Origin of the sequence: Aeribacillus sp. FSL W8-0870, from assembly GCF_037963755.1 — a bacterium.
Classification (GTDB): Bacteria; Bacillota; Bacilli; order Bacillales; family Aeribacillaceae; genus Aeribacillus; species Aeribacillus composti.
The window spans coordinates 360,515-418,185 of sequence record NZ_CP150165.1 but is presented as its reverse complement, the minus strand read 5'-3'; the positions used below and the strand labels follow the sequence as shown (position 1 = coordinate 418,185).

Below are 57,671 nucleotides of genomic sequence, written 5' to 3'. Positions count from 1 at the left end.
AAACAAGCTGAAGCCGATTCTCACTTCACCGTTTTCATTATGACCGTAGGCATGCTGCACCGCATTTGTACACGCTTCACTGACGGCAATCTTTAAATCTTCAATGTCATCATATGTGTACCCCATTCTATTGGCGATACCGGATAGAGTCAATCTGACAATCCCTATATACTCAGTTTTCGCAGGTATTTTCATTTCAATGTAATCAATACATTTATCCATTAATCCTCACCTTTTCTTGAAATCTCGATGATGCTGTCCAAACCGGTAATATGAAATAAGCGCTCCAGCCGCGGCGACAAATTTGTCAATTTCAGCTTTCCGCCTTGTTTTCTGACCGTTTTCAACAATCCGACAAAAACTCCTAATCCGGTTGAGTCCATATATTCAACATCTTTTAGGTTGACTTCAATAAAAGGTTCGCTTTCCTCAGAAATGGGCGCAAGTTTATTTTTTAGCGCTGGCGCAGTATAGGCATCAATCTCTCCTTTTAGATGCACATACGAAACCTTTTTTTCCTTTTTAATATCAATTTCAAGATTCATTCTGATCCCCCTCATAAAAGACAAAATCATCCATTCACTTATACCCTTTTTCGAAGCCGTTTAAACATTTTTTTCATAATGATTAAGGTGAAATCATCCCGCAATTGAAAACCTTGCATTTTCTCAAAATCTTTATAAATATTTTCTACTATTTGTTGAGCAGGCAAATGTAAATGAGCTCGGATGGCGCTCGTCACTGCAGCTCTATCAATAAATCCTTCCTTCGTTCTTGTTTCAGTTACTCCATCTGACAAAAGAATAATCATATCGTTTTGGAAAAGATTTAATTCATATTGCTCATATTTCACTTGCCGGTCAACACCTAAAACAAGCCCTTTTGATTGAAGGTCATAAAAGTGATCCTCGCTGGCGCAATAATAAAAGCCCGGTTCATGTCCTGCAGATGCATATGTAATCTTATTCGTCCGAAAATCGTACTTACCAAAAAACATGGTAATAAACATATTGACATCGATGTTTTGTTCAACAACTCTATTTAAATTTTCTAATATGTAGCTCGGATTTTGCCTTGATTCCAGGAGGCTGTCCATCGCATATTTAATCATTGATATACACAATGCTGCAGGTATGCCTTTGCCTATGACATCCGCAATCGCAACGCTCATTGTGTTTTCATGTTCTGCAAACTGGTAATAATCTCCGTTCATAATTTTGGCAGGAACGCTGATGACCCCTATGTCCAATTCTTCGACTTTTGGAATATTTGTTTGCAGCAGTGCCTGCTGTACGTTTGCTGCAATTTCAATTTCGGATTTCAGCTCAAGCTGCCTGCCCCTCAAAAATTGATGTTCTTGATAAGCCAGACCATAACCAACCATTACCTCCAATAAAAAGTCAAAGGAATCTAAAATCTTTTTTGGTATGTCTGGAAATAATTCTTTTAAAACTTTTAAATGGATGTTGATGATTTCCTCAGGCGGTATTTTATGTTCAATTGCTTTCCAACTGAAGCGCTGCCCTTCATATAAAGCTTGTTCGGTCAGTTCTTGAATGTAATTTGCTAACATCTCTTTATATTTCATTTGAATATCATCATCAAACGCCATAAAATCCTCCTAACGAAGCCATTTCACCACTTGTACAACGGTCCCTTCGCCTGTCTTTGAGTCGATATAAAATTCGTCCATTAAGCGCTTAACACCAGGCAATCCAGCCCCAAGTCCTCCTGACGTCGTAAATCCATCCTCCATTGCCTTGCGAATATCAGGAATTCCCGGCCCATGATCAGAGGCGGTAATTTTAATTCCTTTTTTTTCTTTTTCTTCAATTTTATCGATGTAAATTTTCCCACCATTTGCATAATGATAAATGTTCCTTGCTAATTCTGATATTGCGGTGGTAATCCGGGCTTGGTCCACTGCGCCGAATCCAAGTTCTTTCGCAGCATGACGACCCAATTGGCGGGCAGCCACAATATCCCATTCGTTCATAATCATTACACAGGATTGGCCATCCATTCTAATCCTCCAGCTCCTTAAGCAATTCCAGCCCTTTTTCCAAGTCAAGCGCAGTATGAATATCTTCCAGTTCAATGCCTAATTCGATCAGCGTAATAGCCACAGCAGGCTGAATACCTGTCAATACGACCGTCGCCCCCATTAACTTAGACATGTTGACACAGTCCCCTAAAATCTTGGCGATAAATGAATCAATGACATCAACGGAAGTTAAATCAATGACAACACCTGTTGCTCCTGTTTCATGAATTTTCTTTAATAAATCTTCCTGAAATTGCATCGCTGTTTTGTCGTCCAGCTCCCACTGTATTGAAATTAATAGATTATTATACAGTTTTAAAATAGGTATTTTCGACGTTTTCATCATCTGCGTTCACCCATTGAAACAATTTTTCGATTGGTCATTTCAAGCGCAGCTTCGATGCCTTTTTGAAGGGTATTTTTCGTTGTAATTTGACTTAAATCAATGCCTAGATTCACTATCGTTTGCGCAATTTCAGGGCGAATGCCGACAAGCAAACTTTTTGCTCCTACAAGACGAACTGCTTCTGCAGCTTGTATAATGTGATGGGCTACCATCGTATCCACAACAGGCACACCGGTTATATCAATCAGCACCACTTCAGAACGATATTTAACGACCCCTTTTAATAAATTTTCCATAATTCTTTTGGCACGGTCCGTATCAATCGTTCCAATCAATGGCATAACAGTGATGCTATCAAAAACCGGAATCAACGGCGCAGACAATTCTTGCAGAGCCATTTTTTGGAGATTAATGGTTCTTTCATATGAAGAGGTATATTGCAGAAATACTTCCCGATTAACCGGTGAGGTAACTTTCTCTATCTCCGATAATAATTCAAGCGGATCACTCGGTATTTGTTTCTCAAGCAATTTAGCAAATAATATTTTTTCAAAAGTATGTAAGCATTGAGCAATTTTGTCCATTGGCCAGTCAAGCTGGACAATCCGTTTTGAAAATTCATGAATTTTTCCGGAAAATTCATCTTCTTTGTTTTTGCTCCATTCGATGAGAATATTCACATATTCTGCAGCAATTGCTTGATCAATTTGATCAGACTCAGCGGAAATTGATTGAGCATCAGCCTTGTTGAAGCGATCAATCCAATCCTTCATAATCTCGTCGCGATGCATTCGGATAAATTCAACTATTTCAGAAATTTTCAGTGACATGTTGCATGTCTCCTTTCAAAAACTTTGCCTTTTCAACTTTTATAGAAAAATAAAAAAAATTATAGATATGTTCCCGTTTTTATCATTTTTCTTCCACAATATCTGCTAAGCTGTCGCATTCATTGCTTACAGCTATTTTTATAAAGGGAATGCGGCAAATCTTCCTTTCGCTTCTCGACTATGGAAGATGCTGTTTTTAAATGCTTCGTCGTTTAAAAAAGCGAATGCAGCTTGTCAGCACGTCTGTTCATTTTTGCGCAAAAATCAAAAATACCACAGTTTCGCAACTGTGGACATTTTTTCAATCTTATTTATTTTAAACATTCTACCTGCAGGCAGTCCTTTTGAAAAGATCGTTGAAATATACGTAAAAAATATTAGAAATCGATCAGGCCTAAACTGATTTGTAAGGCATCGTCCACTTTATCCATCATTTCATCATCGAGATGGGTAATTTTATCCGTTAACCGTTGTTTATCAATCGTTCTAATCTGCTCAAGCAAAATGACCGAATCCCGTTCAAATCCATATTTTTTCGCATCAATTTCAACATGAGTCGGCAATTTTGCTTTTTGAATTTGTGCTGTAATAGCGGCTACGATCACCGTTGGACTAAAACGATTCCCTATATCATTTTGGATAATTAAAACTGGACGAACGCCGCCTTGCTCTGAACCAACTACAGGGGATAAATCAGCAAAATAAACGTCGCCGCGTTTAACAATCAAAAGATTACCCCCCGCTAACTAAGCGTTCAACGGTGTGTTCAGCCTCATACTCTGCCAGAAAAGCCTCCGATGCAATATTTAGATTGATCTTCGCCATTTCCATATAACCGCGTCTCATTGACTCGCGAATTTGGCGTTTTTTACGCTCTCTCAAATACATTTTCATTGCTTGATAAATAAATTCACTTCTGTTTCCGTTTTCCTGTTTCACGATTCCATCTAATTCAGAAACAAGTGCTTGTGGCAATCGAACAATAATTTCCGTTGTTGAGCTGGATTCAGACACCAAAATACACCTCCACCGTTCCTACAAAGCCGAAATCATTTTATTCCAATATTAATATTAACATTTATATTCGTTGAAGCAAAGCCATTTTTCAAATAATTTCTTCAATATTATCGGCATTGATATGAATATTTTATTCAAGTTTCTTCATTTTTCAGTAAGCAGAGGATTTCTTATGTTTGTTTTGCCTCCATTTCTTATATAAATCCGAGGAACCCGCCAATTGATCATGCATGGAATTTCATAATTAATCGTTTCCAGCCGTTTGGCCACTTCATCAACTGAAATCATGTCATTGCCTTGTGAACCGATAAGTGTCACTTTTGTCCCGACAGGTTTTTTTTCCGGAAGCTTAATCATCAGTTGATCCATGCAAATGCGCCCGATAATAGGAACGCGCCTTCCATCGACAAGAACTTCCGAACCAGTCAATTTTCGAATCCATCCATCAGCATAACCGATTGGAACCGTACCAATCCATTCCTCCTCTTTCGCTGCGTATGTTGCTCCGTAACTTACTTTTTCCCCTTTTTTTATTTTTTTAATATGAACAATCTTTGAGTGTAAAGAAAAGGCTTCATATAACGGAAAAGGCAGCGTGCTTTTGATAAATTCCGATGGCGCCAAACCATACATGGAAATGCCAAAGCGAACCGCATTAAAAGCTTTTGTTGGAAAGCGAAGAGTCGCAGCACTGTTTGCACAATGAATAATCAAACCGTCTGTATCCACGATTTGCAATAATTCCAGGAAACGTTCATATTGCTGTTCAAAATATGCTGTATCGTGTTCGTCTGCTGTGGCAAAATGAGTGAATATGCCTTCTAATCGAAATAACTGCTGTCCCTTTATGAGCGAAATGGCTTGTTCGAATTCTTTTTTATCTCTTATTCCGATCCGTCCCATACCTGTGTCTAATTTCAAGTGGATGTTGACTGATGTTTTCCCTAAATATTTTCCCGCACTTTCCAGCCATTCAGCTGAATAGGCAGTCACACTTATCCCATTTTCTCCTGCAACTGTAACATCTTCTGGTCTTACCGCTCCTAATACGAGGATAGGGGCCTTTATTCCTGCTTGTCTCAATTTCAATGCTTCATCTAGAAAAGCGACTGCTAATTTAGCCGCACCTGCTGACAATGCTGCTTGGGCAACTTCCACATCTCCATGACCATAAGCATTAGCTTTCACAACAGCAATAATTTCAGTTTCATTCGGCAAATGTTCCTTTAATCCATGAATGTTCGCTTCAATATGATCTAAATTAATTTCTGCCCATGTATCTCGGAAATAGTTCTGCATCTTAATTTCATCTCCAACGATATCGTTTTGTTTATTTTATATCACTGTTTCTTTTTAAACAATAGTACATAAAAAAGGCGGCAGAAGATCGTTTCTTTTGCCGCTCAATTTTACTACTTCCCTGATTGGCTTTGTACAGAACGAGCAACTGCAATCATTTCTTTTTGCGTCAGTTCGTTTGAAGCGAGCATATAATCCACACCATTATATGTCCATGTTAAAGAATTGTCGGTCAGCGCCCCAACTGCAAACCCTAAATCGACCAGCTCTCCACTGACAAATTCTGAAGAGGTAACTGGTGAAACTTCCGCAAGCTCCTCAATAAGAGTAAATGATTTTTCGCCTCCGTAAGTTAATACTACTCGTTTTCCACTATCTGTATTCAGCTCCTTTTCTTGGACGAGATCGACACCTTCCGGCAAGTCTTCCTTAAGCGGATAAAGAACAGCAAATTGTTTGTTCGCTGATTGAGCCAAAACAGGAATATCCACTTGGGCATTGGACATCGTTTTTTCTATTTCAAAGGCATTTTTATCAAATTTTGGATTCGATTCAAAATTGGAAAATTCAACAGAAACAAGCGCATTCCGATCAACATCCATCACTTTCACATATGAAGGTGTCAAATTTTTCTTATGAAATGCAATTTTTTGGTATGGGAGCATTTGATTGTTTTGATAATTGGTTTTTGTTTCAAATACATAGTTCTTTTCCCCGACTTCGAATTTCGCTTCTTTATCCTTCAATATATCTTGGACAAGCGATTCATACAGGTAAGCTTGACTCGAATTTTGCGGCCAATTGCTTTGGAAACGGAAGCTTTTGTTCAAAGCAGGAGTCAGAACAAATACCCCATCATCATTTCTTAAAATAATTTGGCTTTGATCCCTGTCATCATTTTTTAATAGCACTCGATAATAATGGGGCTTTTTGTGCCAAATTTCCACTTCATACACATGCGGCTCTTCCGCTGTTTTGATCGTCATTTTGGCGTTCACCTTATAGCCTTTTAATTCTTCAATTTTTTTGTTCAATGCACTTGAAACGTCTTCTTTTGATTTTACGCCACATGCAGATATTAATCCCACAAAAAGCAGACAGACAATCACGAGCTTTACGCCTCTCGTCAAATTTTTCAACCCCTTTGCCTCAATTAGCGTCACTAGGAAGTTTTGAAGAGTCAGTGAACAATTTCTGACTTGTCTCCCCTACCGCATTACAACTATATGAGGCAAGGTCAGCAAATATGCAGACTAGCTTGACAGGCTTTCAATGATTACTTGCGCAGCAGCAAAATTTTTTGAATGAGTGATTGTCACAAACACCCGGTCTGATGTAATATTTTGCACAATGATCGGTTTCCCTTTTTCATCATGTAAAATTTCAATATCTAAAAAGCCCACTGTCTTTCCGATTCCTGTCCCTAATGCTTTGCTAAATGCTTCTTTAGCGGCAAATCTGCCTGCCAAAAACTCCAATTGTCTTGAATCCCGCAATTTATTAAAGATTTCCTTTTCGCGAAACGATAAGATTCTGTCAATAATGTTGGATCTCCGCTCCATAATATCTTTCATCCTGTCCATTTCAACGATATCAAGTCCAATCCCAACGATCACACCATCACATCCCTTTAATTTTCTACTGTACTATTTATAAATTGAAAATCATACAAATGATTATAGAATACTTGTCCTGTTGAAAAGGAGAATTCACATGTTTCGCAGAACAGAAAGCCTTCACACTTTTATTCGCCTTTATCCTGCTGTCACGATCATAAGCTGCATACATGTTGTGTTATGGATTATGATGAAACTTTCTTTCCCAATATTTACGCTTCTATTTTCTTTTTTAACCGGATACAATGCAGGGGTTCATTCAGGGGAATGGTGGCGGCTCATTACACCAATTTTTTTGCATACTAGCTTTTCCCATCTTTTGTTTAATACAATCACACTTGTTATTTTTGCCCCGCCGCTGGAACGAATGGTAAAGTCAATTTATTTTCTGGTCATTTACAGTGCATCAGGCATTATAGCCAACATTGCAACCTATTTGATCATGCCAATGGATTATTCTCATGCAGGAGCTTCAGGGGCGATTTTTGGCATTTTGGGCACGTACATGTTCATCTGTTTTTTCCGAAAGGAATATATGGATCAAAAAAACTCTCAAATGATCTTAACGGTTACAGCCATAGCTCTCGTACTGTCCTTTATTGATGCCCATATCAATGTAGTTGCACATGTAACAGGACTTCTGGCTGGATTTTTGCTAGGTAAAGTGTTTGTCCGCAAAAAACCAAGCTTCATTCATTATACGTATTATCATCAACCGGTTCGGCAGGAAGGAATGAAATTATTTTTCAAAAAATGGTCGATATGGATTTTTGTTTTCGTTTTTATACTTGCGGCTATTTTATATGTGTTGTAAAAATTTAAATCACTCCCATCCACATGAGAGATGGGAGCTTCTAAACTTGTCCTTCACTTCTTCTTGAAAACCATTTATAAATTTCCATTCCGTCCTTTTCCTCGAGGTTTTTAACAGCAAAAAAGCTTCCAGTAGACTTGGAAATAATACTGCACTGAACAGAAGTCAGATCTTTTTGTCTCTGAAAATAGGATTGTTTCAATTCCAATGATTGAATCCGCTTTTTTTCGAAAAAGACGGTTGTCTTATTCAACACGCGGAAAGACAGCGTCAATTCCTTTCCATTTAAATACCAACCTGTATCTTTATATTGAAAATATCCGAGCACCAGTGCAAAAGGAATGAGAATAAGTGATAAGTAGCCCCATGGTTTAAAAAACAAGCATAAAGGGACGGCTATGAGAAGTGATAAAATCAGCATACGGAGCAAAAATCTGGACAGCGCACGCCGCGGAACCGGGTGCAGTGTCTCGTTTATCGTCAAATGGAAAAAGCTTTCAACCTTTTCTTTAACTTGTTTCTTCCGAATTAACGGAAACAAAATGGTCTCGACATCCTTGTCACTTCCGCCTCCCGCCGATTCAATATGTACAGTTGCATATCCAAAAGGCTGGCGCAGCCAATTTTCTGTTACTTTAATTGCTTGAATACGATCTATTGGTATAGAAATCTGTTTTTTTTCAAAAATGCCACTTGAAATAATAATTTGTCCGGCTTCTTCTCGAACTGTAAAATCTCCGTACTGGAGTAAAACCCCGATAAAGCTTATAATCCACGCAATGATCAAACCAATCAAACATAAGATGACAATCATCGTCACACTTGCATGGACAATCCATTCCAGCTTGTCAAATATTTTTTCGTACGGAATAATTTCATCAAATTGGCTTAAAAAGGCTACGATTGACAGAGCAACCCCTAAGCCGCTTGAAGTTGCTGCAGTAATAAGCAGTTCGTTAAAGCTTATTTTGTAAAGAACCCTTCCTTCTTCCAGTTTGTCTTGCTCTGCTTCTCCTTGTGCTATTTGTCTTTTTTGCTCCTTGATGATTGTCCGAATCTGTTCTGCCTCTTCTTTCCGTATGGCGCTAAGTTCAACCTCTGCTTCGCCCATGCCGCCCGCTGTTTCGATTTCAAGCTTCACTACACCGAAGAGGCGCTGGATGAAACCGGCGGTTACATTTATGGATTGAATTCTTTCAATCGGTATATATCGATTTTTTTTTAAAAAAACGCCCTGCTCAACACGAAATTCATTTTCTTCAATGCGATAAGTAAATTTCAACCAATTTAACACACTGGAAATGATCGTGAGTATAAGTGCTAGAATCGTTCCGATCAATAAAAACGACCGGATGTTTCCTATGTTTGTGACAAACAAGAAAATATTCGTTACTATAATTTCTTTAATCGCCTTCGCAATTTTCACTAAAACAGCTACGGGATGCAATCTTTTCTGATCATACATCATCCTTCGCCTCCCGTGCCAATTTCGAGATATAATCGCGAAGCTGATCCGCTTCTTCCATTTCCAGGGCAGGAATCTCGTGAACCGTTGCTGCAGTGGAAATAGTTACAGTCGCCAAGTTATATTTTCTTAAAATCGGCCCTTGTGAGGTATCTACATGCTGAACTCTCACCATTGGAACAAGCACACGGGTAACTGTAAACAATCCATGCTGCAAATCCAGTTCATTCTCATGAACTTCATATCGCCATATTTTCAACCGAATATTTGGAAAAATGAAAATGGAACAAATAGAAGACACCAACCAAATAATTGCCAATATAGGAATAATCCATTTCGGCCAGTTGAAAAAAAATATCAATAAAGATATGCCTATGATCACCAGCAACTCAACGATGCTCCAAATAGCCGCAGTGATCTTCCATACAGTAACAGCTTTAGGACTAATGCGATTTTGTGGTTCGCGCCGCAAGTTTTTCCCTCCCTTGTCTCCTTCTGTAAAAAATTACGTTTCATTTAGGCAAAAAGTTTCAAATATATAAAAAGGAGGCAGCTCCAAGTTTTGGAATGCCTCTTTTTCCATGTCTGATTATTCTTTTTCATTCCAATTATTTTGGGCTAGCCGATCCTTTTGTCGATCTTGCTGAATGAAAGGAGCGTTTCCGTCCAACCCGTTTGTTTTTTAAATCAAGCTTTCGTTTATTTCTGCTTTTTTCTTTCTTCATAGGGAGAGGAGGTTCCTCCGTCAATTTTACAGGTGTCGTATCCGGCTCCTTCGTTAACATTTTAATAGCTGCTGCAAGCAATGGGACGGAATCATATTTTTCCAATAGCTCCGCAGCAAAATTTTTATACTGATCTAAATTTTCAGTTTCCACTACAGAGCAAATTTTTTCGACCGTCATTTTTTGTTTTCCTACTAGTGCTTCATCTAAAGTAGGAGGACGCATTCGATCCATTTTTCTTTTTGTTTTATGCTCAATGGTTTCCAAAATACCGCGTTCCCTTGCGGTTATAAACGTCATCGCTTTTCCTGACTTCCCAGCCCGTCCTGTTCTTCCAATTCTATGCACATAGCTTTCAGGGTCTTGAGGTACATCAAAATTATATATATGGGTGATACCAGATATATCAAGCCCTCTGGCTGCTACGTCTGTTGCAACAAGTACATCAATGGCCCCATTTTTAAATTTGTTCAAAACAGATAAGCGTTTCGCTTGGCTTAAATCGCCATGAATTCCTTCTGCTGAATAGCCGCGGACATTTAATGCTTCAGAAAGTTCGTCCACTCGGCGCTTTGTCCTGCCAAACACAATCGCAAGCTCCGGTGATTGCAGATCAAGAAGTCTTGTCAAAACGTCAAATTTTTGTTTTTCAGGCACTTCTAAATAATATTGCTGCACATTTGGAACCGTTACTTCTTTCGCTTTTACACGGACATGAGTCGGATTTTTCATAAAACGTTCTGCAATTGATTTAATTGGACCAGGCATTGTCGCAGAAAATAGAAGGGTTTGACGCTCCCTAGGAATATTTGAAAGAATGTGCTCAATATCATCAATAAACCCCATGTTGAGCATTTCATCCGCTTCATCTAAAACGACAGTGTGCACAGAATCAAGCCGCAGCGTATTGCGCCGTATGTGATCCAATAACCTTCCAGGTGTTCCAACAATGATGTGGGGCGGCTTCTTCAAAGCCCGAATCTGCCTGGAAATGTCCTGGCCTCCGTAAATCGGCAATACTCTTGTCCGTTTATCATAACCGATTTTATATAACTCTTCTGATACTTGTATAGCAAGTTCCCGTGTTGGAGCTATCACGATCGCTTGAACAGCTGAATCATGAACATTAATTTTTTCTACTAAAGGGATGCCAAAAGCTGCTGTTTTTCCTGTCCCTGTTTGCGCTTGTCCAATGATGTCTTTATTGTTCAAGCCTAAAGGGATCGCCTGCATTTGAATGGGAGTCGCTTCTTCGAAGCCCATTCTTTTTATTGATTTTAACAGCTCCGGACTCAACCCGAACTGGTGAAACAAATTTGTCAATTTTTCCAAACTCCTTTAAGACTTTTATTAAGCGCTGCTGGATAAAAAGGCTCTTGTGCGTATTTTCTAGAAACTGTAAGCTTATCATAGTCGTGAGAATCAGTGTAAACTCCGATTTTTGCTGGAAAGTACGCATAGGGATTTTTATCCATTCACCGCAGGTGTTATCGTACCATTTCCATCAATCTATTTCAACTTACCGCACTATAGCTAAAAAAGCATAAAAACAAAAGCACAAGCAAAATGATGTTTTATTTTATTCTTCCATTAATGCATGAACAACATCTTCCAGCTTCATTCCTCTGGACGCTTTCACTAACACAAGATCTTTTGAGCCTGCAGCTTTCTTTAATTCATGAATTAGTTCATCTTTGTCAAAAAACACATGAATTTTTCTTTCATCTATAACTTTCTTTGCACCAACGGCAATTTCTTTTCCGAGCTTTCCAAATGTAAAGAGGTGATCAATTTCTTGATCAGACAGCATCATTCCTACTTCTTGATGAAGTTCAACTTCTCTTTCGCCAAGCTCCAGCATATCCCCTAAGACAAGAATTTTTTGCGAATATCCTTTTAGACCATGGACTAGATCAATGGCTGCTTTCATCGCTGTAGGATTCGCGTTATATGCATCATTTATGATGGACAGACCGTTCTTCGTTTGAATCAATTCAAGTCTCATGTTTGTTATTTTCAAATCGCGAAGCCCTTTTTCAATACGATCCAGTCCGATCTTTAGGAGTTCTCCAACAGCGATCGCTGCCAATGCGTTTAAAACATTGTGGCGGCCTAAAACAGGGATAAAAAAAGGCTGTTCAGCTATATTGGCGCGAAACCGTGTTCCTTCACCCAACAGCTCCATTGATGTCGGAAAAAGATTATTGTTTTTATTTTCTCCAAACGTTACGGTTTGACATGAATAATCTTTTTTTAACAAAGGCTCATCACCATGATAAATGAGTGTTCCATTCTCTTTTAAACCCTTTATAATTTCAAGCTTTGCTTCCGCAATCCCTTCACGAGAGCCTAAATCTTGTAAATGAGCATCGCCGATATTGGTAATGACGGCTATATCAGGACGTGCAATTGATGATAATAATTCAATTTCTCCCTTAGCGTTCATGCCCATTTCTAATACGGCCACCTCTGTATCTTCAGGCATATCTAATATTGTTAAAGGCAGACCGATATGGTTATTGAAATTCCCTTTCGTTTTATGCACGCGATACCGAGTGCCCACAACCGATGCGATCATATCTTTTGTCGTTGTTTTGCCATTAGAGCCTGTAATCCCTACTACTTTTGGGTTTACTGCCAACAAATAGTGAGAAGCAATCTGCTGCAATGCTGCCAAGGTATCGTCGACAATGATCAATGGTTTGTCTTGCTGCGGATTCGGGACTGATCTAGACCATAAGGAGGCATGAGCACCATTTTCGAACGCTTTCTCGACAAAGTCATGTCCATTAAACTTTTCGCCAATAATGGGTACAAATAAGTTTCCTTTACGGACATTCCGCGAATCAGTCGTTACCCCTTCGATGGTAATCTTCTCAAATTCCTCTTTTAATTCTGCGTTGTTTGCCATCTGCTTAATTGCTGATAATTGCCGTTTTATCATGCTTTTTTGTTCTCCTTTCAAAAGGCGGCTTACACAGCCGCCCTAAGAACGATCTTTAAATAGTATACTTGATTCTCTGTTTTAGTTCATATCGCTCGATTCCAAGCTGAACCAATTTTTCAATCAACGCCGGATAATCGATGCCGCTGTGCTTCCATAAAAGAGGGAACATGCTAAACGGCGTAAATCCAGGCATTGTGTTCACTTCATTGATCAACGGTGTTCCGTCTTTTCTCAAGAAAAAGTCTGCCCGAACAAGTCCAGAACCATCGATAGCTTTAAATGCTTTCAGCGCCATTTTCTTGATTTGTTCATATTGCTCTTCCGTTATGTCAGCTGGAATAATGAGCTCCGTATCTCCGTCTTCATATTTCGCTTTATAATCGTAAAACTCTTTTTTCGGAGCAATTTCCCCAACAACAGAGCAGATCGGTTCATCATTTCCAATTACTCCGATTTCAACTTCCCTTCCATCAATACTTTCTTCAATAATCAGCTTCCGATCATACAGAAACGCTTCTTCAATAGATTGAATGAGCGATTGCCGATCTTTTGCCTTGCTGATACCTACGCTTGAACCGAGGTTGGCTGGCTTTACAAAGCAAGGATATCCGAGCTGCTCCTCGACTTTTTGAAAAACCTCCTCTTTATCTTTTTCCCAGTCTTTGTTCGTAAACCAAACGTACTTTGCCTGAGCAAGTCCTGCTTGGGCAAATAAATTTTTCATAATGATTTTATCCATTCCTGCTGCTGAAGCCAAAACTCCATTCCCAACATAAGGTATATTCAGCAATTCCAGCATTCCTTGTATCGTTCCATCTTCACCATTCGGTCCATGCAATAGCGGAAATACGACATGGACTGGATCAGCGCTTCCTGGAGCGTTAAATAGCTCTTGACTGAAAGGTACCGGCAAATGTTCACCTTTTTCTCCAGCTTCGGAATTTCCCGCTAGAAACTTCAAGTCTTCTACTCTTTCAACTGGACCGTTCAATTGCTTTCCTTTTACCCATTGCCCTTGCTCCGTAATGTAAATTGGATATATGTCAAATTTATTTTTATCGAGAGCGTTTATTACTGCCCGAGCTGTTTGTAATGATACTTGATGCTCGGCAGATTTGCCCCCATATACAAGCGCCAGTTTGATTGCCATTTATTTTTTCCTCCCGTTTTGAAAAAAATCATCTGTTTTATTTTATCATTATATAGGTTGTTTTTGTTATCATTGCCGAACAATTTATTTGCGGGAGAAAAAAATTCACTTCTTCTTTACCATGAATTAAAATAAATACGAAGGAAGGAGGGGTTATCCAATGAAGCCAATAGAGACAGCAGAACAGTTTGAACAAGTGATTCAGAGCAATCAAGAAACCATCATCAAGTTTTTTGCCGATTGGTGCCCTGATTGCAAAAGAATGGACATGTTTATCGGCGACATTTTAGAAGAATACGGTCAATATGAATGGTATGAGATCAATAAAGATCAATTCCCCGACCTAGCTGAAAAATATCAAGTAATGGGAATTCCAAGCATTTTAATTTTTAAAAACAACGAAAAAATCGCTCATCTGCACAGCGCATACGCAAAAACACCTGAGGAAGTGAAAGAATTTTTAGGCTCGCATCTTAAATAAAGAAAAAGCCGCTGGGGGTGTCTAATAAGTCGTTTTTACGGCTTATAGACGCCCCCATGAATGTTTTAGAAACGTTGATATATCGGTGTTTATGATTTTTTGTTTTCAATGGCGATTTGATTTTCTAAGACAGCCCTTTCATAAAAAGCACGAATCTAAAAAAACTGGACTTCGGATGTATTTTCATCCAGTCCAGCCTCAATTCTTTTCCTATCAAAATATTTCTATTCCTTTTTTAAATCCTCTAAAACCGTCAATAAATCTCTTAATTGGCTGATTTCATAGTCTGGAGTGACTTCTCCGCTAAGCTCCAACTGCTTTCGATTAATCCAAACAGACCGGATATTTGTCCGTGATGCCCCAAGTATGTCAGTGCTCAGTTTGTCTCCAACCATTACCACTTCATTGCTTTGAACACCCATTAAGTTTAGTGCGTGTTCAAAAATTGACGGATCAGGCTTACCTTTGCCGAACTCACCTGAAATGACAATATGCTCAAAATACGATGAGAGAGCAGAAACACTAGCAATCTTTTCTTTTTGCAGGCTTGGATCCCCGTTTGTTAAAAGAAGCAAACGATAGTTTTGTTTCAGCTGTTCTAATACTTCAAATGTATCTTCATATACGAGCGGTCTTTTGCGCCGTTCTGCATGAAAAAGCTCAGCCAGCTTTTCCCCGAATTCAGCATCATCTATACCGACCGCCTTCAAACCGTTCGTCCAAGCATCTTTTCTGTAAACAGGCGCCAATTGATTAAGCTTCCCAAACTGTTCGTGCACGATTTCGCTAAAATTCGCCCAAAGGCCTTCAAACGGATTGATGCCAATCATTTTTGTAAATGGATATGTTTCATAAGATTCATACAATTTTCTCGCTTCTTGACGAACCGCTTCCTCAAGCTGTTTTGAATCAACCCCGTATTGTTCTTCGGCTGTGGTGCAAACATATTGGAATGTGTCGCTGACGCTTTTTTCATCCCAAAGAAGTGTATCATCTAAGTCAAAAAAAACAGCTTTAATCAATCATCTATCTCCTCTCCATATTCTGTTCCATTCTTACCTAAAAACAATTTTTTGACACTGCCAATATTTCTGATTCGAAAGCAAATAAAGATGGATGGCACCTTAATAAATTTTATTTGAAATCAATATAAAATTGAATTATACCTCTTTCGTCCAGCCGAACTTGTCTTCCGCTTTTCCGTATTGAATGTTCGTGATCGTTTCATAAAGCTTTTTAGAAAACTCGCCTGTTTCAGAATTATTCAATAGCATTTTATGCTCATTCCATTTCAGCTCCCCGACCGGCGAAATTACCGCTGCTGTTCCTGTTCCGAAAACTTCTTCCAATTCCCCGTTTTTGTAGGCATTGAAGATATCTTCTATTGCAATGCGTTCTTCATGCACCGGTACTCCCCAATCTTTCACTAGCTGGATAACGGAGTCTCTTGTTATACCGCTCAAAATGCTTCCGTTTAATTTTGGCGTGTACACTTCACCGTTGATTTTGAAGAAAATGTTCATGCTTCCAACTTCTTCAACATATTTATTTTCTTTTCCATCGAGCCAGAGCACCTGATCGTATCCTAATTCCTCCGCTTTTTTTTGGGCGTATAAGCTAGCTGCATAGTTTCCGGAAGTTTTAACATGACCAACTCCTCCCGGTACAGCGCGAACATATTCATCTTCAACATAAATTTTTACAGGAACGAGCTGACGGCCTGAATAGTAAGCTCCAACTGGCGACAGGATAATCATAAACTTGTATTCGCTTGCTGGTCTAACTCCTAAATATGGTTCCGTTGCAATGATGAACGGTCTGATATATAAAGAAGTGCCTTCTTTATTTGGAATCCAATCTCTTTCCACTTCAACAAGCCGCACAATGGCTTCCAATACTAGATCAGGGTCAATGGGCGGAATACACATTCGTTCGCAAGAGCGGTTCAATCGCTCTATATTTTTATCCGGTCTGAATAACAATGTGCGGCCGTCATTCGTTTTATAAGCTTTCAGCCCTTCAAAAATTGCTTGCCCGTAATGAAATACCATTGCTGACGGCGAGAGCACCAACGGTTCAAACGGCACTATACGAGGGGAATGCCACCCTTGCACCTTATTATAATCCAATATAAACATATGGTCTGTAAAATGTTTTCCAAATCCTAACGATTCAAGATCAGGCTTTTCTTTTAACCGGTCCGATTTAATAAATTCAATAACTTGATTCATGTTCATCCATCCTTTCTCATTATTTTAATTTTATTGTGCGCTGCTGACTAGACCTATTGGGTTGCCAATTTTTATTGAATGCTTGATTGGCTAAATCGGGCTTTTCTTTTAGCGGGCAGCATGGCGAAATAGCCAATTAAAAAAACATGCCCCAGCAATCACCAACGCATAAAACATCGGTTGATTGCTGGGGCGAGATGCTTCGCGGTACCACCCAGCTTCTCTGTATTCCTCACAGAATACAGACTCAGCAAGTCACACATAGATGACTTTCTTCGTAACGGAAGATCCGTTGTTTTATACTTTGGCAAAAAGCCATTTCTAAAACAAGGCTCCAAGGCGATCTTCAAAGAGAGATAACGGCTGGCCTTTCAGCCTATGGGTCAGCTCTCTAATACGTCATCGCTCTCTTCTACTGCTCCTTTTCCTCACCTTTTTCATATGAAATTATCAAAATAAAAACTCGCCCCAATCCAAAAAGAAATATTGGATTGTTGAGGCGAGTTTTTCGCGGTACCACTCAACTTTTCTGTATTCCTCGCGAAATACAGACTCAGCAAGTCACGTACATGACTTTTCTTGATAACGGAAGAACCGTTGCTTTATACTTTAGCTTGCGCTATTTCTAAAACAAAGCTCCAAGGTGACCTTCAAAGAGTGGTGAACGACTGACCTTTCAGCCTGCGGGTCAGCTCTCTATGCGCCACCGGCCTCTTTTACTGCTCCTTTTCTTTGCTTTTCTTATCTGAAAATAATTTATTTAGTAAATAATTTTGAAAATGATTATATAATCTCTTTCGTTTTAAGTCAATAAGAATTTAGTTTTTAACAAAAATTTGTTTCCGACACGTCTCGATTTCATCCAATTCATCACTTTTTCTCTATATCTGAATAAACTGACATAAGAAAAATGAAAGGTGGGATATTTGCATGTATGCTAATACACATTATGTAAACTACTATTATCCAGTTTACGACCACAGCTTCATTAGACAAAATAGATATAACAGCTCCATTGACAATATACTGAAGGCTATCTTAAACGGAATTTCTTCTGAAGCAAGTGCCATTGATTTTTACACAAGATTGGCAAAGGCGGCGGCAACTTCTGAACAGAGACAGGCAATTGAACATGCACTAGAAGACGAAAAAATACATTTACGAACATTCACGCAGCTTTATCAAACATTAACAGGAAAAAAACCGGTTTATCAAACAAAAATAACTCGATTCCGAAATTTCCAAGAAGGTCTGCGGATCGCTTATGAACAAGAATTGGAAGCATATGAGACATACCGCGATAATTATTTATCTACACAAGATCCAATGATTCGAGATGCTTTCTTTAGAGCCATGACTGATGAAATTGAACATGCGTTAAGATTTAGCCACGTACTAAACAAGAAGTAGTCGAAATCAATTTTTGCTTCCAGTCATATGAGCGGTCTCATTTGGGTCAAATGCTAAAGGGACTTTTGTGATTTTACTTGTTGTTTCATCAAGTGCGACAAGATCACTTTGGTTCACATCATGAACATTTGTTTTCCCTAAACCTTTGACAGCGACCTGTATTTCTTCCGAAAATGACGTTAAAAAATTAGATAAATAATATGCTGCCTCCTCTTTATTAAATTGATCCGCCATTCTTCCCCTATAAAAGGCCAATACCGTCGGTGGCTCAAATGGTATTGTTTTTACGACCTGTGTATGCGTCATTGCCCATAAAGCAGCAGTTCCTATATAAACAGCGTCTGCTCCAAGCGCCAAAGCCTTCAATGCATCCCCGGGAGTATTGATTCCGCCGCCAATCAATAAGCTCACTTTTCCTTTCATTTCTCTCTTTGTTATATAGTGGACAGCCCTAGTCAATGCATAAATCGTCGGCAATCCGAAATCATCTTGTATGATCGGCGCCGATCCTTTTGTACCTGCCTGACCGCCATCAATCGAAATAAAATCCACACCTGCCAAAAGTCCGTATTCAATATCTTCTTCAAGCCTGTTGCTTGCACAAATTTTGATTCCGATCGGGACTCCTCCAGTGAGTTGTTTTAATTCTTTTACAACCTTTCTTAAATCGTTCGGACTGTTCCATTCATTGAATCTTCTTGGAATAACTGCGGTCTCATCCGGTTTTAAACCTAATATATCACGGGCCTTTCCTTGCAAAAATTCAGGTGAAATTCTTGCCGGGACAGCAGCTGAAGCTCCTTGCCCAATATGGATTTCCACAGCATCTGCCTGTTTTAATACATCTGCATTTTTCCCCCAATTCGCAGTGTGGTATTGAACGATCAAATGCTTTGCCCGTTCACGTTCCTCTTGCAAAAATCCCCCTTCACCAATGTTACAGGCTGTTCCGACAACGGCCGTTCCCCAGGCTTGGGCAATTCGAACTTGTTCGCTTACGCCAAGACCGTATGCCATCCCGCCAAGCAAAACAGGCATATCAATTGTGAGAGGTTTTTTGGCCAAGGGACCAATAACCGTTTTCATTTCCACTTTTGCGTCCTCTTTTGCAGGAAAAATTGCAAGTTGAGCGGGTGAAAAGACGAGCCCGTCAAAATTAAGAAATTTTCGCGGGCTACCAAACGGGCGGTCAATAATTTTCCCTTCTGCAGCCCTCAAGCTGTTCTCAACGACAATCCTTGGACTTATCCGCGTAAAGGCACTGACCATTTCCCATACATTTTCCATATAGGGATCACCCATGAGAATTTTTGTAAACGATGAAGTAGCTCTTTTAATAAGAGGGCGAATAGTTAATAACACGATCACATATGTCAGCAAGGGACTTAATAATAATGCGCCTATTACCAAAAATTCATTCATCCTTCATCGATCCTTTTGAATAAGGTTGTAGATGCTTTCTTTTTTGCCGTTTGCCGCGAATGGCTATGATCACCAACAATATACAAGGAATAATAATTAAAATCGGCAGCCCAATGAACAATGGAAGCTTTTCCTTTAAAAGTTCTTTTTTCTCGATCTCATTTTCCGCACTTACAATTGCAATGACAAAAATCATAATCGCTGCAGGCAGTATAAAAGGCTGGTGCTTTTGTTTTTTAAACAGCTCCGCCATTCCTACAACTCCTGCATAAAAAAAAATATTTAATTTTATGAAAAGGCCGATAAATAAAGTTAAAATGACAATCGGATCCATTCTCTGAAAAAAGTCGCCGACATTGATTTTTTGGGCTGTATCAAGCAAAGGAAGATCGGCTAATTCCGTTCCGTACACCCCAAGCACTGCAATAGTTAATGCAAAAGTCCATGAGACGGCCAAACCGCTGAATAAAACCGATAACGTTCCAATTCGCACACCGTTCTGAGGTTTGTTTAAGTATGGAAGTATCATGAAAAAGACAACCATTTCGCTATAAGAAATGATAGACGGAAACACCGCTTTGATTAAAGGAAATAAGCCATCTTCTAAAATTGGCAAAAGATGTATCGGATCAACAATTCCGGAGGCAAACACTAAAAAATTTCCCATTATCCCTAGAGTGATCATGATAAAGAAAAGCAGCTGGGCAACTCTTGCGAACACTTCAATTCCTAAAAAGCATGAATAAGAAATAAGTAAAACTCCCATCAATAAAACCACTTCAATAGGCGTTTCAGGCAAAAGATATTTAATCATGTTATCCCCAGTATCCCGCAATATAAAGCCGGCGATTAAGATAAAATAAAAATTATATATGATTGAAAGCACTGTACCAACAATTTTCCCTGTGTTTTCCAAAAATATTCCTGTCAAGGTGAGGTTTGGAAAACGATTATAAATTGGCCCGTAAATCAATAAAATAAGGAGAATGTTAATTCCGGAAACAACTAACACGGCGATCCAATTATTTTGCTTTACTTCCAATCCTAGCCCTGTGACAATCAGACTTCCAAATTGAAACAAAAACATAAATGAAAACATCTGTAACCCATCGATTTTTGCTTTTTCCATATAAAATTCCTTCCATTTCCCTGCTCTCAATCCTCCAGCTTGTGAAGCGGAGGATTGTTGATCGTGCCTGTTCTTCGTATTTTGACATCAACAGTAGTTTTTATTGGAAGTTCAGTGAACGTTTCCTTCCAATGTTTTTTTATTTTTTTCCAATTTTTATAATCGTCCCGATACAACGCTTTTCCAAAACCGAAAGCATCGACTCGGTAATCTTGCTGAACATTCGAAAGAACTTTTTCAACTTCTTGTTTTATTTTTTCTTCCGTCTTTTTTTCTATCTTCCTTATCGTTTTTGTATTTGTTATTGTGAGATGCTTGCATTGTACATCCGCTACATTTCCTTGAGCCTCTATATGAACTTCACCAACGGGATTGCCTTTATGCATTTTTGTTTTTAGCTGACTTTTTGCAGAAAAAATGTCAATGCTTATCTTTCCGTCATTCTTGCATGAAATTTCTTCGATCGTCCGATGTACTTTGCCGATAATATAATGAAGTCCTCTGCTCTGTTGTTCATCCAGCCAGCCTATTAATCGGTCTTGGTGAAACAAAGCGATTCCTTTAAATTTTAATTTTGCTTCAGGGTCAATTTGTTCATAATTGGCTTTCGTTTCACCGACTTGCTGATTGCCTTCTACTGATATTCCTGTCAGTTTCACTTCGATCCCTTCGCTGCTTAAATCCGATAACAATTGATCAAGAGTTACAGATATTGTCGGCGCCCATTGCTTATCTGATAATTCAAGAGAATTAAAAAGCTGGTTCGCCGGGATATCTTCTAACGCTGTTAAAACTTTTAAAATATCCCCTGCCTTGGCATCCTTTGCAACAGTTATATAAAAATCTGTTCTCATTTCATGATCGCGTGACAAAAGATCAAGCACCTCCCCAATTCCCTCTTTTGCTAATTCCTCACCGATTACTAAAATCCGCAAATGAGACGAGTAAATTCTCCTTGGAACAGCAGTGGTCATTCGCCGTATAGCTTCAATGATGGTGTGACCTTTCTCTTGATAAGTCATAACAGGAGTTTTATCCCCTTTACTCATCAGCATGGCAATTTGACTAGGGTTTACTATTTGCGAGGTCACCACATACTGGTCTCCTTCTTTATCGATCCCTAAACCCACTTGAATGGCAATCGTGTTTAATTCTCTTCGGTTCCAGCAGCCGGATAACAACAACAAAACAACAGCAAATAAAAGCATCTTTTTGAATTTCATTTTTGCTTAACTCCAGCATTTTTATTTCTTGTTAATATTTGCATTTTTCGTTTTTTTATTCTTAATGCAAGAAAAATTTGCACAAAAAAAAGACGCCAATGCGTCCATGTTCATGATCGATTTTTAATGAGCTGTCGTTATTTCAATTTGATTTCCGGAAGGATCGATCGTGTATATTTTTCCATCTTTTTCAGTTATACGTGCATTTATTTCTTTTAATCTCTTGATCATCTGATCTTTTTCTTCCTTATTCGGCAAAATGATTGTGAACCATTTAAGCCCGACACTATTCTCAGGAGGCTTTGGAGCCCCTATACCATTCCAAGTATTTAACGCAATATGGTGATGGTATTTGCCGCTAGAAATAAATAATGCATGAGATCCATATTTTGATGTCATTTGAAAACCGAGGCCTTTACAATAAAATTGTTCTGCTTCATCTAAATAGGCAACATGCAAATGAATATGACCAATAATGGTTGCTTCAGGCATCCCTTGCCAGCCCTCTGGATCTCTTTCAGAAAATAAATCGTTTATATCTAACGGAATCGTGTCCATCACAACTTGATTTTGATTCCATTCCCCATTCGCCGACTTTCGATCAGCATAAATTTCAATGCCGTTTCCATCCGGGTCTGCTAAATAGACCGCTTCACTGACCAAATGATCGGAAGCACCCTGCAGCGGATAGTTCATTTGAATGAGATGATAAAGGGCATTAGCTAAATCTTTCCTTTCCGGCAATAAAATGGCAAAATGATATAACCCTGTCGTCCGGACTTGTTTTCTTATGACATTATCCGGTTGTTCGACAATCAATAGCGGCTTCTTTCCATCAGCAGAAAAAACGACTTTATTTTCCTTTTGCTCTAATATTTTAAACCCCAATAAATTGTGGTAAAACGCAATAGATCTCTTAAGATCCTCCACTTTGATCGATACTCCCCCGATATATTTATTGGGCGAACGATGAAATGCAAGCTCCATGTATTATCCAATCCCTTCTACAAGATTCTTTAGCTTTTGACAGGCAGTTTAATCTCAAATTTCGTTCCTTTGCCTTTTTTACTTGTCACGTTAATTTCTCCTTGATGCAGGAGCACTAACTGCTTCACAATTGAGAGTCCTAACCCGAATTCCCCGTATTTATTGTTTGTTCTTGACAGATCTGCTTTGTAAAATCTCTGCCAAATGTTTTCAATTTCTTTTTCGTCCATTCCGATCCCGGTATCTTCGATTTCAATGATTGTTTCCTTATATCCAGGTTTCCCCCGCAAAAATATTTTTCCGTTTTGTGTAAACTGAATGCTATTTTTAACAATATTGATCAAAATTTGAATGAGGCGATCATAATCAGCATAAATGATTTCATTTTCATCCGCTTCAATGATCATAATGTTATTTTTCTCCTCAGCTTGTGAAAGAAGCTGTTCCTTCACAATTTCAAACACATCAATTAACTGTATAGGTTCTATATTTAGCTTTACTTGATTCGACCGAATTTTTTCATAGTCCAAATTTTCATTAACTAGCCGAATCAGCCTTTTTGCCTCTTGGCTTACTAATTGAATGCCTCTTTCTTTTTCTTCTTCAGGAATCATATCGCTTTTTAATCCTTCAATGACACCGCTGATCGTTGTAAGAGGAGTTTTCAACTCATGAGAAACATCTGCAATAAACTGTCTCCTTCTTTTTTCAAGCCTGTTTATTTCCTCCTGAGAAGCTTTAAGCTTTTTTACCATTTCATTAAAGTCGCTTGCCAGTTCACCAATTTCATCGATTTTGGAGGCATTCACCTGGACGTCATAGTTTCCAGATGACACCATTGACGTTGCTTCACGAATCCTCTGAATTCTCCGAACATGCAGCTTCGATAAAAGACCGCTTAGCAAAAATGAAACAGTCAACGAAATTAAAATTGTATAAAATAAAAACTGATTAATGTCGCTGATGGTCTCTCTTGAACCGCTTATCGGCGAAACTAGGAGAACTCCTCCCATCAGCTCCCCGTTCACGATGAATGGCAAAGAAACGAAGGATACCGCCTGATCAAACCGTTTTAAATCTTGCTTGACCACGACAATTTTGCCATCCTCCAAACTCTCCCATTCTTTTTCTGACATTGTGAACCGCGGGAAAAAGCCAGCTTCCGGATAAAAAATTTCGCCTTGTTGATTAAACACACTGAACATAATATTTCGTGTCCTCAGCACCTGCCGGTATTGATCCAAAATCCGGTTTCCACCCCAATTATCGCGGCTATAATCATGTAAAATGTTTTGGCCGTAGGCAATCAATTCTTCTACTTTATTTTGATAAACATAGTTTTCAACATATTTTGCAAAGGAAAAGCTCAAAATCAAGAATGCAATGACTAAAACTCCTATATGGCTAATAAGCAGCTGATACATATATTTAAGTTTCATCGTGCTTCACCGATTCGTCGAATTTATATCCCACCCCCCAAACCGTGTGAAGGAAGTTTTGCGCTTCAGGCCCGAGCTTCTTTCTCAGCCTTTTCATGTGGACATCAACCGTTCTTTCATCCCCGTAAAATTGATACCCCCATATACTTTCCAGCAACTGCTCTCTCGTAAATACTTGGCGCGGATGTGTGAGAAAATGATAAAGGAGGTCAAACTCTTTTGGAGTTAGGTTATTAATCGATTGTCCTTTAAAATACGCTTCTCTTGCATCTTTGTCCACTTTAAAGTGTTTGGTTGTCACAATGTTTTTTTGACGAGGTTCTTGCTTGTTATATCTTCTCGCCACTGCCTTTATTCTCGCCATTAGTGCAATCGGGCTAAACGGTTTCGTGACATAATCATCGGCTCCCATTTCAAGTCCGATCACTTGATCGGATTCACTGTCTTTAGCGGTCAGCATGATGATCGGAACGGAGTGTTCCTCTTCTCTTAATTTTCTGCAAAGCGTGACTCCATCCATTCCGGGAAGCATCCAATCGATGATGAGCAAGTCCCAATTGCCACTCTTAGCGGATTGGTAGCCTTCAAGTCCATCATGGACAAATTCCCCTTCAATCCCTTCCTTTATAAAAAACATATTTAGCATCGAACAGACGCTTTCATTATCTTCGATCACTAAAATTTTCATTTCTCTTCCTCCCGCTAAAACAACTCTTATTTTCAAGATAAACGAGTAAAGAAAGGGAAGCAACTACTTCAACTTCTCTTTTAAAAAATTAAACTTTCGAACATAGATTTTTCATAAATTGTTCATATGTTTCCAATATGCTTATCGTTGACAATCACGAAGGAGGTAAGATTAGATGAATTTTTTTAAAAGGTCGTTGTTAAGCGTATGGGCTAGAAAAGGAAAAAGCCTTTTACAACTGTTTATTTTCACCATCATTTGCTTACTTGTCCTTTCCGGTCTGGCGATCGAAAGTGCAGCAAAGAAAGCCAGTGATTTAGCGAAGGAAAAGCTGGGAGGAGAAGTGACCTTGCAGATGGATATGGAAAAAATGCGGAATCAGCAGCAATCGGAAGGTGAACGGACGAGGTTTCAGCTTGAACCCATTCCGGTAAAATCGGCAGAAGAATTATCTACATACTCAGAAGTAAAAGGTTATAACTTATATTCGTCGACAAACGGAATTGCTGAAGACTTTGATCCAATTGAAAATGAAGACACAAGTGATTCGGATGAGGAAACAGAAAACAGAGGTCCCTTTGGGGAAAATGGAAATCCAATGTTTCAATCTGATATCAGTCTGCAAGGCGTCGTTTTTACTGATGCTGTCGAAGAATTTATGAACGGAGATTCTACATTGGTAGAAGGTGAACATATTACCGATCAATCATTAGGAAAAAATGTTGTGGTCATCGAAAAAACATTGGCGGATGAAAACGACTTAACTGTCGGTGATACGATTACGGTAAAAGGTGCCAATGAAGAGGAAAAAACGATTGAATTAAAAATCATTGGCATTTATGAGACAACCACAAACGAACAAGATCAAGGAATGAATTTTTCTTTTATGAACCCTTACAACAAATTGTACGTTCCATATACTGTCGCGAACACACTGAAAGGTGAAGACTATGAAAATACCATTGACCGCGCTGTTTATTACATGAAAGATCCCGCGGAAATAGACTCGTTTATTCAAAAAGCGAAGAAAAATTCGAGCATAGACTTCGATACATTCAAGCTTGATGCAAATGATCAGCTATACAATCAAATGGTCGGACCAATCAACAATGTCGCGTCATTTTCAAAAAATGTCGTTTACTTAGTGACGATTTCGGGGGCTGTCATTCTTGGACTGATTGTCATGCTGTCAATCCGCGAACGGAAATACGAGATGGGTGTTCTTCTTTCTCTTGGGGAGAAAAGATGGAAGCTCATCGGTCAATTTGTCGCAGAAATATTGATTGTAGCCGTTCTCGCCATCGGAATTTCAAGCGCATGCGGAAATGTGGTGGCCGGCAAGATCAGCGATCAATTATTAGCGCAAGAGCTGGCCCAGCAAGAGCAGATGAATACACCTCCATCCTTTCGACCAGGAATGGGAGGCAGTGTAGGAATGAGAGGGCAAGCAGCTAACGTGGAAACAATTGATGACTTAGAAATCGCAATAACACCGAAAGATTTAGGCATGCTGTCGTCTATCGGAATGTTAATTGCCGTTTTATCATCATTTATTCCATCGCTGTCCGTTTTGCGGCTGCATCCGAAGGTGATTTTAACTAAACAAGACTAAGAAAAGAAGGGGATCAAATGAGTGCATTGTTGAAATTTCAAGATGTTAGCTATTGGTATAGCAGAGATCAAAAAAAAGTAGAAATCTTAAAAAAGATCAATATTGATTTTGAAAAAGGTACATTTTACACAATTACTGGTCCAAGCGGTGCGGGAAAATCCACATTTTTAGCTCTTGCCGGTGCTCTTGATTCTCCAAAAGAAGGGTCTATTTTATACGAGGGCAAGGATTTAAAAAAAATCGGCTATTCCAAATTTCGCAATCAATACGTCTCAATCGTCTTTCAATCATACAACTTGCTTCCTTATATGACAGCATTGCAAAACGTCGTTGCGGCAATGGAAATAACGAAATCCTCTAAAAAGCCATATAAACAAATTGCACTAAAAACATTAGAACAAATGGGGATTTCGCAGGACCAAGCAAAGCAAAAAGTACTGACACTAAGCGGAGGACAACAGCAAAGAGTTTCCATTGCCCGCGCTCTTTGCTGCGAATCGCAGTTAATTGTCGCGGATGAACCAACAGGAAACTTGGATGAGCAAACATCTAAAGAAATCGTCCGCATTTTTCAAGATTTAGCACATCAAGAGGGAAAATGCGTCATCATGGTGACGCACGATTTAACAATTGCATCCATCGCCGATGTGAACATTCATTTATCAAATGGAACCTTCCAAATACAATAAAAAGCTTGGGGTTGTCCAAAAAGTCAAATCCCCATTGAAAACAAACAATCATAAACACCGATATATCAACGTTTCTAAAACATTAAAAGGGGCAGTCAATAAGCCGGAAAAACGACTTTGAACTGCCCCGTCTTTTTATTTAGTTTTTTTTTACACATACTTATTTCGTCCGGCATTCAATAGCTTCATCCAAAGTTTGGAAAAGAGAAATCAATTGTAGTAAAGCCGTTTTAAAGTCCATCTCTTTTACTTCGTCACATAGAAACAAGAATAAGTTGCCCATGGTCTTTGGATCCTCTTCTTTCCGAAGTTGCCAAGCAATCAAGATATACCGAGTGAAGACAATGGTAGTATGGCTAATCATCATGTCATAGGAACGACCTTGAAACTCTTTGGCTAAATGTAAAAACGATTTACTGAATTTAAAAAAGGTTTCGATGTCCCAACGCATCCCATAGATTCGAACGATTTCTTCATTAGACAGCGTGGTATCTGTACTCAAAATGGCCAGCCATTCACTTTGGTTGTTTCGATTCCGCACAAACACGATTTTCACTGGTAAACCCGTATGAAGGGTTACGTGAATCGAGCCGAGTGTTTCTTTTTAGCCAATGTCTCGTTTCGCTTTTCGATACAGTTGTTCCAAGGTTAAACGTTCTCCGTTGAAGAGATACCGTTGTTTTAGCTGTTTGACCATGCCAATGACAAAAAGGCATGCTCTGTTTGAATTCAAGGTAGGTAAAAAAAGGTATACATATTCGTCCGTCATGGCAAGAGATGAGAGTCCAAAAGCGCTTACGGATGATTCAAAAAAATGGTTCGCTAACCTATGACTTACTTCTTTTTTCAGCGAATCAAAAAGTTCCCACAAAGTCTTGACTGACTCATGTTATATAGAGGGGTTGAAAACAACATAATACTATAATAACATTAATGGAAATGTATCCCAATCGCTAAAAACCTACATAAAATTGGAAGTTTAAAGGGGGGATTTTATAGAACAGCTAAAAAGGTTGGAAAATCAAAAATATTTTTAACAATGCTGTTTTTTATCGGATATGTGATTTCTCTACCTGTTTAAACATTTTAAGAACCAAAAATTGAAAGGCAACGTTTGATATGAACCGCATGAAATGTATTTTAGTTTTGCTTTAATTTTTTCATCTGTAGGAACTGCAGGTATATCTACTCTAAAAGCTTCTCAATTTAAAGATGAGGAGATCATTTATAACCAAGATATTCCTAATTTTGAAGTTTGGAAGATGGTGTTTTGATAGATGGAAAATTTTATAGTCCAGAGGAATTTGAGGAGTATTTAAAATCACCTGAGATTGTTGTTTTAAGTGATGGTAATGGTGGTTCTTCTATTTAACCTTTCTTTGCATTGGCTCCTGCTATTTATTTTGTTCCTGGTGTTGGTCAAGTTGCATTACTAGCGACTGGTGCAATAGTAGTTGGTGGGGTTACTATTAAGGCTGGAAGTTGGCTCTATAAAACTATTTCTAACTATTTTAATGATCCTAAAAGAGTAATTGCTTCTAATTATGGAATACCACAATCATTGTTAGATTCAAACGGAAAAGTGAAATTAGGTTCTTTTAAAGATAAACACGGGAATACACCTCTAACTAAAATTCTGGTACTTTTAAAAATGGGAAGTGGTCAGTAGAAAAAGATACAGCAGGACATGGTGGACGTGTATGGAAATTAAAGAAAGATGGAAAAAGAATAGCTTCTTTAGATAAAAATGGGAAAGTGTTATCCAAATAAAGAATAGGAGTAGATTTAGTTTATGAAGAAAATGACTTTTAACGGTTTTACACTTAATTATCATGAATCAATTAATGTTTATGTAAATGAAGAAACAAAGCAAGTTATTTTCATTTCTAAAAATAATGATGAAATACACGGGGTCCTAGAACTTGATGAAGATAATAAAGTTAAAATACATCCTAGATGGAATGTAAACTTTTCAATTGAAAATAAAGAGGTTACAATAGGTGTTAATTATGAGGAAGAATAATCAATATTATTAATCACTATCAACAAGCTGGAATGGTGCTGTCAAGAAAATCGTTTTTCACTGACTTTCTTGACAGCCCTTCTTAAACATTGCATCCATCGCCGATGTGAACATTCATTTATCAAATGGAACCTTCCAAATACAATAAAAAGCTTGGGGTTGTCCAAAAAGTCAATTCCCCATTGAAAACAAACAATCATAAACACCGATATATCAACGTTTCTAAAACATTAAAAGGGGCAGTCAATAAGCCGAAAAAACGACTTTGAACTGCCCCGGCTTTTTATTTAGTTTCTTTTTACACATACTTATTTCGTCCGGCATTCAATCCAGCAATGATCATCAAAACACAGACAGCAATAAACAATAAAATGGGCACCACCCACGAATGAGTTTTGTCATACAAAACGCCAATTAAAATGGGCCCAAAAGCAGCAAGCAAATAACCAATTGATTGCGCCATTCCCGATAAAGCGGAAGCTTGCTCGGAGCTTCTTGTTCTTAAACCAAATAGCGCTAATACGAGCCCAATGCTTGCCCCTTGTCCAATACCGATTAAAATAATCCAAAAGACAATCAGTAAAAGAGGCCCGCCATACAATAATCCAACGAGACCTGCTAAATAAATAGCTCCTAAAACCGCTACAATTCGCCTTTGATCTGCATATTTGTCCGACAGTGCCGGAGCGACAAATGTTGCCGGCAAGCCAGCAATTTGCACAAGAAACAGCATCCAACCAGCTGTTGAAGCACTTAATCCGTCCGCCTGCAAAATTTCAGGAAGCCATGCAACCATACTATAAAATAAGAACGATTGAAGACCCATAAAAAATGTGACTTGCCATGCCAGCGGCGACCGGAGCAAAAAACCATTTGAAATATGTTCAATTGGCGGTTTCGCGGATCTCTGTTTTCCACTAATTAATGGAAACCATAAACATATCGCCACAATTGCTAAAATTGCCCAAAATAATAAGGCATTTTTCCATCCAAATTTTAATCCTTCCGACAACGGAATTGCTAAACCGGAAGCGATCCCTGCAAGCATACCCATAGCTGTTGAATAAACGCTTGTCATCAGTCCGATTTTATCCGGGAACCGTTCTTTTACAATACCCGGAAGAAGCACATTTCCAATGGCAATGCCTACTCCAATCAATACAGTTCCTAAAAGCAGACCGATCATCGCTCCGAATGTTCGAATAATCATTCCTGCAAGAAGCACGACTAACCCAGCAAAAATCGCCGTTTCATTTCCATATCGGCTTGCAAATTTCGGAGCTAATGGCGAAAGAACCGCAAAAACGATTAACGGGATAGTCGTTAGTAAACCCGCAACCCCGTTGGAGATTCCGAGATCTTCACGAATATAACCGATGAGCGGTCCGACCGAAGTAATAGCAGGACGCAAATTAAAAGCAGCAAAGATGATTCCAACTATCAAGAGCATTTTTTTAATAGAAATTTCTTTTTCTGCCCTTACCGTATAGCGTTCCATACTCACCCCTCCTTTACCCCCTTGAACATCTTAAAAGTCAATTATTAATATACTAATCCCCATCGATGGGAAAATCAACCACATACCATGTATCGATCATTTGAGAAAACAGACAGCTTCTGGAATAATGTTAATAAACGATGTTTGAAAGGAGAGTCCGTTTATGGAAATTGTTGTAGTTGGCGCCAATGGAAAAATCGGAAAAATTCTTGTTCAGTTATTAAAAGAAAGCAACGAGCACACAGTGAAAGCAATGATTCGCAACGAAAACCAAAAAGAATATTTTGACTCGATCGGAGTCAAGACGGTTTTAGCTGATTTGGAAGGCACAGTCGATCAGATCGCCGAGGCGATCAAAGGTGCGGAAGGGATCGTCTTTACCGCTGGTTCAGGCGGACATACAGGTGCAGATAAAACTCTTTTAGTCGATCTAGACGGTGCCGTAAAAACAATTGAAGCAGCAGAAAAGGCAGGCGTTCAACGGTTTATAATGGTCAGCGCTCTGCAAGCCCATAATAGACAAAATTGGAACGAAAAGATTAAACATTATTATGTTGCCAAGCATTATGCCGACCGTTTCCTTGTCCAAAGCCGTTTAAACTATACAATTGTCCGGCCGGGGGCGCTATTGGATGAGAAAGGAACCGGAGAAATAAAAATTGCCGAAAATCTTGAAAGAGCCGCCATTCCAAGAGAAGATGTGGCTTCGGTTATTTTTGCATCAATAACGGAGAAAAACACTTTTCGCCGCTCATTTGATCTTGTCTCAGGAAACACCCCGATTCGCGAAGCATTAAAAGATTTTTAATATACGAAGAAAGGTTGGCGAATAATGCAGGTTAGCATTTTAGACCAAGCACCGATTTTGAACAACTCAACAGCAAAAGAGGCGTTGGAGCAATCCATTCAACTGGCCGTATTGGCGGAAAAACTAGGCTATACCCGCTACTGGATTGCGGAGCATCACAATCTTTCTGGACTTGCCTGCTCCGCTCCAGAAATTATGCTCCCAGTTATAGGGGCAAAAACAAAATCGATTCGCATCGGGTCAGGCGCAACGCTTCTCCCCCACTATAAGCCGTATAAAGTTGCGGAAATGTTTAATATGCTGGCAACATTATTTCCTAACCGCATTGATCTTGGGATCGGGCGCGCCCCCGGAGGAGACGCTCAATCAAGCATTGCGTTATCCGGCAATTATCTCGAAAATGTAAAAAACATGCCGAAAACCGTTCAAGAGCTGCTTCATTTTTTATATAATGACTATCCAAAAAATGAATTATTTTCGAGCATCTCAGCCTCTCCTTTGCCAAATATTCCTCCTGAACCTTGGATCCTTGGCACAAGCATAAAGAGCGCCTTTTTAGCAGCTGAAAACGGCATTTCCTATGCATTTGGCCAATTTATGAGCAATGAAGACGGGCGGCAAATTATTCAAACATATAAAAATCAGTTCCAGAAAAAAAGAAAACAGCAGCCAAAGACAATTGTCACAGTCTCGGCAATATGCGCTGAAACTAACGAAAAAGCGGAGCAAATTGCCTTCAGCAGCTTTTTATGGAATCTTCAGCATCATAAAGGAAAAACACTTGATTTTCCATTAAAAGAAGAAGCAAAGCAGCAATTGCTGAATTCAGATGAATTTCAACAGTTTCAAAAGAATATGATCATTGGCGATCCAACATTTGTCGTTCACCGTTTATATGAATTAAAAAATTGGTATGAAGCAGATGAAATGATGATCATAACAATAACTGGAAGCTATGAAGAACGCACAAAATCGTATCAATTGATAGCAGAGGAAATAAATAGAAAGAAATCTTATCGTTAATATCATCAATATGACCATGGATAAAATCGGTTTAACCTATATGGGAACCGATTTTTTCTTTTTCCAATCCCCCATTTCATATTGTATCCTCCTCTTTTTTTAAAAATTCCCTAACTTACAACTGTTTCAAATATTATATATATATATAATTTTATGCATTTAACAGTTGACGTTTTAATTATATTAAAATATTATTTAAAGAGCGGTAGGACGGTTATTTTTTATTTTCGGACAATTCAAAACATCTTAAAAATTATATAAAAATAATGGAGGTTTATTTTTATGATAACAAAAGAGCAGATTGTCCAAAGCCTTCCGCAAAAAGGTTTTTTTGGACATCCAAAAGGATTATTTACGCTGTTTTTTACGGAGTTTTGGGAACGTTTTTCCTATTACGGAATGAGAGCAATACTTCTTTATTATATGTATTATGAAGTTTCTAAAGGCGGTTTGGGAATAGATGAAGCTACCGCTGCATCGATTATGGCGATCTACGGTTCTCTCGTGTATATGTCGGGAACGATTGGAGGATGGATTGCAGACCGCCTGTTAGGGACAAGCAAAACTGTTTTTTACGGCGGAATTTTAATCATGCTCGGCCATATCGTCTTATCCTTCCCTGGAAATATTGAAGCTTTATTCATTTCCATGACGCTGATTGTTCTTGGTACTGGACTTTTAAAGCCGAATGTATCAAGGTCGGCGATCTTTATGCAGATAACGATGCCCGCCGCGATTCAGGGTTTAGTATTTTTTATATGGGTATTAATTTAGGTGGATTTTTAGCTCCCATTATTGTTGGAACTTTAGGACAAGGATATAATTTCCATCTTGGCTTTGCTCTTGCTGCTATTGGTATGTTTTTTGGGCTTTTGACATTTGTCCTAACAAAAAAGAAAAACCTTGGTCTCGCCGGAACACAGGTGCCTAACCCATTACAACCGGAAGAACGAAAAAAAGTATTCACTATTTTCGGCATCGGCGCTTTAGTAATTATCGCCTTTTTAGCTGTCACCATCCCTGCAGGACTTTTGACTATAAATAGCTTTACTATGATTGTCAGCATCCTCGGAATTGTAATACCTGCATGTTATTTTATATTTATGTACCGGAGTCCTAAAACAACAGAAGTGGAGCGTTCGCGTGTAATTGCTTACATTCCGCTCTTTATTGCCGCAGTAGTTTTTTGGGCTATTCAAGAACAAGGGGCTATTATTTTAGCCACTTATGCAGATAAGCGCACCCAATTATCCTATGCAGGACTTGAACTGCAATCATCATGGTTTCAATCATTGAACCCTTTATTTATCATCTTTTTGGCGCCGGTTTTTGCATGGTTTTGGGTGAAGCTTGGAAAGCGTCAGCCATCAACACCGAGCAAGTTTGCATTCGGACTTATTTTTGGCGGTCTATCATTTCTAGTTATGATCATTCCTGCTTATGTAAACGGTACTGAGTCATTAGTTAGCCCTTTATGGCTCGTACTAAGCTTCTTCCTTGTTGTAATCGGAGAGCTGTGCTTGTCCCCAGTAGGACTTTCAGCAACTACAAAGCTTGCTCCAGCGGCTTTTTCAGCGCAAACAATGAGCCTATGGTTTTTAACTAGTGCAGCCGCTCAAGCCATTAATGCCCAGCTTGTAAAATACTACACAGTTGAAACAGAAATTGTTTATTTTGGCATTATCGGCATGATTTCAATTATTCTTGGCCTTATTTTATTCTTCATGGCACCTATGATTAAACGTTTGATGAAAGATGTTCTATAATAAAGTCTTGCTGCATGATAAAAACCTGCCTGTTCAAACATAAACAGGCAGGTTTTTTGCCATATATGAAGTTTGTTTTTGCCAAGATCACTCAGCAAAAAATCTTGAATTTCTTTCCGCTTACTTTGATACTTTATCCAAAAGCTTTAATGATTCTCTATTGAATGCTTCTAAGTCAGCAGGTGTGCGGCTTGTAACCAATTGGTTTTGGCACACGACAACTTCTTCGTCATGATAGTTGGCGCCTGCATACTCCATATCTACGCGAATTGATTTATAGCCAGTTGCATCCCGACCTTCCAATGCTTTTGCCGAAATTAGCAGCTGAGGTCCATGACAAATAGCAAATACCGGTTTTTTCGCATCCATCATAGCTTTTACAAAAGAAACAAAACGGTCATCCGCACGCAAAATGTCCGGCGAGAAACCTCCCGGCAAAAGAAGTGCATCAAAATCGTCCGGTTTTACATCATCAATCGAATAGTCAATTTTAACTTCCGCTTCACCTTTTTTTCCTTTAACTTTTTTGCCAGCTTCTTTTTCAATTGTGACCACTTCATGACCTGCTGATTGAAATGCTTCTGCAGGACTTGTGAACTCACTGTCTTCGAACAAGTCTGTAATAAGAGTAGCTACTTTTGCCATGTGATCAACTCCTTTATTTTAGATTATCATAAAAAATTTTGTGGAAACATTTATTTGCTTCATATATTATTATCAATTACCTATATTACTAATCAAACGTTTGTTTAACAACAAATATGATTGCCAAAATCAGCAGTCTCGCAATGCGGCTGCCTTCATCGGCGTTTAGAGGCGGAATTTTTCAGATAAATCGAATCAACCGAGACAAAATGGACCAAGCAAGCTATTAAGCCTGTTCCATTTGTCTTCAATATAGAAATGCTGTCAGCTTCAAGTCCTTGCATTTTGATGCTGAGTTCAGTATTCCAACCTCTTTCAGCTAATAAACCGAATGCGCCGGGCAGCGAAGCTTTGACATTACAGTTGAATTAGAAAATGAAAACGTTCGTTTATAAATTTATTTGAGAAGAGCGGGCTTTTAAATAAGAATTTCGGGGAGGGACGACAACTATCCTTTTCTTTCTGGAAGAAAACATTTGATCGTTTGCACAATTAGGGAGCTGCAAGCTCTTAAAACGAAGGGAAACAGTTGTCTAAACCGAAAAAACTAACGGTTCTCAGTCCTCATCTTTTTTAAACATACATTTTTAATATGCGGTCTACTGCTCCACCATATGATTCCCCAAACAAATTCAGATGGACAAGCAAATAATAAAGCTGGTACAAAGGCTTGATTTCCTCATATCTTTCGGAAAGAGGGTAATATTCTTCATATGAGCGGTAAAAATCTTGGGAAAAGCCGCCAAATAATTCGGTAAAGGCAATTTCAAAATGGCGATCTCCATACATTACGGACGGATCAATTAAAAATGGTTCCCCATTCGGTCCAACTATCCAATTTCCTCCCCATAAATCGCCGTGTAAAAGAGAAGCCTCCACGTTTGCTGGAATCCATTCATGCAAGCGATTAAGGAGAGTTTCCAATCTTTTTCCACGTTCACCACGTATATAATTTTTCTTGATTCCTATTTCCATTTGTCCGCTTAAACGGTAGTCCCGATAGTATTCAAGCCAAGATGACATAAGGCGGTTTCTTTGAGGCAGCGTTCCAATATATGTATTTTTCGAATATCCGTGATATACAAAATGGCTTTTGTGTAAAGCTGCCAGCTTTTGGCCTAACAGCTTTTCTGTATTATCATCTTTATTACCGTTCACCCATTCCATGATCAAAAATCCCTCGTTGGAATTCTCGGAGTAAGCAAACACCTTCGGTACGCGCACGGTGTTAGTATCCCTAATCAGTTGAAGCCCTTCCGCTTCCAGACGGAAAAAATCTTCGGGAGCTTCTAAATTGTACTTTAAAAAATACGTTTGGTTTTCTGTCTGTACAAAATAGCTTTCGTTAATATCACCTCCGCTTACTTTCCGAATGTTTTCGATTACTCCAAAATCTCCAGCAGCCCTTAATGCTTCCGCTATAATTTTTTTCATCCTGCCTCCTCTTTTTCTTTTTTTACTTATCTTTTCATAAATCATATATCTTTTGCAACGAAATCAACAAAGCAGCCTTTATTAATTGAAAAGTTATTTTTCTTTAGATTTCATTGTTCCAACAATAAAATATTCAAGAGCTTTTACATCTTCTATTAATTTTCTCCGTAATTGTTGATATGTTTCAAAAGATTGGTAGTCTAAATGATGATTTTCTTCAAACATTGTGCACAAATCGTTAAAGTTTTTGTAGATTCGGTCAAAATTTTTTTCCATCAGCACCAAAACATTTTTCATTCTCCTTTTCCTACTCCTTTTCCAAAAACCCCTTAAAAGAGACGGCGCAAAAATTCTCCTTATTTTATTTCGGAAAAAATAATTATATTTTCGACTCTTTCATAAATAATAGTTACTTCTCATACATTTTTAGTTGGAATCACTCATATCGTGTAAGGTGTCATTCCGACATTCATGATAAAATGGTAAAAAGGAAATCAGATACATTGGAGTGAATATTGGATGACAAAACAAGAAATTGAACAAAGAATCGCCGAATTAAAATCTGACTATATCCGCATTCAAGGGGACATCGAAAAGCTTGAATCAGTCGGAGGAAATATAGAAAAAGCGGAACAGCAGCTTACGGAAATTGAAAACGAGTTGGCCAGTCTTAGAACGGCACTGAACAAGCAGCGTTAACACCAAGATCAAATTCCGCTGTCCGTTTCCTTTCATAATCATTTTCATTGATCCATTGGATGGGAAAAAAGAAGGTTCTGTGTGGTTTTATCCCCTCCAGGTGGAAAGTAAAAAAAGTGTTCTTAGGAGTCTGCCGGAGAGGGGATTTTTTATGGTGAAAAATCAAACATGTAACTCATATTCAGAAGATCTGAAGCGTGAATCGTTCGTTTGAAATGAAAGGAGGCTCCCTTATCGGCAACTTCATGAACACTTTGGAATTAAGCGGCATACGCAAAATTTAAGAAATGAAAAAATGTAGAGGCTTTTTGATGCGTTTTTACGATCGGCGGGAAGTATGAAAACACATGCAATTTAAAAATTTAGAAGAAGAAAGCACAAGTCGATTTGCTTAAAAAGCGCCGTCCAAATCTATACGGGAAGAAGTGGTCCTAAAAGCCGATCGGTTTCATATTATTGATAAAGCATTTATGTTTGTTGCGATCATTTTTTTAGGATTTCATAAATGCTTTCATTTTTTCTAAATCACAATGATGTGATAAATCAAAAAAAATTAGAACTGATTGCTGGATGAGATCAAATCGAACAGGTGGACACATCCCATATGTAACGAAATCCATATACTTTCATCTCCAGATCCTTTTTTATTTCTAATTTACACGGCTAAGAGTATGACAGACAATGTGAACGACACAACGCTGTACGTCGCCTTTCGGATAAAGCGCTCCTCCAGTCCTGGCAATCATCGAATACGCTTAAAGCACTTCTTGACACCTCTTGTGTAAAGGTTTTACAGAATTTTGTCCACCTACGAAAAAATCCAAAATTTTGCGATATCCTTTTTCGTTTACTCCTAACACTACATAAATGACTTTTTTCAACCGTCGTAGTCCAAATATAAAACAGCATAACGCTTGGATAGTGGACGGTTGCTCCATTTTTGATGTCCTCTCTTTCTGGTCATACAACTGATCGTCAGGAGAATAGGGACTTTCCATCCACATGCTAATTTCCCGTGTCTTGATGATCGCTTCCTAAAGCGAGCCCGTATAATGTTTATAAAAGGGAAATTCGCGTTTGAAATTCCGAGTTTCGTTCTTAGCACCAAAAGGGCATCAGTCTAATCGATCTCCGGGTAAAGAAAACGCATGGAAGTTGTTTCGGCAGTTTGCATCGGAATAATTGAGTAAATTTTAAAAGAGAAGCCCGATCTTGAGTCTCGCCTTCATGAACCTAAGCAGTAATCGAAGTGTGATGTACACGATAAATACCATCCAACGAGCGATCAAGGAGATTCGGAAACGTCTAAAGCCGATGAACAGTTTAAGCAGTTAAGAATCCGCTGAAAAAGCATTATATTTGACCTTTCAAACTTTTAGCAGAACGAAAAGTTACGAAGATTTGCAGAAGCGCAGGAAGCCCTCCAGCGAAAATTCGAAGAACATAACAATTAATCATATATGGCAGATTAATTGTGTTTACTGCTTATTGATGCCTCTTTTTTATGGGTTAAAACGTTAATATTTTTGGAATTTGACTTTCTAGACAGTCTCCTGCAAAGGAAATCGGTTCCCTATCAATTCCAAACTCATTCAGAAATATTGTATCTGCCCCGCATTACATAAAATTTTTTAACAGTATACCCATTTATACCATTCTCTACTTTTGTAAAAAAATATGACAAGGTTTTTTATTTGGTTTTTGTAATTTTTTGTAGATTTTCGTAGATTTAATTTAATATTAATTTAAAATTTGTTAAATATTTTAAAAATTATTTACATATAGAAAGGAGGGGGTTGATTAATGATCATTTTCCGTGAAGTAAATAAACATTACGGAAAATTCCATGTTCTGCAAAATATCAATCTGCATATTAAACAAGGGGAAGTTGTCGTCATTATAGGTCCTTCAGGATCCGGGAAAAGTACACTCGTTCGTTGTATTAACAGGCTTGAAACAATTTCTAGTGGAGAATTAATAGTAGATAATGTAAAAGTTCATGACAAAAAAACAGATATAAATAAATTACGCCGCAACATCGGGATGGTATTTCAACATTTTCATCTTTATCCTCACAAAACCGTCCTACAAAACATTACGCTGGCTCCTATAAAAGTGTTAGGAGTTGCAAAAGAAGAGGCTGAAAGAACTGCAATGTACTATTTAGAAAAAGTAGGAATACCTGATAAGGCAAATTCCTATCCATCCTCTCTATCCGGAGGACAACAACAGCGTGTTGCAATTGCCCGTGGTCTTGCAATGAAACCAAAAATCATGTTGTTTGATGAACCAACTTCTGCACTGGATCCAGAAACAATCGGAGAAGTGTTAGACGTCATGAAAAAGCTGGCGAAAGAAGGGATGACCATGGTGGTTGTAACACACGAAATGGGTTTTGCCCGAGAAGTTGCAGACCGAATTGTGTTTATTGATCAAGGGAAAATATTAGAGGTTTCAACACCTGAAGAATTTTTCTCCAATCCAAAAGAAGAAAGAGCAAAAAATTTCCTAAACAGAATATTAAATCATTAAATATGAAGGGGGATGTTATATATGAGCTTTCGATCATTCTGTAAGAAAATACTTTCCATTTCTTTAATTTCTATTTTATGTATATCTATTTTGTCAGCCTGCGGCGGAAAAACTACTACTAATACTACTGCAGAACAAGAAAAAACAGAAAATTCTTCCGACAATCAAAATACGTTAGAAAAAATAAAAGAAAGGGACAAATTGATTGTCGGCGTAAAATATGATTTAAATCTTTTCGGACTTAAGGATCCTAAAACCGGAAAGGTGGAAGGGTTTGATATCGATATTGCTAAAGGTTTAGCTAAAAAAATATTAGGAGATGAAAATAAAATCGAACTGAAAGAAGTAACTTCTAAAACCCGAATTCCTCTTTTAAACAATGGCGATATCGACTGTATCATTGCCACAATGACTATATCGGAAGAGCGCAAAAAAGAAGTAGATTTTTCAGATGTTTATTTTATGGCCGGACAATCTTTACTTGTGAAGAAAGACAGCAAAATCAACGGTATTTCTGACGTCAAAAAAGGTGTAACCGTTTTAACGGCAAAAGGATCTACTTCCGCTCAAAATATTCGTGAAAAAACACCAGAAGCAACTGTATTAGAATTTGAAAATTATGCTGAAGCCTTTACTGCTTTAAAAGCTGGTCAAGGAGATGCTTTGACAACAGATAATGCTTTATTACTAGGAATGGCAAAGCAAGATCCTAATTTCCGAGTCGTTGATGAAACATTTACAGAAGAACCTTATGGAATTGCTGTCCGCAAAGGTGATACAGAATTTGTAAATACAATTAATGAATATTTAAAAGAAATTAAAGAAAACGGTGAATATGACAAAATTTATGAGAAATGGATCGGAGACGTACCAAAAAATGAAAAATAATTTGATAAACAGATGAGCGGTTTTTCACCCTCATCTGTTTCTTCCTGAAAGGAGTGATTATATTTGTTGAATTTTTCCATACTCATTGATCATTGGGATATGTATATAGAAGGCTTTTTTAATACAATAAAAGCTAGTGTATTTGCTATGATTGCAAGCTTAGTTGTAGGAACAATTATCGCTATTTTCCGTATAGCTCCCTTTCGACCACTCAATTGGCTTGGCACGATGTATGTGGAATTTATCCGAAACATCCCGTTGATGTTAATAGTATTTGTATTCTTTTTCGCTCCTTCCGCTTTGGGGTTACGCATTAATTCTTTTTTGGCAGGAACACTAGGTCTTACAACTTATACAGCCGCATTTATCGCCGAGTCGATACGTGCAGGTATTCAAGCAGTACCGAAAGGTCAAATGGAAGCTGCCCGTTCGTCCGGTTTAACATACGTACAAACGATGTGGTATATTATTTTGCCACAAGCAATTAAAATTGTTATCCCTCCATTAGGAAATCAATTTCTTAATCTTGTGAAAAACTCGTCTGTACTCGGTGTAATTGCTGGCTTAGATCTCATGTATTTCGGTGATTTAATATCTTCTGAAACATTCGTAACATTTGATGTATATATTTTTGTTGCTATGTTTTACTTGCTGTTAACTATTCCTTTAAGCTTAAGTGTCAGTTTTCTTGAACGCAGACTAGCAAAAAATAGATAAAGAGGATAGCCCTCTACCATGTAAATATATTGAATAAATTTAATTTGTATCCACTAACATGAGGTTAAGAATCTATAGGTGTTAAAGAATTGGGAGAATTTATAGAGGGAGGGGAAAACAAAATGGATTTTATTGGTGCTTATTCACCCAGTCATATCATATTTCTTTTGAAAGGATTTTCTGTCACCCTACTTGTTGCTTTTATATCCATTACCCTTAGTTTTATATTCGGCATCATGATCGGTGTATTGCGTTACACAAAAGTTCCGGTCATTAGTCACCTACTAGCCGTTTGGGTGGAAACGATTCGAAACTTACCGTTATTATTAATTATTTTCTTTACGTTTTTTGCTCTTCCAGAAATAGGGTTAAAATTAGATAAAATGGCCGCTGCCATTTTAGCATTAGTAGTTTTTGAATCTACTATGTTGTCAGAAATTGTTCGAAGTGGATTAAATTCCATTGAAAAAGGTCAAATAGAAGCTGCTCGTTCTTCTGGATTAAATTATTTGCAAACTTTATGGTATATTATACTGCCGCAAGCTTTACGCCGGATGGTTCCGCCAATTGTCAGTCAATTCATTTCACTACTAAAGGATACTTCTTTTGCTGTCGTGATCTCTTTACCAGAATTAATGAATCATGCACAAATCATTAATGGCAAAAATATCAACTATGTCATTCCGATCTTTATTTTAGTTGCTCTCATGTATTTTACTGTAAATTATTTATTATCATTAGTTTCAAGACGGTTGGAAAACAAATATATCTAAATAGACGTTTCGTAGGTTTCTGGCCATAATGGTATTATAATTGTCTATGAGGGAGAATGCGATGAATAACCGCCTTTGGACACTTGTTGTCCTTGTTTTCACTACTGCACTTCTGGGAGAAATGAAAATCAATCCTTTTGATAATTTTTTTCGATTTTCATTAGGAAGTGCAATTTTCTTCTTTGGATTACTATCTTTTCGATCTGCTCCTATCCTTGTAACTGGATTTAGTACTGGCATTTTTGTTTTGCTGTTTCGGATGATGATCGATCTTATATTAGGGCGAGTCTTTTGGATCGACAGTTTCTTTATCCATTTACCCGCTGCCTTTTACTATTTTAATTTTACTTTACTCGTTTATGTTACAAAAATTCAAAAATATTTAAAAACTCCCATTCGTGTAGGAATCATTGGAGCATACATTGATTTTTCATCTAATATGGTGGAATTATCTTTTCGCATACTAATACAAGAACAATTTACCCTCACGTTAGAAACTATTTGGATGTTACTTTTATTTGGGATTTTAAGAAGTTTTTGCGCAGTAGGGCTTTACAATATTTTGAATTTCTCTCAATTAAAAGCCATAAGCGAAGCGCGACAACATGAACTCGAACGTCTCGTTATGATCAATACAAGCCTTTATGAAGAAACATTTTTTTTGCGGAAATCAATGAGCCATCTAGAAGATATAACTAGAAAAAGCTATCAACTATATATGCGTTTAATGGAATTAGAAAATAAAGAGGCAAGTACAGCCCTTTATATTGCTGAACATGTTCATGAAGTGAAAAAAGATTCACAAAAGATTTTGGCAGGATTATCTAAACTAATGAGTCAAGAGCAACTAAACCTTCATATTTCCATTACAGATATTTGCGATTTAGTTATTAAAACAAATCAAAAATATGCAGAAGCTTTAGAAAAGCCAATTCAATTCCAAAAAAAATGTGATATTGACTCATGTACTAACCATGTATATGCTCTTCTATCTGTATTAAACAACCTTGTTTCAAACGCAGTCGAAGCAATACGTCATTCAGGTTGGGTTGAACTGCGTGTAGTGGAAGATAATCATAACATAAAATTTTTCGTAACCGACTCCGGTATTGGTATATCCGAGGAAGATCAAGACTGGATTTTTGAACCCGGATTTACAACAAAATTTGACAAAAACGGGAATCCATCAACAGGAATCGGTTTGACACACGCCCAAAAAATTGTACAAAATTTAAATGGTTCAATACAATTATCAAATGAAAAAGGACCACCTACTCAATTTATAGTAACGATACCAAAAGATCAGCTGTTTAAAACGCTTACATAAGTATTCCATAATAAAGAAAGGGGGGGAACATGATGTACCTTCGCTTCTTCCTAATTGAAGACGATCCTGTTGTTAGAAGAATGTTGGAAAAAATAATAACAGACAGCGGGCTTGGAAAAGTTATCGGACAAGCAGATGATGGGATTAATGTTTCAATCGATCAACTCAAAAATGTGGATGTTATTCTAATTGATCTATTGATGCCTCGACTAGACGGCATTCAAACAATGAAAAAATTGAGAAGCGAAGGATTCCCCGGTCCCTTTATTATGATTTCTCAGGTTGAAAATAAAGAAATGGTCGGTGAAGCATACTTGCAGGGTGTCGACACATACATTCAAAAACCTATTAACAAATACGAAGTTGTTTCCGTTTTAAAACGAGTTGCCAACCATCTTGCCTTATCTTCTTCACTTATATCTATTCGCAATTTATTAGAAGTAATGGATGATAAAGATCAGCAACCATTTTTAAAAGCTTCTACATATTCTGCAAAGCATTCGATTGAGGAAAAAGCTTGCCATCTCCTTCTCACTTTAGGCATTGCTGGCGAGACGGGAACTTCTGACATATTAGCAGTGATAAAATGGCTAGAGGCTCGAGAACAGAATGGAAAAAATATACACGACCTTCCTCAATTAAAAGACTTATACAAACAAATTTTGCTGCAATCTGGCAATCATTTTGATGAAGAATCTCTACAAAAGGAATTGCGTGCCATGGAACAGCGTATTCGCCGAATAGTTTTACAAACATTCACCAATTTAGCTTCAATTGGATTAACTGATTATACAAATCCTAATTTCGAACATTACGCCCCTCGTTTATTTGATTTTGAAGAAATCCGCCAACGAATGGAGGAACTAAAAAATGGAGAAAAGACAACAAAATGCCGATTGAGCATAAAAAAATTTATAACTGCACTTTATTTAGAGACAAAAGAAGAAATGAATTTTCACTAGTTTCTTACATATATAGTAAAAATTATTTTTCATCAGCATCTCTTGTCCACCTCCACCGATGAATTGGAATCTATTCCCGGCAATCTGTTGACACATGTTATATCTTAGTCCTTTCTTTTATAAGGGAAATGATCCGCCGAATATAAAGTTGTAAGAAAGCAATGATCATCATACTATGTCTACTGCACAATAAAAAACTGAACCACCGCACGAATGATATAGTTGACCGAAAAAAGAAAGCTCATGGAAGGGATTTTTATGTGGAAAGCCTTCGATAACATATAATATAACAATCGGTTAAGTCCAAATTTTTTTGTAAATTTCCCTCTTTGATAGAAACATGGATCTGATGGCTTGACGTGGCAGGTAAATCCGGCAAGTCTTCCTGTCGGTCGTCTTCCCGAACAAATGATCATGTTGTCAAGGAACGTTGCGGCAGGGATCTTGCCCAGAATTCCACGTTCTCCTTGATACAGCGAATGAGTCATCGCCAGAGTTTTCGAATTCACCATTCGAGTTTCTTGCTCTTTCGTTTTCAACAACCGCCTTTAGCTCCTGTCACTTTTCTGCCCTGCTACGACTCTTTATTCAATGCCTAACAGATTGGGTTTACGCATTTCAACTGGCTCTTTTTTTTGACGGAAAAAAATTGATCGATCTTATTAGATCGATCTAAAAATATGTTTTCCATACCAATCATTTTACTTTTCTAATTTTTCCTGAGCAGTTGGTTTTGGACTCAATTTCGAACAAGGTCCTGCCTGAAGCATGTAGCTTCCTCCATCATGACCGAGCATGTTTTTTACATCTTTTGCAACGTCAATTATGCGATCTAAATGAATTCCAGTCTCAATCCCCATCTCTTCTAGTGAATGAACTAAATCCTCTGTTGCTATGTTACCCGTTGCTCCTGGTGCATATGGGCATCCGCCGAGACCTGCGACAGAACTGTCAAAATGGATGACACCTTGCTGCAAAGCGGCAACCACATTCGCCAACGCCATTCCGCGCGTATTATGGAAGTGCATGGAGAAAGTCATGTGAGGAAATTCCTTTTTTAATACGCCAAGATATTGATAGACTTGTTTTGGATTGGCCATTCCTGTCGTGTCAGCAAGCGAAACTTCAGTTATCCCCATTTTCTTATATCGATCTACAATTGTTACTATTTTTTCTAAAGGCACTTTTCCTTCGTACGGACATCCAAATGCAACGGAAATTGATCCTCCTACTTCAACATTATGTTTTTGCGCCAAATCGACAATAGGTTCAAATCCTCTTTGCGCTTCTTCCACAAGGCAGTTTGCATTTGATAAACTATGCGAATCTGTTGCCGAGAGCATAAGCTTCAATTTCTTTATTCCAGCCGCAATTGCTCTTTGGGCCCCTTTTACATTTGGCACTAAAGCCCGAAATTTAATATGCGTTAAATCTTCTATCCCTTTCACAACTTCCTCGGCGTCTTTCAACTGCGGAATTGCTTTCGGATGAACGAACGATGTCACTTCTATCGATTGAACTCCTGTGTTCGCAAGCGCACGGATAATTTTTATTTTTTGTTCAGTCGGAATCCATTGATCCTCTGATTGAAACCCGTCGCGCGGCGCAACTTCGCAAATGATGACCCTTGCAGGAAATATGGCATCACTCATTTAAATGACTCCTTTCTCTTTTAACTCGGCAAGCTCCTGTTTTGATAACCCTAATTTTCCGCCTAATATTTCTTCATTATGCTCTCCAAGCTCAGGAGCGCGGTAACGAATGGTTCCAGGAGTTTTTGAAAAATTAGGAACGACGCCCGGCACTTTTACTTTTCCAAGTCGAGGATGCTCAACTTCTACTATGTTTTTCCTAGCTTGATAATGTTCATTTTCAAAAATATCTTTAATACTTAAAATCGGACTGACAGGCACACCGTACAAATCCAATTTTTCCTGCAGCTCCTTCAGCGTAAACTGGCGTATCCAGTCAGAGACAATCTTTTGTACTTCATCGTCATGTTTTAAACGTTGTGAATTTGTATAATAACGTTCATCCTCAAGCATATCTGTTCGTTCCATTGCTTCTACAAGCCGATTAAAAGTTGAATCAGTACTGCAAACAAGAACAACATATTTTCCATCCTTCGTTTCATATGTTCCTGCTGGACTTGAATGTCCGGCCAACCCGGGTGTTCTTTCTCTTACTATACCGTTTTGGTCATATTCAGCTACTAAAAATTCGAGCATTCGGAAAATCGATTCATATAATCCCATTTCGACTACTTGCCCTTCTGGATCATCAGTTTTATCACGGTAATATAATGCACTGACCGCAGCAAATGCAGTATATACACCAGTGATATAATCAAGCAATGAATAAGATGGGCTGACAGGCGGTCTGTCCGGATACCCTTGGATATAAGTATGGCCGCTGAAAGCGGTGCACGGAGTTCCGAACCCGGCTTTTTCGCGATACGGTCCTGTTTGACCGTAGCCCGAGATTCGAACCATAATCAATTTAGGATTTGCTTTTTTCAATTCTTCATACCCTAGCCCCCACTTTTCAAGAGTACCGGGGCGAAAGTTTTCAATTAAAATATCCGTATTTTTTATAAGTTTTTTTAAAATTTCTTTTCCTTCTTCTTTCCGTATATCTAAAGTAACTGATTTTTTGTTGCGGGCAAGCCCTGGCCATCTGAGCGGCTCATTCCCCTTCCAAGGGCCTACAGTCCGCAAAGTATCACCTTTATTGGGCAATTCAATTTTCGTCACTTCGGCGCCAAGGTCAGCTAACAGTGTTGCCCCAAAAGGAGCAGCGATCATAGTCGATATATCCAAAATATTTACTCCTGTTAACGGACCATATTTTCCTTTTTCCATCGTATCCCCCTCCAAAACATTAATTTTTCTCTGGCAGCATGCCTAATACATTGCTTCGCAAATTGCTTAAATGGACTTTCATCGCTTCCGATGCTTTTGCTTTATCTTTCTGTTTCACGGCTTCCAAAATCGCTTCATGTTCAAAAAAAGATTCAGAATAACGCGCTTGCGACTGCAACGTTTGCTTTCGCACTTGGCGGTATAAATTCAAATTCGTATCCATAAATGAGATGAACACAAAATTATGTGTCGCTTGGGCGAGAGATAAATGAAAGTTGCTGTCTGCATCTATTTCCTCTTCCGGATTTTTCAACTTTTCTTCCATTAATTTCAATGCCTTTTCCATCTTTTCTATATCTTCTTTCGTTGCCCTTTCGCATGCTATTTCAGCAATTTTTGGCTCCAATGCTTCCCGGGCCTCCAAAAATTGAATCACTGTTGTTTTTTCGAGTACATCAATAGGGTTGATCTGATATTTCAGAATCAAGCTTTGATCGACTTTTTGAACGAACCGTCCGCCGCCTGGTTTTGAAATAATGATTCCTTCCGATTCTAAAACTCTGCATGCTTCCCGCAAAGAAGTCCTGCTGCACCCGAGAATTTTCGCCAATTCACGCTCCGGAGGCAGGCGGTCATTTGGTTTTAGTTTTCCTTCTTCTATCAGCTGCTTAATTTGATCAACAATTTTTTCGTAAACTCTCGTATTGGTGAGCTCATTAAATATATTGGATTTCATAAACATGTTCCTTTCATTTTTTGGACTGTTGGGCAGTCCAATTTTATTAAAATTATAATATTCTGTCATTAAATCGTCAAGCCGCTGCACCATCGAACATGTAAAACACCGGAAGATATGAAGAGAAAAGCGTTCAATGCAAGATGTAAGATGATTTTTCTTATCCAGGGCATTTCATTTCTCATGTGGAAACCTTTCATTACACTTCTAAAGCAAGTGTGTGTTAACATTCCATCTATTCCTAAATTTCTTGAAATATATTATGATTAATTAATAGCAATCAATCATTGATTCACTTTTCCGAAGGAGGAACGCAATGTATAAGCAATATTTGCCTTTTGCGATAAAGTTAGCTAAAGAGGCCGGTGAATTGATTCGGCCGTATGCAGGAAAAGCTGGGCAGCAAACATTAAAGTCAGCAAAAGATTTTGTGACTGAAATGGATTTGAAAGCTGAAAAGCTGATCATTGATCGCATTCAGGAGACATATCCTGATCACCGCATATTCAGTGAGGAAGCCGGCAGCATTGGGGGAAAGGATGAATTTGAATGGGTGATTGACCCTATTGACGGGACCATCAACTACAGTTTCGGCGTTCCGCTTTACGGAGTTTCCATCGCCCTAACCTATCAAAATGATCCAGTCGTCTCTGCTATATCATTGCCTGCTTTTGGGGAAACGTATTGGGCAGCAAAGGGAGAAGGAGCCTATTTAAATGGAAATGCTATAAACATTCGAAATGCCAGCCTGGCGGAAGCTTTTATTTCCATTGGCGATTTTGCAAAGGACGCCAATAAACAAACGAATAAAGAGCGCATTTCATTGCTTGAAAACATTGTAAACGACGTTTACCGAGTCAGAATGATCGGAACAGCTGCTGTCACTTTAGCCTACATTGCTTGCGGCAAACTTGATATCGCAGTCTACTATAAGCCTAATTTTTATGATATTGCTGCTGGACAGCTGCTTGTGTGCGAAGCGGGCGGAGCTATACAAACGATCGGAAATTATACTGTCATTGCTGATCAAAAAATAATAGACGAGATAGCACCTTTACTGCCTGTTCAGCACACAACGGCATAAAAGCAGTCCGCAAGTCTAGACTGCTTTTATGCTTTTCTGCTGCCATATAATACAACGACATTTCCGTTTTCATGATGCTGGGCCCGTTCGTGAAATAACGTTTTGCTAACAAAAACCGGAACGATGATTCAAAAGATAAATCATTTAGCGATTGATTGTCCAGCCTGCTGGCTTAAAAGACGAAAAGCTTTTAAAAATCTATTAATGAACTTGCCCCTTTGCAATGCTTTTCATTTGGAGGCCAGACAGAAAGGTCGAACGGAAAATCGGAGCCAGGCACTACTCGATCTTCTCCCACTATTCGCACTAAATAGTCAATGCTTGCTTGCTCCCACAAAACATTGTCATACCAAAAACGCTTTAAGTATTCTTTCGGAGAGGATGTTAAATTTTTTGAAACCGCTTCCCATTCTTCGTATCCTTTTTCTATTCTGCCGATTTGGTAAGGCAAAAATCCTCCGCCATGGGCAAATAATATTTTCACATTTGGAAATCGATCAATCAATCCGCTTAATAAAAGATCTGTAGCACAAATCGTTGTTTCCCACGGAACACCGATTAAATTTGGCATCATTCTTCTTTTCAAGCGAGGATCTTCGCTCAATAACGGATGAATGAAAACAATCGCTTTCAACCGATCGGCTTCTTCAAAAAATGGGATAAAAAATTCATCTGACAGCATATGATTAGCTGCCCCAGGACCGATAATGGCTCCTTTTAACCCTTTTCCCATCGCATCTGTCAAGATTTGTGCAGCTTTATCCGGGTTATTTAACGGAACCGTTGCCAGCGCAGACAATTTTTCCGGGAACGATTGCACAAGCCGCGCTAATGAATCATTATACACGCCGGATAGTTCAGCAGTGATTTCTTCCGGAAACTCGTACATAAAAAGCTGCGGTATCGGTGAAATGACGGAATGATGAACTCCCGCTTTCAATTGTTCGTTTAAAAAAAGGGTTAAATCTAAAAAAGATTTTTTTAATTCAAATCCCCATTTTTGATTAACAATCAAAAACTCTTCCTTATCCTTTTCTTTTTTCACCCATTCAGCATGAATAGTTTCTTTATGTTCTTTTACCCATTCCATCACGCCTTCAGGGATGAAATGTGTATGAAAATCATACATCTCTCCACTCTCCCACCAAATTAAGAAAAATTCAAATACCCCATTCTTTCAGAAATTTCCTTGCTGGCTGCGATCACTTGTTTCGCCATCGCTTTAAGCTTGTAAGAATTGATTCGTTGTTTTGGACCGACTACAGAAAGTGCTGCAATAACCTTTCCGGTATAATCATAAATCGGGGCGGCAATGGAATTAACTCCCTCGGACAATTCTTCAATGCTAACGGCATACCCATTCTCCCTTACTTTTTTTAAATGATCTCTCAGCTTCTCAGGATCCGTAATCGTATTTTTAGCAAAACGCTTTAACCCTTTAGATATAATTTTTTCGACCGTTTCATTTTCCGAAAATGCAATTAAAACTTTTCCAGAGCTCGTGCAATAAGGCGGATTGCGTCTCCCGATATGGGTTAAAAATCTTACGGGGTGATTGCACTCTACTTTTTGCAAATAAACAACTTCTAAATTGTCCAATACAGAAATATGGGCAGTTTCACCGGTTGCTTCGACCAGTTTATTTAGTACAGGCTGCGATTCTCTGTAAATATCCATATTGCTGAATAGCACGCCGCTTAAAGATAAAATGGATAATCCCAATCTGTATTTCTTCGTTTCTGAATCTTTATAAACAAATCCTTCACTTGCCAACGTCTTCATTGTCCTGCTGACTGTGCTTTTATTTAATCCTAGAGAATTGGATAAATCGCTTATTTTTTTTTCTGGCTCTTCCATTGTAAAGCTTTTCAATATTTTCAGCGCATTTTTGATGGAAGAAAGCTGATTTTTCTCGTCTTTTCCATTCAATGTACACCCTCCCCCTCTACATCAATTTTCTTTATACGAGAATATATCAAATATATGAACAACTGAAAAGTAAAAAATTAAATATTTCGATATTTTTAAAAATTTTTATATTTGTTGCATATATAGCAATTTAGAAGTTGAAAGTGCAACATAGGGAAACTACCATTAAAGTCACAGTTGAAATTTATGATGATATTCGGGAGGGTGAATCATGCCAATCAACTCAAACGGAACGATTAACTGCTTGCATTTTATTAACGGACAATTTGTTGAATCCGATAACAAAAGGACCTTTGACAATATTAATCCTGCAACTGAGGAAGTAATCGGAACAGTCGCTGAAGGAGGAAAAAAAGAAGTCGACTATGCCGTTTCCGCTGCCAAAAGGGCTTTGAACGGCCCTTGGAAAAACATAACATTAACGGAGCGTTCAAAAATTTTGCGGCGCATTGGCGATTTAATCCAAGAAAGACAGGATGAGCTGGCACGATTGGAATCATTGGATACAGGAAAACCGCTATCTCTTGCAAAAAAAATTGACATTCCCCGTGCTGCCTATAACTTCCACTTCTTCGCTGACTACATCATTTCGATTACGAATGAAGCTTATCAGCAAGATGATCAGGCCATTCATTATGCACACAGGCGCCCAGTCGGAGTAGTGGGAATTATCAAGCCTTGGAATTTACCTCTTTTATTATTGACTTGGAAGCTGGCTCCATGTTTAGGAATGGGCAACACAGCTGTTATTAAACCTGCAGAGTGGACTCCTTTAACCGCTACTGCATTAATGGAAATTTGCAAAGAGGCCGGTGTTCCGGACGGAGTTGTCAACCTTGTTCATGGCTTCGGTCCAAACTCCGCTGGGGCAGCAATTGCCGAACATCCTGACATTGACGCCATTTCCTTTATCGGTGAACCGGGTACAGGAGCAGCCATTATGAAAGCAGCATCTAATTCCTTGAAAAAACTTTCATATGAATTGGGCGGCAAGAATCCAAACATTATTTTTGCCGATTCAGATTTAGATGAAGTCATTGAAACTACCATCAAATCAAGCTTTATTAACCAAGGCGAAGTTTGTCTTTGCGGTTCAAGAATTTATGTAGAGCGCCCAGCTTATGAAGAGTTTTTAGAAAAATTTGTAAAGAAAACAAAAGAATTAAAGATTGGCGATCCATTTGAAAATGGCACAGATGTCGGCGCACTCGTAAGCAAGGAACATTACGAACGCGTCAACAGCTACATCGACATAGCCAAGCAAGATGGGGCAGAAATTTTAACAGGCGGAAAGCGTCCAGACGGATTAGATAAGGGTTATTATCTCGAACCTACAATCATAACTGGTTTGGATCGAAATTCCCGCTGCGTACGGGAAGAAATATTCGGCCCAGTTGTAACTGTCTCTCCGTTTGACATGGAGGAGGAAGTTATAGCCCAAGCCAATGATACACATTACGGATTAAGCGCAACTATTTGGACAAATAATTTACGGCGTGCACACAGGGTGGCACATCAAATTGAAGCAGGCATCATTTGGGTCAACACCTGGTTCCTGCGTGATTTACGAACGCCGTTTGGAGGAATGAAGCACAGCGGAATTGGCAGAACGGGCGGCATGCACAGCTTAGATTTTTATACAGAGCTTTCAAACATAACGATAAAGCTATAATTTAAGGTGCCGTTGAAACATAAGGAGTATGTTAAAATAGCCTGCTTACCAAATCATTCTGTCTGAATGAGAAAGGAAGGAAAAAATGTTAACAACGAAAATTGCCAACTTTGCCAATCAACTGCAGGAAGCTGAAGCTTTAAACAGGGCGACAGATCCTCTTACTTCCGTTGATCCGAATCTGACTGCCGAAGAAGCTTATCTTATACAACTGGAAAATATAAAAAGAAAGGTCGATCAAGGTCAAAAAATTGTCGGAAAAAAAATCGGTTTAACATCTTTAGCAATGCAAAAGCTGCTTGGAGTCGATGAACCGGACTATGGACATTTATTAGATTACATGTTCGTTGAAAACGGCGGAAGCATTTCCATGAAAAAAGTTTTGCAGCCGCGAGTAGAAGCTGAAATTGCCTTCATTTTAAAAAAGGAGCTTAAAGGTCCAAACGTAACCGCTTTAGACGTGATCTTAGCAACTGACTATATTGTTCCGGCATTAGAAATTGTCGACAGCCGCATTAAAGATTGGAAAATCAAGCTGGCTGACACCATTGCCGACAACGCTTCATCCGGATATTTCTTATTGGGAGGAAAACCGGAAAAAATAGAAAATGTTGATCTCGAATTAATTGGAATGAGCTTGACAAAAAACGGGGAACTAGTCAATACCGGTGTCGGCGCAGCAGCATTAGGCAATCCGGCAAACTGTGTCGCATGGCTCGCCAACAGGCTGGCTGATTTTGATATTTCATTACGTCCCGGAGAAATCATTTTATCAGGCGCTCTATCCAGAGCCGCTGATGCACAAGCTGGAGACGTCTTTACGGCGCGGTTCGCTCATCTCGGGCATGTAACGGTATCATTTACAGAATAATAGATTGAAAGGAGAATTTTATGAATAAAGTAAAGGTTGGAATTTTAGGGTCCGGCAACATCGGAACAGATTTAATGTACAAAATCCGTCGATCAGATGTGTTGGAGCTTACAACGGTCATCGGAATTGACCCCTCATCGGACGGATTAAAAAAAGCAAAAGATTTCGGATATTACACGATTGATACCGGCATTAAAGGTTTTTTAGAAAATCCCGATCTAGCGGATATTCTATTTGATGCCACCTCCGCAAAAGCTCATATACGCCATGCAAAATTGCTGAAGCAAGCAGGGAAAAAAGTTCTTGACTTAACACCTGCTGCCGTCGGTCCGTCTGTCATACCTCCTGTAAATATTGATAAACATTTGGATGCCGACAACATTAATTTAATTACATGCGGAGGCCAAGCGACGATTCCGATCGTTCATGCCATCAACAAAGTTCAGCCTGTCAAATATGCAGAAATTGTGGCAACGATTTCAAGCAAAAGCGCCGGTCCCGGAACTAGAGCAAATATTGACGAGTTTACCGAAACGACAGCGCGCGGAATCGAGGAAATCGGCGGCGCTAAAAAAGGGAAGGCTATCATTATTTTAAACCCTGCTGAACCGCCGATTATGATGAGAGATACGATATATTGCCTTGTAGAAAATGATTTTGTCGATCAAAAAAAGATTACTCAATCCGTCAAAGATATGGTGGAAGTAGTCCAATCTTATGTACCGGGCTATCGCTTAAGACAAGAACCTCTCTTTGACGGAAATAAAATAACAGTTTTTATCGAAGTGGAAGGCGCTGGAGACTATTTGCCGACTTATTCAGGCAATTTGGATATCATGACAGCCGCAGCAGTGAAAGTGGCGGAGGAATGGGCGAAAAATATTACTTCTAAAGTGAATGTTTAAGGAAGGAGTGAATATCGTGGGAGAACGTAACATACTGATTACTGAAGTCGCTTTAAGAGACGGCAGCCACGCGATTCGACATCAATATACTGTGGATCAAGTCGTAGCCGTCGCAAAAGGGTTGGATGATGCCAATGTACCTTATATTGAAGTTTCGCACGGAGACGGTTTAGGTGGCTCATCTCTGCAATACGGACTTTCTTTAACAAATGAAATGGAATTGATCGAAGCCGCTGTATCTACTGTCACGAATGCCAAAATTGCTGTTTTGCTTTTGCCGGGAATCGGGACAATGAAAGAATTAAAACAAGCTGCACAGCTGGGGGTAAAAATGGCGAGAATCGCCACTCATGTAACAGAAGCGGATATTTCAGCACAGCATATTGCTTTCGCAAAAGAATTAGGATTGGAAACTGTCGGTTTTTTGATGATGGCCCATATGGTTCCAACAGAAAAACTGGTTGAGCAAGCAAAGCTTATGGAGAGCTATGGAGCTGATGTTGTATACGTTGTCGATTCAGCTGGCGCTTTTCTACCGCATGAAGTAAAAGAAAGGATTCAAGCTTTAAAAAACAGCTTGTCAATTGAAATCGGATTCCATGGCCATAACAATCTTTCCCTAGCAATGGCCAATACATTAGCAGCCATTGAAGAAGGAGCGACGCGGATTGACGGAAGCATCCGCTGCTTAGGCGCCGGTGCAGGCAACACTCAAACGGAAGTATTAATCGCGGTGCTCAACCGTTTAGGAATCAACACCGGAATCGATTTATACAAAATTATGGACGTAGCCGAAAACATAGTAGCCCCCATTTTGGAAAAGCCGCAAGAAATTACAAAAGATGGACTAATACTCGGATATGCTGGAGTATATTCAAGCTTCCTGTTGCATGCACAAGCTGCCAGCAAAAAATTCGGAATTGATTCGCGCGACATATTAGTTGAGCTTGGCAAAAGAAAGGTTGTTGGCGGTCAAGAGGATATGATTATTGATGTAGCTGCTGAAATTTCAAAACAAAAACAAACGGCACATACTTAAGGAGGATGCAGCAAATGGCTGGCGCAGATATAAAAAAAATTGCTGACTACTTAGTAACAGCGGAAAAGGAAAAACGTGAAGCAAAAAAGGTAACGGCCTCATTAAAACCGGATTTGTCCGTCGAAGAAGCCTACGCCATTCAACAAGAGATTGTCAATATGAAAATAAATGAAGGTCACCGTATCATCGGTCCAAAAATGGGTTTGACAAGTTTTGCTAAGATGAAGCAAATGAAGGTCAATGAGCCTATTTACGGCTATGTATTCGATTATATGGTGATCAATAACGGCGGAGCATTGCCTTTTCATGACTTAATCCACCCAAAAGTGGAGGCGGAAATCGCTTTTGTATTAAAAGAAGATATTGAAGGACCTGGTGTCAATGGTGCACAGGTGCTTGCGAAAACAGAATACGTGATGCCGGCTCTTGAGATCATCGACAGCCGATATGAAAATTTTGATTTTACGCTTCCTGATGTAATCGCTGACAATGCGTCAACATCCCGGGTTGTATTCGGAACGTCTTTTAAAAAGCCGGAAGGATTAGAACTTGATTTAGTTGGATCGACTCTTTCCATAAACGGCGAAATAAAAGAGTTAGGAGCCGGAGCCGCTGTGCTTGGCCATCCTGCCCATTCCGTCGCTCTGCTTGCCAATATGTTATCACGAAAAGGACAAAAGCTGCGTGCAGGTGATGTCATTCTAACAGGAGGAATCACGAGCGCCGTCTTGATAAACAAAGGCGACTATGTCACAGGAAAAATTGACGGATTGGGCGAAGTAAGCTTCCATGTTGTTTAAATAGCGAAAGAAAAAAATTTCTTACCTGATAGGAGGGATGACATGCCTTTTGTTACTATTCAAATCATGGAGGGCAGGCCGCCAGAGAAAATAAAGGAGTTAATTCAAAATGTAACAAATACTGTATCGGAAACGCTCGATTCACCAAAAGAAAACATCCGCGTTTTAGTGACAGAGGTGCCAAAAACCCATTGGGGAATTGCGGGCAAACCCGCATCTGAAGTAAGAAAATAATTTTAAAGGAGGAGAAGTAGCTATGACGATTGAGCTGGCTTTGTTAGCGCCTCATGTGCCAAGCATGTGCCATTTTGACCAAGTCCCCGACTTTCAAAAGAATATGGCCATTGAGATGCAAAAGATGTCAAAGACAATTTATGATTTAAAACCGGATGCCATCGTTCTTGTTTCCTGCCATTGGCCGTCGACTTTTTTCCATTATGTTGATTGCACTCCTGTCCATAAGGGCATTTTAACCGCTTTTGAATGTCCTGATTTAATTCGTGATGTTCCATATGAATATCCCGGAGATAAACAGCTTGGTGATGAACTAGTAAAAATCGGTCAAGATGCTGGACTGCAAGTTGTAGGAATAGAAGACCCTTACTATGTTTGGGATTACGGAACGGTTGTGCCTCTTAGATACCTTGTGCCGAATGAAGACATACCTGTTGTGAATTTGTCCGTGACGTTGGCTGCCAATTTAGATGAAACGTATAAATGGGGACAGCTGATTGCAAAAGTATTAAAAGAAAGCGAAAAGAAAATTGTATTTGTTTCAAGCGGCGCACTTTCCCACAATTTAGTCCGCGGCAGACACAATAAACCGACCGCTTCAGAACATGCACTAGATAAACAATTCATTAGTTATATATTAAACAAAGAATATGATGCAGCCTATCAAATGCTTCCTCAATACGCCCGTCTGGCAAAGGTAGAATCAGGCGGAAGACATCTCGCCATGCTATTAAGCATGCTTGAAGACGATGACCAACCGAAATATTGGGCAGACGGCCAATCTTCCGGCAGCTGGAACGCACTGATCACATTTGAGAAAGTAAGTCAGCCGGCAGCCCCAAAAGTTAAGAACTAAAAATTATCAATTGTTTCATATATAA

The 57,671-nt window shown here is 38.7% G+C and carries 58 protein-coding genes, 2 pseudogenes and 2 other annotated features (1 of these 62 cut by a window edge); of the genes and pseudogenes, 25 read left to right on the top strand and 35 right to left on the bottom strand.

The window, feature by feature from the left end:
- The 11 genes from rsbW to acpS all read right to left on the bottom strand — a co-directional run.
- On the bottom strand, positions 1 to 222 hold the 5' portion of the coding sequence (rsbW, locus tag NSU02_RS02140; RefSeq protein ID WP_063388235.1) for an anti-sigma B factor RsbW. It extends 261 nt beyond the left edge of the window; only the first 222 of its 483 coding nucleotides appear in the window; its start codon is at positions 220 to 222; its stop codon lies off the left edge, out of view.
- Positions 222 to 545, bottom strand: a complete 324-nt coding sequence (locus NSU02_RS02135) for an anti-sigma factor antagonist (RefSeq protein ID WP_339194049.1) — start codon at positions 543 to 545, stop codon at positions 222 to 224. Before NSU02_RS02135 ends, rsbW begins: the two co-directional genes overlap by 1 nt.
- A 38-nt stretch (positions 546 to 583) precedes the next feature.
- Positions 584 to 1,612 carry a PP2C family protein-serine/threonine phosphatase gene (locus tag NSU02_RS02130; RefSeq protein ID WP_339194047.1) on the bottom strand — a complete coding sequence of 343 codons (1,029 nt, stop codon included), beginning with the start codon at positions 1,610 to 1,612 and terminating at the stop codon, positions 584 to 586.
- Between the two features lie 9 nt (positions 1,613 to 1,621).
- A complete protein-coding gene (locus NSU02_RS02125) occupies positions 1,622 to 2,023 on the bottom strand; it encodes an anti-sigma regulatory factor (protein ID WP_063388232.1) in 402 nt (133 codons plus the stop codon).
- Between the two features lies 1 nt (position 2,024).
- A complete protein-coding gene (locus NSU02_RS02120; RefSeq protein ID WP_063388242.1) occupies positions 2,025 to 2,387 on the bottom strand; it encodes an STAS domain-containing protein in 363 nt (120 codons plus the stop codon).
- Entirely contained in the window at positions 2,387 to 3,163 is a 777-nt protein-coding gene (locus NSU02_RS02115; RefSeq protein ID WP_339195638.1) for an STAS domain-containing protein, read from the bottom strand. Before NSU02_RS02115 ends, NSU02_RS02120 begins: the two co-directional genes overlap by 1 nt.
- Before the next feature lie 434 nt (positions 3,164 to 3,597).
- Positions 3,598 to 3,948 (bottom strand): type II toxin-antitoxin system endoribonuclease NdoA, encoded by a 351-nt coding sequence (gene ndoA / locus NSU02_RS02110; protein ID WP_063388230.1) that lies wholly within the window; start codon positions 3,946 to 3,948, stop codon positions 3,598 to 3,600.
- 4 nt (positions 3,949 to 3,952) lie between these two features.
- Positions 3,953 to 4,234, bottom strand: coding sequence for a hypothetical protein (locus tag NSU02_RS02105; protein WP_063388229.1), 282 nt, complete (start codon positions 4,232 to 4,234; stop codon positions 3,953 to 3,955).
- 147 nt (positions 4,235 to 4,381) lie between these two features.
- A complete protein-coding gene (alr, locus tag NSU02_RS02100) occupies positions 4,382 to 5,536 on the bottom strand; it encodes an alanine racemase (RefSeq protein WP_339194044.1) in 1,155 nt (384 codons plus the stop codon).
- Positions 5,537 to 5,649: 113 nt separating this feature from the next.
- Positions 5,650 to 6,666 (bottom strand): outer membrane lipoprotein carrier protein LolA, encoded by a 1,017-nt coding sequence (locus tag NSU02_RS02095; RefSeq protein ID WP_201108609.1) that lies wholly within the window; start codon positions 6,664 to 6,666, stop codon positions 5,650 to 5,652.
- Between the two features lie 123 nt (positions 6,667 to 6,789).
- On the bottom strand, positions 6,790 to 7,152 hold the full coding sequence (gene acpS, locus NSU02_RS02090) for a holo-ACP synthase (protein ID WP_063388226.1): 363 nt from the start codon (positions 7,150 to 7,152) through the stop codon (positions 6,790 to 6,792).
- 97 nt (positions 7,153 to 7,249) lie between these two features.
- Between acpS and NSU02_RS02085 the strand changes: the two genes are divergently transcribed.
- Positions 7,250 to 7,966, top strand: a complete 717-nt coding sequence (locus NSU02_RS02085; protein ID WP_339194041.1) for a rhomboid family intramembrane serine protease — start codon at positions 7,250 to 7,252, stop codon at positions 7,964 to 7,966.
- A gap of 40 nt (positions 7,967 to 8,006) precedes the next feature.
- Here NSU02_RS02085 and NSU02_RS02080 read toward each other — a convergent pair whose 3' ends face one another.
- The 5 genes from NSU02_RS02080 to NSU02_RS02060 form a co-directional block, all read right to left on the bottom strand.
- On the bottom strand, positions 8,007 to 9,434 hold the full coding sequence (locus NSU02_RS02080; RefSeq protein ID WP_063388224.1) for a PH domain-containing protein: 1,428 nt from the start codon (positions 9,432 to 9,434) through the stop codon (positions 8,007 to 8,009).
- Positions 9,424 to 9,903 (bottom strand): PH domain-containing protein, encoded by a 480-nt coding sequence (locus NSU02_RS02075; protein WP_063388223.1) that lies wholly within the window; start codon positions 9,901 to 9,903, stop codon positions 9,424 to 9,426. The genes NSU02_RS02080 and NSU02_RS02075 overlap by 11 nt, the downstream gene beginning before the upstream one ends.
- A 136-nt stretch (positions 9,904 to 10,039) precedes the next feature.
- Positions 10,040 to 11,419 (bottom strand): DEAD/DEAH box helicase, encoded by a 1,380-nt coding sequence (locus NSU02_RS02070; protein WP_339195636.1) that lies wholly within the window; start codon positions 11,417 to 11,419, stop codon positions 10,040 to 10,042.
- A 316-nt stretch (positions 11,420 to 11,735) separates the two neighbouring features.
- Positions 11,736 to 13,100 (bottom strand): UDP-N-acetylmuramoyl-tripeptide--D-alanyl-D-alanine ligase, encoded by a 1,365-nt coding sequence (gene murF / locus NSU02_RS02065; RefSeq protein ID WP_339194038.1) that lies wholly within the window; start codon positions 13,098 to 13,100, stop codon positions 11,736 to 11,738.
- A 55-nt stretch (positions 13,101 to 13,155) separates the two neighbouring features.
- Positions 13,156 to 14,253: a D-alanine--D-alanine ligase gene (locus NSU02_RS02060; RefSeq protein ID WP_339194036.1), complete on the bottom strand. Its 1,098-nt coding sequence runs from the start codon at positions 14,251 to 14,253 to the stop codon at positions 13,156 to 13,158.
- 160 nt (positions 14,254 to 14,413) lie between these two features.
- On the opposite strand from NSU02_RS02060, the gene NSU02_RS02055 reads away from it, so the two are divergent.
- The gene (locus tag NSU02_RS02055; protein WP_063388220.1) at positions 14,414 to 14,734 is read left to right on the top strand and encodes a thioredoxin family protein; all 321 of its coding nucleotides are present in this window, start codon (positions 14,414 to 14,416) and stop codon (positions 14,732 to 14,734) included.
- A 224-nt stretch (positions 14,735 to 14,958) separates the two neighbouring features.
- On the opposite strand, the gene NSU02_RS02050 is transcribed toward NSU02_RS02055, so the two are convergent.
- Together NSU02_RS02050 and NSU02_RS02045 are read right to left on the bottom strand one after the other, a co-directional pair.
- The gene (locus NSU02_RS02050) at positions 14,959 to 15,753 is read right to left on the bottom strand and encodes an HAD family hydrolase (RefSeq protein ID WP_066247187.1); all 795 of its coding nucleotides are present in this window, start codon (positions 15,751 to 15,753) and stop codon (positions 14,959 to 14,961) included.
- Between the two features lie 141 nt (positions 15,754 to 15,894).
- Positions 15,895 to 16,965: a branched-chain amino acid aminotransferase gene (locus NSU02_RS02045; RefSeq protein ID WP_117017400.1), complete on the bottom strand. Its 1,071-nt coding sequence runs from the start codon at positions 16,963 to 16,965 to the stop codon at positions 15,895 to 15,897.
- Positions 16,966 to 17,150: 185 nt separating this feature from the next.
- Positions 17,151 to 17,403, bottom strand: a binding site (T-box leader).
- 54 nt (positions 17,404 to 17,457) lie between these two features.
- Positions 17,458 to 17,707 (bottom strand) — a binding site (T-box leader).
- 188 nt (positions 17,708 to 17,895) lie between these two features.
- Here NSU02_RS02045 and NSU02_RS02040 point away from each other — a divergent pair.
- Positions 17,896 to 18,375, top strand: coding sequence for a ferritin-like domain-containing protein (locus NSU02_RS02040; RefSeq protein WP_094244986.1), 480 nt, complete (start codon positions 17,896 to 17,898; stop codon positions 18,373 to 18,375).
- 6 nt (positions 18,376 to 18,381) lie between these two features.
- Here NSU02_RS02040 and NSU02_RS02035 read toward each other — a convergent pair whose 3' ends face one another.
- From NSU02_RS02035 to NSU02_RS02010, 6 genes are all read right to left on the bottom strand, one after another.
- Positions 18,382 to 19,797, bottom strand: a complete 1,416-nt coding sequence (locus NSU02_RS02035) for an FMN-binding glutamate synthase family protein (protein WP_339194033.1) — start codon at positions 19,795 to 19,797, stop codon at positions 18,382 to 18,384.
- Complete coding sequence (locus NSU02_RS02030; RefSeq protein WP_339194031.1) at positions 19,790 to 20,926, bottom strand: GerAB/ArcD/ProY family transporter; 1,137 nt, start codon at positions 20,924 to 20,926, stop codon at positions 19,790 to 19,792. Before NSU02_RS02030 ends, NSU02_RS02035 begins: the two co-directional genes overlap by 8 nt.
- Positions 20,927 to 20,952: 26 nt before the next feature.
- Complete coding sequence (locus tag NSU02_RS02025; protein WP_339194029.1) at positions 20,953 to 22,149, bottom strand: Ger(x)C family spore germination protein; 1,197 nt, start codon at positions 22,147 to 22,149, stop codon at positions 20,953 to 20,955.
- Positions 22,150 to 22,272: 123 nt separating this feature from the next.
- The gene (locus tag NSU02_RS02020) at positions 22,273 to 23,136 is read right to left on the bottom strand and encodes a VOC family protein (RefSeq protein WP_339194027.1); all 864 of its coding nucleotides are present in this window, start codon (positions 23,134 to 23,136) and stop codon (positions 22,273 to 22,275) included.
- A 29-nt stretch (positions 23,137 to 23,165) separates the two neighbouring features.
- Positions 23,166 to 24,575: a HAMP domain-containing sensor histidine kinase gene (locus NSU02_RS02015; protein ID WP_339194025.1), complete on the bottom strand. Its 1,410-nt coding sequence runs from the start codon at positions 24,573 to 24,575 to the stop codon at positions 23,166 to 23,168.
- Positions 24,565 to 25,263 (bottom strand): response regulator transcription factor, encoded by a 699-nt coding sequence (locus NSU02_RS02010; protein ID WP_063388212.1) that lies wholly within the window; start codon positions 25,261 to 25,263, stop codon positions 24,565 to 24,567. The genes NSU02_RS02015 and NSU02_RS02010 overlap by 11 nt, the downstream gene beginning before the upstream one ends.
- A 175-nt stretch (positions 25,264 to 25,438) precedes the next feature.
- Between NSU02_RS02010 and NSU02_RS02005 the strand changes: the two genes are divergently transcribed.
- Together NSU02_RS02005 and NSU02_RS02000 are read left to right on the top strand one after the other, a co-directional pair.
- Positions 25,439 to 26,875 (top strand): ABC transporter permease, encoded by a 1,437-nt coding sequence (locus NSU02_RS02005; protein WP_311066793.1) that lies wholly within the window; start codon positions 25,439 to 25,441, stop codon positions 26,873 to 26,875.
- A gap of 17 nt (positions 26,876 to 26,892) precedes the next feature.
- Positions 26,893 to 27,564, top strand: a complete 672-nt coding sequence (locus NSU02_RS02000) for an ABC transporter ATP-binding protein (protein ID WP_066247100.1) — start codon at positions 26,893 to 26,895, stop codon at positions 27,562 to 27,564.
- Between the two features lie 181 nt (positions 27,565 to 27,745).
- Here the strand turns inward: NSU02_RS02000 and NSU02_RS01995 are convergent.
- A pseudogene (locus NSU02_RS01995) lies at positions 27,746 to 28,276 on the bottom strand (transposase); the annotation flags it as partial.
- A 672-nt stretch (positions 28,277 to 28,948) separates the two neighbouring features.
- On the opposite strand from NSU02_RS01995, the gene NSU02_RS01990 reads away from it, so the two are divergent.
- Together NSU02_RS01990 and NSU02_RS01985 are read left to right on the top strand one after the other, a co-directional pair.
- Positions 28,949 to 29,233: a hypothetical protein gene (locus NSU02_RS01990; protein ID WP_066247103.1), complete on the top strand. Its 285-nt coding sequence runs from the start codon at positions 28,949 to 28,951 to the stop codon at positions 29,231 to 29,233.
- Between the two features lie 123 nt (positions 29,234 to 29,356).
- The gene (locus tag NSU02_RS01985) at positions 29,357 to 29,587 is read left to right on the top strand and encodes a hypothetical protein (protein ID WP_094244976.1); all 231 of its coding nucleotides are present in this window, start codon (positions 29,357 to 29,359) and stop codon (positions 29,585 to 29,587) included.
- A 298-nt stretch (positions 29,588 to 29,885) separates the two neighbouring features.
- Here NSU02_RS01985 and NSU02_RS01980 read toward each other — a convergent pair whose 3' ends face one another.
- Positions 29,886 to 31,085 (bottom strand): MFS transporter, encoded by a 1,200-nt coding sequence (locus NSU02_RS01980; RefSeq protein WP_094244975.1) that lies wholly within the window; start codon positions 31,083 to 31,085, stop codon positions 29,886 to 29,888.
- A gap of 163 nt (positions 31,086 to 31,248) precedes the next feature.
- Between NSU02_RS01980 and NSU02_RS01975 the strand changes: the two genes are divergently transcribed.
- The 3 genes and pseudogenes from NSU02_RS01975 (at position 31,249) to NSU02_RS01965 (ending at position 34,682) form a co-directional block, all read left to right on the top strand.
- A complete protein-coding gene (locus NSU02_RS01975) occupies positions 31,249 to 31,893 on the top strand; it encodes an SDR family oxidoreductase (RefSeq protein WP_339194021.1) in 645 nt (214 codons plus the stop codon).
- A gap of 24 nt (positions 31,894 to 31,917) precedes the next feature.
- The gene (locus NSU02_RS01970; RefSeq protein ID WP_144596861.1) at positions 31,918 to 32,916 is read left to right on the top strand and encodes an LLM class flavin-dependent oxidoreductase; all 999 of its coding nucleotides are present in this window, start codon (positions 31,918 to 31,920) and stop codon (positions 32,914 to 32,916) included.
- Between the two features lie 282 nt (positions 32,917 to 33,198).
- Positions 33,199 to 34,682: pseudogene (locus tag NSU02_RS01965) on the top strand (peptide MFS transporter).
- A gap of 120 nt (positions 34,683 to 34,802) precedes the next feature.
- Here the strand turns inward: NSU02_RS01965 and NSU02_RS01960 are convergent.
- From NSU02_RS01960 to NSU02_RS01950, 3 genes are all read right to left on the bottom strand, one after another.
- A complete protein-coding gene (locus NSU02_RS01960; protein ID WP_066247109.1) occupies positions 34,803 to 35,327 on the bottom strand; it encodes a type 1 glutamine amidotransferase domain-containing protein in 525 nt (174 codons plus the stop codon).
- A 573-nt stretch (positions 35,328 to 35,900) separates the two neighbouring features.
- On the bottom strand, positions 35,901 to 36,761 hold the full coding sequence (locus tag NSU02_RS01955; RefSeq protein ID WP_339194019.1) for a fructosamine kinase family protein: 861 nt from the start codon (positions 36,759 to 36,761) through the stop codon (positions 35,901 to 35,903).
- A gap of 93 nt (positions 36,762 to 36,854) precedes the next feature.
- Complete coding sequence (locus tag NSU02_RS01950; protein WP_063388739.1) at positions 36,855 to 37,058, bottom strand: hypothetical protein; 204 nt, start codon at positions 37,056 to 37,058, stop codon at positions 36,855 to 36,857.
- A 222-nt stretch (positions 37,059 to 37,280) separates the two neighbouring features.
- On the opposite strand from NSU02_RS01950, the gene NSU02_RS01945 reads away from it, so the two are divergent.
- From NSU02_RS01945 to NSU02_RS01915, 7 genes are all read left to right on the top strand, one after another.
- Entirely contained in the window at positions 37,281 to 37,460 is a 180-nt protein-coding gene (locus NSU02_RS01945) for an SE1832 family protein (RefSeq protein WP_339194016.1), read from the top strand.
- A 1,803-nt stretch (positions 37,461 to 39,263) separates the two neighbouring features.
- Positions 39,264 to 39,992, top strand: a complete 729-nt coding sequence (locus NSU02_RS01940; RefSeq protein ID WP_327873198.1) for an amino acid ABC transporter ATP-binding protein — start codon at positions 39,264 to 39,266, stop codon at positions 39,990 to 39,992.
- Between the two features lie 21 nt (positions 39,993 to 40,013).
- Entirely contained in the window at positions 40,014 to 40,880 is an 867-nt protein-coding gene (locus tag NSU02_RS01935) for a glutamate ABC transporter substrate-binding protein (protein WP_339194013.1), read from the top strand.
- Positions 40,881 to 40,943: 63 nt separating this feature from the next.
- Positions 40,944 to 41,597 (top strand): amino acid ABC transporter permease, encoded by a 654-nt coding sequence (locus tag NSU02_RS01930; protein ID WP_066247119.1) that lies wholly within the window; start codon positions 40,944 to 40,946, stop codon positions 41,595 to 41,597.
- Positions 41,598 to 41,719: 122 nt separating this feature from the next.
- Positions 41,720 to 42,370 (top strand): amino acid ABC transporter permease, encoded by a 651-nt coding sequence (locus NSU02_RS01925; RefSeq protein ID WP_117017463.1) that lies wholly within the window; start codon positions 41,720 to 41,722, stop codon positions 42,368 to 42,370.
- A 121-nt stretch (positions 42,371 to 42,491) separates the two neighbouring features.
- Entirely contained in the window at positions 42,492 to 43,697 is a 1,206-nt protein-coding gene (locus tag NSU02_RS01920) for an ATP-binding protein (protein ID WP_339194010.1), read from the top strand.
- Positions 43,698 to 43,729: 32 nt separating this feature from the next.
- A complete protein-coding gene (locus NSU02_RS01915; RefSeq protein WP_117017455.1) occupies positions 43,730 to 44,659 on the top strand; it encodes a response regulator in 930 nt (309 codons plus the stop codon).
- Positions 44,660 to 44,838: 179 nt separating this feature from the next.
- Here the strand turns inward: NSU02_RS01915 and NSU02_RS01910 are convergent, their stop codons facing one another.
- From NSU02_RS01910 to NSU02_RS01895, 4 genes are all read right to left on the bottom strand, one after another.
- Positions 44,839 to 45,201 (bottom strand): hypothetical protein, encoded by a 363-nt coding sequence (locus NSU02_RS01910; RefSeq protein WP_311066784.1) that lies wholly within the window; start codon positions 45,199 to 45,201, stop codon positions 44,839 to 44,841.
- Positions 45,202 to 45,360: 159 nt separating this feature from the next.
- Positions 45,361 to 46,311, bottom strand: a complete 951-nt coding sequence (locus tag NSU02_RS01905; RefSeq protein WP_130157911.1) for a hydroxymethylglutaryl-CoA lyase — start codon at positions 46,309 to 46,311, stop codon at positions 45,361 to 45,363.
- Positions 46,312 to 47,520, bottom strand: coding sequence for a CoA transferase (locus NSU02_RS01900; RefSeq protein ID WP_339194008.1), 1,209 nt, complete (start codon positions 47,518 to 47,520; stop codon positions 46,312 to 46,314).
- Between the two features lie 19 nt (positions 47,521 to 47,539).
- Positions 47,540 to 48,256, bottom strand: coding sequence for a FadR/GntR family transcriptional regulator (locus tag NSU02_RS01895; RefSeq protein ID WP_063388391.1), 717 nt, complete (start codon positions 48,254 to 48,256; stop codon positions 47,540 to 47,542).
- 316 nt (positions 48,257 to 48,572) lie between these two features.
- On the opposite strand from NSU02_RS01895, the gene NSU02_RS01890 reads away from it, so the two are divergent.
- Positions 48,573 to 49,340 carry an inositol monophosphatase gene (locus NSU02_RS01890; protein ID WP_066247136.1) on the top strand — a complete coding sequence of 256 codons (768 nt, stop codon included), beginning with the start codon at positions 48,573 to 48,575 and terminating at the stop codon, positions 49,338 to 49,340.
- Positions 49,341 to 49,530: 190 nt separating this feature from the next.
- Here NSU02_RS01890 and NSU02_RS01885 read toward each other — a convergent pair whose 3' ends face one another.
- A complete protein-coding gene (locus NSU02_RS01885) occupies positions 49,531 to 50,469 on the bottom strand; it encodes an amidohydrolase family protein (protein WP_117017460.1) in 939 nt (312 codons plus the stop codon).
- 20 nt (positions 50,470 to 50,489) lie between these two features.
- Entirely contained in the window at positions 50,490 to 51,269 is a 780-nt protein-coding gene (locus NSU02_RS01880) for an IclR family transcriptional regulator (protein WP_311066782.1), read from the bottom strand.
- Between the two features lie 211 nt (positions 51,270 to 51,480).
- Here NSU02_RS01880 and NSU02_RS01875 point away from each other — a divergent pair, with 211 nt between their 5' ends.
- From NSU02_RS01875 to NSU02_RS01845, 7 genes are all read left to right on the top strand, one after another.
- Positions 51,481 to 52,941, top strand: coding sequence for an aldehyde dehydrogenase (locus tag NSU02_RS01875; RefSeq protein WP_063388380.1), 1,461 nt, complete (start codon positions 51,481 to 51,483; stop codon positions 52,939 to 52,941).
- An 85-nt stretch (positions 52,942 to 53,026) separates the two neighbouring features.
- A complete protein-coding gene (locus NSU02_RS01870; protein ID WP_339194005.1) occupies positions 53,027 to 53,812 on the top strand; it encodes a 2-keto-4-pentenoate hydratase in 786 nt (261 codons plus the stop codon).
- Between the two features lie 20 nt (positions 53,813 to 53,832).
- A complete protein-coding gene (locus NSU02_RS01865; protein WP_063388382.1) occupies positions 53,833 to 54,717 on the top strand; it encodes an acetaldehyde dehydrogenase (acetylating) in 885 nt (294 codons plus the stop codon).
- Positions 54,718 to 54,730: 13 nt separating this feature from the next.
- Positions 54,731 to 55,756, top strand: coding sequence for a 4-hydroxy-2-oxovalerate aldolase (gene dmpG, locus NSU02_RS01860; protein WP_232515727.1), 1,026 nt, complete (start codon positions 54,731 to 54,733; stop codon positions 55,754 to 55,756).
- 14 nt (positions 55,757 to 55,770) lie between these two features.
- On the top strand, positions 55,771 to 56,556 hold the full coding sequence (locus tag NSU02_RS01855; RefSeq protein ID WP_339194002.1) for a fumarylacetoacetate hydrolase family protein: 786 nt from the start codon (positions 55,771 to 55,773) through the stop codon (positions 56,554 to 56,556).
- A 42-nt stretch (positions 56,557 to 56,598) separates the two neighbouring features.
- Entirely contained in the window at positions 56,599 to 56,790 is a 192-nt protein-coding gene (locus NSU02_RS01850) for a 4-oxalocrotonate tautomerase (protein ID WP_063388385.1), read from the top strand.
- Positions 56,791 to 56,812: 22 nt separating this feature from the next.
- Entirely contained in the window at positions 56,813 to 57,646 is an 834-nt protein-coding gene (locus NSU02_RS01845; protein ID WP_339194000.1) for an extradiol ring-cleavage dioxygenase, read from the top strand.
- The last annotated feature ends 25 nt before the right edge of the window (positions 57,647 to 57,671 follow it).

Bases quoted from the DNA above. Each gene is read 5' to 3' on its own strand.
- NSU02_RS02135 (WP_339194049.1), bottom strand. From the start codon at position 545: ATGAATCTTGAAATTGATATTAAAAAGGAAAAAAAGGTTTCGTATGTG.
- NSU02_RS02130 (WP_339194047.1), bottom strand. From the start codon at position 1,612: ATGGCGTTTGATGATGATATTCAAATGAAATATAAAGAGATGTTAGCA.
- NSU02_RS02125 (WP_063388232.1), bottom strand. From the start codon at position 2,023: ATGGATGGCCAATCCTGTGTAATGATTATGAACGAATGGGATATTGTG.
- NSU02_RS02120 (WP_063388242.1), bottom strand. From the start codon at position 2,387: ATGAAAACGTCGAAAATACCTATTTTAAAACTGTATAATAATCTATTA.
- NSU02_RS02115 (WP_339195638.1), bottom strand. From the start codon at position 3,163: ATGAAGGATTGGATTGATCGCTTCAACAAGGCTGATGCTCAATCAATT.
- alr (WP_339194044.1), bottom strand. From the start codon at position 5,536: ATGCAGAACTATTTCCGAGATACATGGGCAGAAATTAATTTAGATCAT.
- NSU02_RS02085 (WP_339194041.1), top strand. From the start codon at position 7,250: ATGTTTCGCAGAACAGAAAGCCTTCACACTTTTATTCGCCTTTATCCT.
- NSU02_RS02080 (WP_063388224.1), bottom strand. From the start codon at position 9,434: ATGATGTATGATCAGAAAAGATTGCATCCCGTAGCTGTTTTAGTGAAA.
- NSU02_RS02070 (WP_339195636.1), bottom strand. From the start codon at position 11,419: ATGGGCTTCGAAGAAGCGACTCCCATTCAAATGCAGGCGATCCCTTTA.
- murF (WP_339194038.1), bottom strand. From the start codon at position 13,100: ATGATAAAACGGCAATTATCAGCAATTAAGCAGATGGCAAACAACGCA.
- NSU02_RS02060 (WP_339194036.1), bottom strand. From the start codon at position 14,253: ATGGCAATCAAACTGGCGCTTGTATATGGGGGCAAATCTGCCGAGCAT.
- NSU02_RS02055 (WP_063388220.1), top strand. From the start codon at position 14,414: ATGAAGCCAATAGAGACAGCAGAACAGTTTGAACAAGTGATTCAGAGC.
- NSU02_RS02045 (WP_117017400.1), bottom strand. From the start codon at position 16,965: ATGAATCAAGTTATTGAATTTATTAAATCGGACCGGTTAAAAGAAAAG.
- NSU02_RS02040 (WP_094244986.1), top strand. From the start codon at position 17,896: ATGTATGCTAATACACATTATGTAAACTACTATTATCCAGTTTACGAC.
- NSU02_RS02035 (WP_339194033.1), bottom strand. From the start codon at position 19,797: ATGAATGAATTTTTGGTAATAGGCGCATTATTATTAAGTCCCTTGCTG.
- NSU02_RS02030 (WP_339194031.1), bottom strand. From the start codon at position 20,926: ATGGAAAAAGCAAAAATCGATGGGTTACAGATGTTTTCATTTATGTTT.
- NSU02_RS02025 (WP_339194029.1), bottom strand. From the start codon at position 22,149: ATGAAATTCAAAAAGATGCTTTTATTTGCTGTTGTTTTGTTGTTGTTA.
- NSU02_RS02020 (WP_339194027.1), bottom strand. From the start codon at position 23,136: ATGGAGCTTGCATTTCATCGTTCGCCCAATAAATATATCGGGGGAGTA.
- NSU02_RS02015 (WP_339194025.1), bottom strand. From the start codon at position 24,575: ATGAAACTTAAATATATGTATCAGCTGCTTATTAGCCATATAGGAGTT.
- NSU02_RS02010 (WP_063388212.1), bottom strand. From the start codon at position 25,263: ATGAAAATTTTAGTGATCGAAGATAATGAAAGCGTCTGTTCGATGCTA.
- NSU02_RS02005 (WP_311066793.1), top strand. From the start codon at position 25,439: ATGAATTTTTTTAAAAGGTCGTTGTTAAGCGTATGGGCTAGAAAAGGA.
- NSU02_RS02000 (WP_066247100.1), top strand. From the start codon at position 26,893: ATGAGTGCATTGTTGAAATTTCAAGATGTTAGCTATTGGTATAGCAGA.
- NSU02_RS01985 (WP_094244976.1), top strand. From the start codon at position 29,357: ATGAAGAAAATGACTTTTAACGGTTTTACACTTAATTATCATGAATCA.
- NSU02_RS01980 (WP_094244975.1), bottom strand. From the start codon at position 31,085: ATGGAACGCTATACGGTAAGGGCAGAAAAAGAAATTTCTATTAAAAAA.
- NSU02_RS01975 (WP_339194021.1), top strand. From the start codon at position 31,249: ATGGAAATTGTTGTAGTTGGCGCCAATGGAAAAATCGGAAAAATTCTT.
- NSU02_RS01970 (WP_144596861.1), top strand. From the start codon at position 31,918: ATGCAGGTTAGCATTTTAGACCAAGCACCGATTTTGAACAACTCAACA.
- NSU02_RS01960 (WP_066247109.1), bottom strand. From the start codon at position 35,327: ATGGCAAAAGTAGCTACTCTTATTACAGACTTGTTCGAAGACAGTGAG.
- NSU02_RS01955 (WP_339194019.1), bottom strand. From the start codon at position 36,761: ATGAAAAAAATTATAGCGGAAGCATTAAGGGCTGCTGGAGATTTTGGA.
- NSU02_RS01950 (WP_063388739.1), bottom strand. From the start codon at position 37,058: ATGAAAAATGTTTTGGTGCTGATGGAAAAAAATTTTGACCGAATCTAC.
- NSU02_RS01945 (WP_339194016.1), top strand. From the start codon at position 37,281: ATGACAAAACAAGAAATTGAACAAAGAATCGCCGAATTAAAATCTGAC.
- NSU02_RS01940 (WP_327873198.1), top strand. From the start codon at position 39,264: ATGATCATTTTCCGTGAAGTAAATAAACATTACGGAAAATTCCATGTT.
- NSU02_RS01935 (WP_339194013.1), top strand. From the start codon at position 40,014: ATGAGCTTTCGATCATTCTGTAAGAAAATACTTTCCATTTCTTTAATT.
- NSU02_RS01925 (WP_117017463.1), top strand. From the start codon at position 41,720: ATGGATTTTATTGGTGCTTATTCACCCAGTCATATCATATTTCTTTTG.
- NSU02_RS01920 (WP_339194010.1), top strand. From the start codon at position 42,492: ATGAAAATCAATCCTTTTGATAATTTTTTTCGATTTTCATTAGGAAGT.
- NSU02_RS01915 (WP_117017455.1), top strand. From the start codon at position 43,730: ATGTACCTTCGCTTCTTCCTAATTGAAGACGATCCTGTTGTTAGAAGA.
- NSU02_RS01905 (WP_130157911.1), bottom strand. From the start codon at position 46,311: ATGAGTGATGCCATATTTCCTGCAAGGGTCATCATTTGCGAAGTTGCG.
- NSU02_RS01900 (WP_339194008.1), bottom strand. From the start codon at position 47,520: ATGGAAAAAGGAAAATATGGTCCGTTAACAGGAGTAAATATTTTGGAT.
- NSU02_RS01895 (WP_063388391.1), bottom strand. From the start codon at position 48,256: ATGAAATCCAATATATTTAATGAGCTCACCAATACGAGAGTTTACGAA.
- NSU02_RS01890 (WP_066247136.1), top strand. From the start codon at position 48,573: ATGTATAAGCAATATTTGCCTTTTGCGATAAAGTTAGCTAAAGAGGCC.
- NSU02_RS01885 (WP_117017460.1), bottom strand. From the start codon at position 50,469: ATGTATGATTTTCATACACATTTCATCCCTGAAGGCGTGATGGAATGG.
- NSU02_RS01875 (WP_063388380.1), top strand. From the start codon at position 51,481: ATGCCAATCAACTCAAACGGAACGATTAACTGCTTGCATTTTATTAAC.
- NSU02_RS01870 (WP_339194005.1), top strand. From the start codon at position 53,027: ATGTTAACAACGAAAATTGCCAACTTTGCCAATCAACTGCAGGAAGCT.
- NSU02_RS01865 (WP_063388382.1), top strand. From the start codon at position 53,833: ATGAATAAAGTAAAGGTTGGAATTTTAGGGTCCGGCAACATCGGAACA.
- NSU02_RS01855 (WP_339194002.1), top strand. From the start codon at position 55,771: ATGGCTGGCGCAGATATAAAAAAAATTGCTGACTACTTAGTAACAGCG.
- NSU02_RS01850 (WP_063388385.1), top strand. From the start codon at position 56,599: ATGCCTTTTGTTACTATTCAAATCATGGAGGGCAGGCCGCCAGAGAAA.
- NSU02_RS01845 (WP_339194000.1), top strand. From the start codon at position 56,813: ATGACGATTGAGCTGGCTTTGTTAGCGCCTCATGTGCCAAGCATGTGC.